Source organism: Sphingomonas pituitosa NBRC 102491 (genome assembly GCF_001598435.1).
GTDB classification, from domain to species: Bacteria; Pseudomonadota; Alphaproteobacteria; order Sphingomonadales; family Sphingomonadaceae; genus Sphingomonas; species Sphingomonas pituitosa.
This window is the reverse complement of record NZ_BCYY01000008.1, coordinates 166319-223989: the sequence shown is the minus strand read 5'-3', so window position 1 is coordinate 223989 and position 57671 is coordinate 166319. Positions and strand designations below refer to the sequence as shown.

The following is a 57671-nucleotide window of genomic DNA, read 5'->3' as shown; positions in this document are numbered from 1 at the left end:
GCTGGCGCCGAGCGCGGTGCCCGAACCGGCCGCATGGGCGATGCTGATCGGCGGCTTCGGCTTCGCCGGCGCCGCGCTGCGCCGCCGCGCGAAGAAGGCGGTCTTCGCCTGAAACAAGAGGGCGCCGGAATGTCCGGCGCCCTTGACGCTCAGAAGTCGTACTTGGCCGAGAGCGAGACGGTTCGGCCGTTGATCGAGCGGCCCCAGCCGATGCCGTTGGCCGGCACTTCGCTCTGGTTGAACTCGAAGAAGCCGACCTGGTCGAACAGGTTGCTGGCGTTGAGCATCACCCGCACCCGATCAATCGGCTTCACCACCACGAAGGCGTTGACCACGGTGAAGCCCGGCATCTTGAGCAGGTTGCTGTCCTGCGCATAGCTGCTGGTGATCGTCACCACATTGGCGCCCAGGGTCACCCCGCGCAACTCTATCTGCGGGGTGGCTTCCAGCGTCCAGCTCGGCTGGTGGCGCGGTTCCTTGCCGGTCAGCGTCGGATCCAGGAAGTCCTTGGTGATCTTGGCGGTGGTGTAGGTGGCACCCGCGGTGATGCTGAAGATGCCGCGGCGATACCCGCCTTCCATCTCCACACCGGTCGCGCGGTAGCTGCGGATGGTCTGGTTGGCCGATCCGTTGAGGACATTGTGGTCGTCCGCCGTCGCGCGGAACGCGGTGACGTTGAGCGTCGCGCCGGCATGGCGGAACTTGAACCCGCCTTCGAGCTGGCGGACCTGGTCATATTTGTCCGCCGCGTTGGGCACGCCGCCGTCGACCGCGCTCACCGCCGGGGTGAACAGGATCTTGTCGGCATTCGCGCGCGCGCCGCGGCTGTAGCGGGCGAATACCGAGAAGGGTTCGGCGACGCGGTAGTTGATGCCGCTCGAATAGCTCCAATAGCCGTAATTGTAGTTCACTGGCGCAGGGGTATCGAGCGGCAGGAAGGCGACGCGGGTCTCGGGGGCCGAGATCACGCCGTTGCCGTTGATGTCGTAGCGGATCAGGCCGACCCGGCCGCCGCCCAGATCCGCGCCGACCAGCGATCCGCGCACCCGCCCGCGATCGTAGCGGAGGCTGCCGCCGATCGAGAGCTTGCCAACATGATAGTTCACCGAGCCATAGGGCGCGAGGATGTCGTACGACACATCGAAGATGCGGCGGAATTTGCTGCCGTTGCGGCTGAAGGTGTAATAGCCGTCCTGGGTCTGCGCGACGCCGCCGGCGCTGGTGACGTTGACCATCGCGGTCTGGCCGTCGCCCGCCACGTCGGTGTCGATCCCCGAGTGCAGCCACTGGGCGTAGATCTTCTGGTTGGCCTTGTAGAGGCCGCCGGTGACGGTCAGGTCGCCCCGGCCGAGCTTCCACACCTTGGTCGCGCGGATGTCGTTGGTGAAATTGTCGAGCGAGCGGGCGCGGGTCTGCGCCATGTAGTTGAACGACAGCAGGCCGTTGCCGTTGGCGTCGGCCGGCACCAGCTTGCCGATGTTCGGACCGCTGGCATAGGTCGCCACCGCCCCGGCCCCCGCCTGCGAGGCGGCGATCGTCGCGATCGGGCCCACCGCGGAGGGGAAGACGCGCAGGAAGTCGCCCGAATTGGCCGAATAGCGCGCGCGCTCGCTGATCGTGATTCCGGCGATGTCGAATTGCGCCTCGAAACCGATCGACTTGCTCTTGGCGTGCATGCCGTTGGCGACATCGTAGCGGGCGAGCTTGTTGTCGCCGTCCAGCGTCGTCACCGGGCCGATGAAGGGGGAGAGCAGCGAATCCTTGCCAATGTCGAAGTTGCCGGCGTTGCCGATCACCGGCTTGTCATTGGTGCCGGTAATCCGGATCGGATAGGGCGCGAAGGTGGGCGAGCGATCGTCGAGCCACTTGCCGCTGACCCGCACATAGCCGGTCGCGAACTGCTTGGTGACGTTGAAGCGGATCTGGCCGCCCTTGTAGCCGGTGAAGCCGATGTCGCGCGGGCCCTCGCCCGAGCGGTAATAGCCGCCGACATGGAAGCGCCAGCCGTCGCCGAGCGGCTGGCCATAATCCATGTCGACACGCTTCTCGCCATAATCGAGCCCGACGGTGGCCTGCACCGCGCCGCCGCGCGTCTCGCCGGTCTTGGAAATCAGGTTGATCAGCCCGCCCGGCGCGTTGGACGAGAAGGTCGAGCCCGAGCCGCCGCGGATCGATTCGATCGCCGCGACGTTGAAGTCGGCGCGCATGAACACGTCGACACCGACGTTGAAGATGTCGCCGAATTCGAGCACCGGCAGCCCGTCTTCCTGGAACTGCATGTATTTGGAGCCGCCCGCCGCCAGCGGCAGGCCGCGGACGGTGTAGTTAGCGTTTCCCTCGCCGATGCCGCTTTCGACGCGGAGGCCGGGCATGGTGCGGAGCACGTCGCCGAGCGGGCGCGGCCCCAGCTTCTCGAACTCGCTCGCGCGATAGGCGCTGGTCGAGGTGGCGCTGTCGAGCCGGTCGCGGCCCTTGGCGACGCCGGTGGAGAAGACTTCCTTCTCCGGCACCTGCGCGGTGGTGGACGGCTTCGGCGCATCGCCATTCGATTGGGCGAACGCGGGGTGGACAATCACGCTCGAGCAGAATGCGAGCAGCGAGTAACGGAGTTTCACGACAACCTCTCCCGACCCATGTCTGTTGTTCTTTGGGTGGCCCAGTCTACGGCGTCGGATGTTTAGATTTCGGCGCCAGGCTTCTGCGTAAAAATACGAATGTTACGCGGCAGCAACCGTTCGGCGTGGCGGACCATCGGGTTGCGCCGCATTGCCGCCCGGGCCGCGAAGGGGTAGCAGCGGGAGACATGGAGATCGCGCTTGCCATTTTCGCTTCGGCCATCGCCATGACGGTGATCGTCGGCGTGCGCTACGTCGCCGCCTCGGCGGGATTCGCGCTGGCGACGCGGCTGCGGCATCCGGGGCTGTATGACGGCCAGGGCAAGCAGATCCGCATGGAGATCCTCTGGAGCCTCGCCTCGGCCGCGATCTACGGCATTCCTGCCGGAATCGTCGCCTGGGGATGGAAGGCACATGGCTGGACGCGGATCTACGCCGACATCCATGCCTTGCCGCTCTGGTATCTACCGGTGTCGGTGTTCCTCTACCTCTTCCTGCACGACACCTGGTTCTACTGGACGCACCGGGCGATGCACGTGCCTTCGCTGTTCCGCCGCTATCACGCCGTCCACCATGCCAGCCGACCGCCCACCGCCTGGGCGGCGATGAGCTTCCATTGGGGCGAGGCGCTGACGGGCGCGATCGTGATTCCGCTGCTGGTCTTCGCAATTCCCATTCATGTCGGCGCGCTTGGCTTGGTGCTGACGATCATGACGGTTATGGGGGTGACCAATCATATGGGCTGGGAGATCTTCCCGGCCTGGATGTGGCGGGGCCCGTTGGGTGCATGGTTGATCACGGCAAGCCATCACCAGCGGCATCATGAGCGATATGGGTGCAACTATGGCTTATATTTCCGGTTCTGGGACCGGTTGTGCGGGACCGACCAGGGGTTGGGGCGGTTCGATCCTGCGGCGCGGCGCATGGGCGCTCGTCGCCCTGCCGCTGCTGACCAGCGCCGCGCCGCTGGCGACGCTGGAGCTTGATTTCACCAAGCTGCGCTCCACCCGCGGGCTGCTGCAGATCTGCATCGCCCCTGCCGCCAGCCAGTTCCCCGATTGCCGCGACGGGCACGGCGCGATCAAGCGGACGATTCCCGCCGCCGACGGCATGCTGCGCCTGAGCGGCCTCGCCCCAGGGGACTATGCGGTCGCGGTGATTCATGACGCGAACGGCAACGGCAAGCTCGACACGTTCATGGGCATCCCGCGCGAAGGCTTCGGCTTTTCGCGCAATCCCGTGATCGGGTTTGGCCCGCCGCGCTTCTCCGCCGCGCAATTCCCGCTGCAGGGGGGCAGCGACCGTCAGGAAGTGAAGCTGCGCTACCTCCTCTAGGAACTGCGCGAGGCTGCAGGCGTTGCCCCGGCTCTGATCTTTCGATCCTGTCCCGGAGTACCCGATGTTCTTTCTGCGTATCGCGGCGAGCGCCGCCTTTGTCACGCTCCCGCTGTTCGCGGCGGCGCCTGCCTTCGCCCAGCAGGACGCGCCGGACTCCCCGCCCGACCTGACCCGCGACACCGTGATGGTCGGCGTCGGCGCGGCGGTGGTGCCGAGCTATGACGGGTCGGACAAGAGCGTGATCACCGCCGCCCCCGTGGTTCGTGGCAGTGTCTCGGGCATCAACTTCGCGCTGCTCGGCAGCCGCGCCTGGGCCGACCTGATCGCGGACAACAACGGCCCCGGCTGGGACTTCCAGGCCGGCCCGGTCGTCAACGTGAACCTCAACCGCACCTCGCGCATCGAAGACCGCCAGGTCGCCGCCCTGGGCAAGGTGGGTGCCGCGATCGAGGCGGGCGGGTTCGTCGGCGTCGGCAAGCAGGGGCTGATCACCAGCGACTATGACAAGCTGACCGTGGGTGTCTCCTACATCCACGACGTGGGCACGGTGCATAAGAGCTATCTGGTGTCGCCCTCGATCAACTACGGCACGCCGCTCAGCCGCAAGGCCTATGTGCTGCTGAACCTCTCGGCCAATTACATGGGCAATGGCTATGCCCAGACCTATTTCGGGGTGACGCCGGGCGGCAGCGCGCGCAGCGGGCTGCCGGTGTACAATGCACGCAAGGGCTGGAAGGACTGGACGCTGGGCGCGATGGGCAATGTCGCGCTCACCGGCGACCTGACGCACGGCCTGTCGGCGGTGGGCGGCGTGGCGTATCGGCGAATGCTCGATGATGCGGCCGATTCCCCCGTCGTGCGGATCGCGGGTTCGCGGAACCAGTGGTACGGCGCAGTGGGCCTCGCCTACACCTTCTGATCGGACGATCTGTTCGCATGGCGAGGCGGCGCGCCGGGATTGCCCGGCGCGCCGCTTGCGCGTACAGGACTAGCCATTCCCCGGGGGACCGCTGGCGCAGCGGTTGAGAGGAAGGCTGCAGCCTTCGACCCGCTGAACCTGATCCGGTTGACACCGGCGTAGGGAGGGAGGGTCTTGTTTGCCGAGGTCCATCTGCTCTCCTTACGTCCGCCAAGGAGTAGACGAGCATGGCCGACATCCCCGCCAAGACCGAAATTGGTGTCACCACCGGGCCCATTCGCGGCAGCCGCAAGATCCATGTCGGCAAGCACCGCGTCGCGATGCGCGAGATCCACCTGGAGCCGGGCAGCGGCGAGGCGCCGGTGCGCGTGTACGACACCTCGGGTCCCTATACCGATCCCGATGCCCGCATCGACATCATGGCCGGCCTGCCGGCGATCCGCCGCGACTGGATCCTCGGCCGCGGCGATGTCGAGGCCTATGACGCGCGCGAAGTGCGCCCCGAGGACAATGGCCTGAAGGGCCCCGATCGCTCGGCCGGCGTGCCGCAGTTCCCGAACGTGACGCGGCGTCCGCTGCGCGCCAAGCCGGGCATGAACGTCAGCCAGATGCATTATGCCCGGCGCGGCATCATCACGCCCGAGATGGAATATGTGGCCGAGCGCGAGAATCTCGGCCGCGAGCGGCTCGCCGAGTACATCCGCGACGGCCAGGATTGGGGCGCCGAGATTCCCGATTATGTGACGCCCGAATTCGTCCGCGACGAAGTGGCGCGCGGCCGGGCGATCATCCCGAACAACGTCAATCACCCGGAATCGGAGCCGATGGCGATCGGCCGGAACTTCCTGGTCAAGATCAACGCCAATATCGGCAACTCGGCGGTCGCCAGCGACGTGGCGAGCGAGGTCGACAAGCTGGTCTGGTCGATCCGCTGGGGCGCGGACACGGTGATGGACCTCTCGACGGGGCGCAACATCCACGACACCCGCGAATGGATCCTGCGCAACTCGCCGGTGCCGATCGGCACGGTGCCGATCTACCAGGCGCTGGAGAAGGTGGGCGGCGTCGCCGAGGAACTGACCTGGGAGATCTTCCGCGACACGCTGATCGAGCAGGCCGAGCAGGGCGTCGACTATTTCACCATCCATGCCGGCGTGCGGCTGCCCTACATCCCGATGACCGCCAAGCGCGTCACCGGCATCGTCTCGCGTGGCGGCTCGATCATGGCCAAATGGTGCCTCGCGCATCACCGCGAATCGTTCCTGTACGAGCGGTTCGACGAGATCACCGAGATCATGAAGGCGTACGACATCGCCTATTCACTGGGCGACGGCCTGCGCCCAGGCTCGATCGCCGACGCCAATGACGAAGCGCAGTTCGCCGAGCTCTACACGCTGGGCGAGCTGACCAAGCGCGCCTGGGAGCAGGACGTCCAGGTGATGATCGAGGGCCCCGGCCATGTGCCGATGCACAAGATCAAGCAGAACATGGAGAAGCAGCTCGAGGCGTGCGGCGAGGCGCCCTTCTACACGCTCGGGCCGCTGACCACCGATATCGCGCCGGGCTATGACCACATCACCAGCGGCATTGGTGCTGCAATGATCGGTTGGTACGGCACGGCGATGCTCTGCTACGTCACGCCGAAGGAGCATCTCGGCCTGCCCGATCGCGACGACGTGAAGGTCGGCGTGGTCACCTACAAGCTGGCGGCGCACGCGGCGGACCTCGCCAAGGGCCATCCGGCGGCCAAGGTGCGCGACGACGCGCTGAGCCGCGCGCGCTTCGAGTTCCGCTGGCGCGACCAGTTCAACCTGTCGCTCGATCCGGACACGGCGGAGAAGTATCACGACCAGACGCTGCCGGCGGAAGGCGCCAAGACCGCGCATTTCTGCTCGATGTGCGGGCCGAAATTCTGCTCGATGAAGATCACGCAGGAAGTGCGCGACTTCGCCGCCAAGCAGAACGCGTCGGCCGATACCTTCCTGGCGGCGACGCCGGCGACGGTGGATGCCGAGACGGGCATGGCCGAGATGAGCAAGGTGTTCCGCGAGACCGGCAGCGAGCTCTACATGGGTGCCGGCGACCGCGAGCACGATTGAGCCGACCGGCGCGTGTTCGGCTTCGGCAAGCGCAAGCCATCCACTGCCATCGACCGCCTCCGGGCCGGTCGGTGGCAGTGCGCCACCTGTGACGCCGAGCATGGGTGGCCATTTGATCTGGCTGCCCGTGCGCCCGATCCCTGGCCGCGCGAGCCCGTGTATGAGCCCAACAGCGCGCTCCGACTTGAAGGCGATTTCCTGTCGGAAGACTTCTGCGTTATCGAAGGACGTTATTTTTTCGTGCGGGCGGTGCTGGAGATTCCGGTACAGGGGCTGGAGCAGCCGTTCGGCTTCGGATGCTGGTCCACGTTGTCGCGCACCAACTTCCAGAAATATGTCGAGGGCTTTGACGCGGGCGAGTACTCCGACGGCGAGCAGTGGACCGGTTGGCTCTGCAACCAGTTGCTCAACGATGTCGGCGACAAGCCAATTGGGGTTTGGGTCCAGCTCCGTTCGGGTCGTCAGCGACCATTATTGTGGGTTGCGGAGGACGCCGAGCCGCTAGCGGGACGCCAGGATCATGGCATCTCCCCCAACGAGATGCTCGATCTGCTGCGCCACTATGGCCATGGCCCACTGGACTGATCCCCGGGCTGCTTAATAATGATACCGGCAGCTCAGCACTTCCACCGCCTGCGTGTCGCCTGATCCGCTGACCCGATAGACCAGCCGATGCTCGCCGCTGATCCGGCGCGACCACCAGCCGGAGAGATTGCGCCGCAGCGGCTCCGGCTTGCCGGTGCCGGTGAACGGGTGGCGCCGACATTCCTCGATCAGCGCGTTGATGCGCTCGGCGATCTTCGGGTCTTCGCGCTGCCAGTCGACATATTCCGCCCATGCATCGCGATCGAACGCAACCTTCACGGCTGGATCAGCGCGTGCTCCTCGCCCTCACCGGCGTCGAACCGTGCGATCCGCTCCATCAGCCGCCGTGCATTCTCCGGCGATGCAAGCAGGTGCATCGTCTCCAGCATCCCCTCCCATTCGCTTTCGGAGACCAGCACGACGCCTTCGCCCTTGGGGCGCACGATCTGGATCGGCGCCTTGTCAGCGACGACACGGTCGAGCACAGCCTTCAGATTGGCGCGGGTCTCCGAGACGGTAAGGGTCTGCATGGCGAATCTTGTACATCATTTCGTACAAGATTTCAATCTCACCCCAGCGCCGGGAGTGCCCAGTCGATCGGCTTCTGGCCGACGCTCTCCAGAAACGCGTTGGCCTTGCTAAAATGGCGCGAGCCGAAAAACCCCGAATGCGCCGATAGCGGCGAGGGGTGGGGGGCCTTCAGCACCAGGTGGCGGCCGCCCTTGTCGATCGAATCGACGAACGCCGCCTTTTTCTGCGCATGTGCACCCCAGAGCAGGAACACCACGGGCTCTGCCTTCGCGTTGACCAGCCGGATCACCGCGTCGGTGAAGCGTTCCCAGCCGCGGCCCTGGTGCGCGGCGGCGCGGCCCATTTCCACCGTCAGCACCGCGTTGAGCAGCAGCACGCCCTGCTCCGCCCAATGCTCGAGAAAGCCGTGCTGCGCGCGCGGGATGCCGAGGTCGGTTTCCATTTCCTTGTAGATGTTGACCAGGCTCGGCGGCGTCCGCACGCCGGGCTTCACCGAGAAGCACAGGCCGTGCGCCTGGCCCTCGCCGTGATAGGGGTCTTGCCCGAGGATCACGACGCGCACCTGCTCCAGCGGGGTCAGGTCGAGCGCGCGGAACCACGCGCCTCCGGCCGGGAAGATGCGCTTCCCCGCCGCCTTTTCGGCGCGGAGGTACTCGCGCAGTGCGGCCATGTAGGGCTGGGCGAATTCCGCCTCGAGCGGGGCCAGCCAGCTCGGGTGCAGCTTGATCGTCGACATGGGCTCTCTGTCCGGCCCCGGGGCAGGGCTGTCAATTGCTCGCTATTGACAGCGTTGACGCTCGCGATAGCCTGCACCGCAACGAAAATGAAGGAGGAGGGGTGCCATGAAATCGTGGTCGTGCGTGGTCGCGCTTTGTCTGTCTGCCGTCGCGCCGCCGGCGCTTGCGCAGGCGCAACAGCCGCAGGCCGACATTTCCAAGCAGATCATCAATGCGCCGACGCCGGAGACGTTCAACGTCTATGGCCTCAGCGCGAAGCCTGCGGTGGTGAAGGACAAGAACGTCCAGGGCGGCCGTGCGCTGCGCGTGCCGATCGCCGGTGGCGGCGACCAGCCGTGGAGCGTGGGACTGATCTCGACGATCAATCAGCCGGTGAAGAAGGGCGACAAGCTGGTGATCGTGGTCTGGGCCCGCGCGGAGAAGCTGCCGGAGGGCGCGAGCAGCGCAAAGATCTCCACCATCCAGGTCGGACTCGCCAAGGAACCCTACACCACCGTGTTCAAGGGCGAGGGTGAGGTGGGCAGCGAATGGAAGATGGTGCATGTCGTCGGCACCGCCGACCGCGACTATGCGGTGGGCGACATCTCCGTCTCGCTGCACCTCGCGACTGCCAAGCAGGTGCTCGACATCGGGCCGATCCTGCTGCTCGACCTCGCCAGATAAGGAGGCACGCTGCCGTCCGGCGCTCAGGCACGGACGGCAGTGACCAGATAGTTGAGCGCCTCGTTCTCGCGCACCACGAAACCGCGCGTGGGCGAGAAGCCCAGGCCCTGGCGGTCGATCACCTTGAGGCCCGCATCGGCGAGCAGCGCCTCCAGTTCCTCGGGCTTGAGGAAGCGGCTCCAGTCGTGGGTGCCCCTGGGGATCGCGCCGGTGCCTTCGGCGAGCGTGATCATCGCCAGGCGCGAGAGCGGCGTGCGGTTGGGCGTGGAGAGCACCATCAGCCCGCCTTCGGCCAGCGCACCGGCCAGCCCGCGCACGAATCCGGCGGGATCGCTGACATGCTCGATCACCTCCATCGAGGTGACGAGGTCGAACTGGCGGCCGGCGAGATCCTCGATGCCGCCATGGACATAGTCGATCGGCAGCCCGGATGGTGCGGCATGCGCGCGCGCCGCGCCGATATTCTCGCCCGCAGCATCGACGCCGGTCACCCGCGCGCCAAGCCGGGCGAGCGGCTCGCACAGCAGCCCGGCGCCGCAGCCCACATCGATCGCGGTTTTGCCGGTCAGCGGCATGAAGTCGGCCGAATCGCCTGTCCAGTGCGCGTCGATCGCGCGGCGGATATAGCCCAGTCGCGCAGGATTCAGCCTGTGGAGCATGGCGGAGCTACCCTTTGGATTCCACCAATCGGCCGCCAGACGACCGAAATGTTCCGCTTCACGGGGGTCAATCGTAGCTATTGTTGCGTTCGGCATCGCTGGCTCCTATCAGGCACGCCCATCTCTCCCAAGGGCAGGAAACAAGCAACCAGCCATGGCGCGTATCGTAATGAAGTTCGGCGGCACATCGATGGCCGGGATCGAGCGTATCCGCAGCGTTGCCGCGCGCGTCAAACGCGAATGGGAGGCGGGCAACCAGGTCGCCGTCGTCGTATCGGCGATGGCGGGCGAGACCGATCGGCTGGTCGGCTTCTGCCGCGAGGCCTCGTCGCTCTACGACCCCAAGGAATATGACGTCGTCGTCGCCGCCGGCGAGCAGATCACCAGCGGGCTGCTTGCGATCGCGCTGCAGGCGATCGGCGTGCCGGCGCGTTCGTGGCTCGGCTGGCAGCTGCCGGTGCAGACGTCGGACGCGTTCGCGAAGGCGCGCATCGAGGATATCGGCACCGACGCGCTGCTCGCCAGCATGGGCGCCGGCGAAGTGGCGGTGATCCCCGGCTTCCAGGGCGTGCACGAGGGCCGGATCACCACGCTGGGCCGCGGCGGCTCGGACACCTCGGCGGTGGCGGTGGCGGCGGCGGTGAAGGCCGATCGCTGCGACATCTACACCGATGTCGACGGGGTCTACACCACCGATCCGCGCATCGTGCCCCGCGCACGCAAGCTGAAGCGCGTGACCTATGAGGAAATGCTCGAACTCGCCAGCGTCGGCGCCAAGGTGCTCCAGACCCGTTCGGTCGGCCTGGCGATGAAGGAAGGCGTGCGGGTGCAGGTGCTCTCGTCCTTCACGGGCGACGGCGCGCCGATGGCAGATACATTGCCCGGAACCATGATCGTGGGCGAAGAGGAGATTCAGGACGTGGAACGCCAGCTCATCACCGGCATCGCGCACGACAAGAACGAGGCCAAGATCACCCTGACCGCAGTGCCGGACAAGCCCGGCGCGGTGGCATCGATCTTCACGCCGCTTGCCGATGCCAGCATCAATGTCGACATGATCATCCAGAACATCGCGCACCAGAGCGCCGGCAGCGCGAGCGCCACCGACGTGACGTTCACGGTGCCGGCGGCGGATCTCGCCCGCTCGCTGGAGATCCTGGCGCAGCAGAAGGAATCGATCGGCTTCACCGACATCAGCCACGACACGCGCGTGGCCAAGGTCTCGGTGGTCGGCGTCGGCATGCGCAGCCATGCCGGTGTCGCCGCGACGATGTTCCAGACGCTGGGCGCGCGCGGCATCAACATCCAGGCGATCACCACCTCCGAGATCAAGGTCTCTGTGCTGATCGAGGAAGACTATACCGAACTCGCCGTGCGCGTGCTGCACACCGCGTACGGCCTCGACGCGGACGGGGTCGCGGCCTGACCTGGGATTCGGCAAGGGGCAGGCGCCTCTTGCCGAGCCGGGGGCGCCGGGGCTAGGCGCTGTCCCCATGACGAATTCCTCCACGATCGGCGCCGAGCGCCTGGCCCGCCGCATGGCGCGCGGTTGCGACTTCCTGGGCAGCGAGGTCGCGATCCTCGCCGGCGCGATGTCGTGGGTGTCCGAGCGCAACCTGGTTTCCGCCATGTCCAACGCGGGCGGCTTCGGCGTGATCGCGTGCGGCGCGATGAGCCCCGAGCTGCTCGACGCCGAGATCGCCGCCACCAAGGCGCTGACGGACAAGCCGTTCGGCGTCAACCTGATCACCATGCATCCGCAGCTCTTCGAGCTGATCGAGGTGTGCGGGAAGCACGGCGTCGGCCATGTCGTGCTCGCGGGCGGGCTGCCGCCGGCGGGGTCGCTCGACGCGATCAAGGGGCACGGCGCCAAGCTGATCTGCTTCGCGCCGGCGCTGAGCCTCGCCAAGAAGCTGATCCGCTCGGGCGTCGACGCGCTCGTCGTCGAGGGCATGGAAGCCGGCGGGCATATCGGCCCGGTGTCGACCAGCGTGCTCGCGCAGGAAATCCTGCCCGAGGTTGCCGCCCAAGTCCCCGTGTTCGTTGCCGGCGGCATCGGCAGGGGCGAAGCGATCGCCGGCTATCTCGACATGGGCGCGGCCGGCGTGCAGCTCGGCACCCGCTTCGCCGCCGCGACCGAAAGCATCGCGCACGCCAATTTCAAGAAGGCGTTCATCCGCGCCTCCGCCCGCGACGCCATCGCCAGCGTGCAGATCGATCCGCGCCTGCCGGTGATCCCGGTGCGCGCGCTGAAGAATGCCGGGGCCGAGGCGTTCACCGCCAAGCAGCGCGAAGTCGCGCAGTCGCTCGACGAGGGCGCGATCGCGATGGCCGAGGCGCAGCTGCAGATCGAGCATTACTGGGCGGGTGCGCTGCGCCGCGCGGTGATCGACGGCGATATCGAGCATGGCAGCGTGATGGCGGGCCAGTCCGTCGGCATGGTCACCAAGGAAGAGCCGGTGGCGACGATCATCGAAACGCTGATGGCCGAAGCCGCCCACGCGCTGGAGAAGCGCGCGGCGTGACGCGCTTTTCGCCAGACTATCCCGTCTAAGCCGGAATCCCCCTCACCCTTCCGCCGCTTCGCGGCTCCCTCCCTCTCCCACAAGGGGAGAGGGAGCAGGCTGCCGCAACTCCCTCTCCCCTTGTGGGAAGGGTGAGGGGGACAGAGGTCCGCACACGCCGGCGCTCCCTGGTATGCCTGGGCGATCCCGCTTTCCGCGCTTTTGCTGCGCACGCGTCTTGGCGTGGGTGCGCACAATCTGTTAGCGCTGTCGCATGGCCTTGACCGCAGCCGCCTCCGCCCGGGAAATCCTCACCCGCCTTCACGACCTGATGGCGAAACGGCTGCCGGTGCAATCGAAGCTCAACGCGGTCGTCAACATCATCGGCGAGGCGCTGCACAGCGAGGTCTGTTCGATCTACCTGCTGCGCGAAGGCGCGCTGGAGCTGTTCGCCACGCGCGGCCTGGCGCAGGAGGCGGTGCACGTCACCAAGCTGGCGCTGGGCGAGGGCCTGGTCGGCACGATCGCCGCGCATGTCGAGACGCTCAACCTCGACGAGGCGACCAGCCACCCCAATTTCGTCCATAACCCGGAAACCGGCGAGGACCGCTTCCACAGTTTCGCGGGCGTGCCGATCATCCGGCGCGAGCGGGCGGTGGGCGTGCTTGCCGTGCAGCATGTCGATCCGCGGCGCTATGCCGATATCGAGATCGAGGCCTTGCAGACCGTGGCGATGGTCCTTTCCGAGCTGATCGCCAATGCCGAACTGATCGATGCCACGGGTGGCACCTCGACCCGGCTTCAGCCCACCGCCTCTGGTACGATCCGCGGTTTCCCCCTGGTGGAAGGCATGGCGCGGGGTGTGGCGGTATTTCATCAGCCGCGCATCACCATCGAGCATACTGTCGCCGAGGATACCGAGGCGGAGCGCCACCGCGTCTATGCCGCGTTCGACAAGATGCGCGAGCAGATCGACCGCATGACCAGCCAGGCCGAATTCGGCAGCGGCGGCGAGCATGAGGAGATCCTCGCGACCTACAAGATGTTCGCCTATGACGAGGGCTGGAGCCGCCGCATCAACGAGGCGATCGATTCCGGCCTGACCGCCGAGGCGGCGATCGAGCGCGTCCAGCAGCGCACCCGCCAGCGCATGCGCGAGATCGACGATCCGCTGCTGCGCGACCGGATGCACGATCTGGAGGACCTCTCCAACCGGCTGCTGCGCATCGTCTCGGGCCAGCTCGGCACCGCCGCGCAGCTGGGGCTGCGGCACGATTCGATCCTGATCGCGCGCAATCTGGGGCCGGCCGAGCTGCTCGAATATGACCGGCGGCGGCTCAAGGGCGTGGTGCTGGAGGAAGGCTCGCTCACCGCGCACGTCACCATCGTTGCCCGCGCCATGGGCGTGCCGGTGCTGGGCCGGGCGCGCGACGTCCGCCGCGAAGTGGCCGAGGGCGACCTGCTGCTGCTCGACGTGGGCGAGGAAAGCGTGTTCGCCCGCCCCTCGCTGGCGATGGAGGAGGCGTTCGAGGCCAAGCTGGCGCTCAGCCAGAAGCGCCGCGCCGCCTTCGCGCAGCTCAAGAACGTGGCGCCCGTTACCAAGGACGGCCACCGGGTGACGGTGATGGTCAATGCGGGGCTTCGCGACGACGTGGCGGCGCTCGACCTGACCGGCGCCGACGGCATCGGCCTGTTCCGCACCGAATTCCAGTTCCTCGTCTCGGCCACGCTGCCCCAGCGCGAGGCGCAGCGGCGGCTGTATCGGGACGTGCTGGAGGCGGCGGGGGACCGGCCGGTGGTGTTCCGCACCGTCGACATCGGGGGCGACAAGGCGCTGCCCTATCTGAACCACGACGAGGATGGCGAGGAAGAGAACCCCGCCATGGGCTGGCGCGCGCTGCGCCTGGCGCTCGATCGCGACGGCCTGATGAAGGCGCAGGCGCGCGCGCTGATCGAGGCGGCGGCGGGGCGGACGCTCAACGTGATGTTCCCGATGGTCTCCGAACCCTGGGAGTTCGACCAGGCGCGCGCGCTGTTCGAGGCGCAGCATGCCTGGCTCGCGGCGCGGGGGCGCAAGCTGCCGAACGAGATCCGCTACGGTGCGATGCTGGAGGTGCCGGCGCTGGCCGAGGTGCTCGACCTGCTGCTGCCCAAGCTGGAATTCCTGTCGATCGGCACCAACGACCTCACCCAGTTCCTGTTCGCCGCCGACCGCGCGCACCCCAAGCTGGCGCTGCGCTATGACTGGCTGAGCCCGGCGATCCTGCGCTTCCTCAAGCGGGTAAGCGACGAGGCGCGCGCGGCGAACGTGCCGGTGGCGGTGTGCGGCGAGATGGGCGGGCGCCCGCTGGAGGCGCTGGCGCTGATCGGGCTGGGCATCGACCGGCTGTCGATCACGCCGGCGGCGGTGGGGCCGATCAAGGCGATGCTGCGCTCGCTGGATCGCGGCGCGGTGATGGCGGCGATGGACGAGATGCTGCGGCATCCCGAGGCCCCGCTGCGCGACGTGCTGACCCAATGGGCCGAGGCGCAGGGCGTCGAACTGGCCTGACCATCCACCGGAATGATTTTGCCCCGGCGTTGACAGCGACATGGCGGGGAGGGCATCCCCTGCTGCATAAGGCGGGCGTTCCAGGGTCTAACGCGTTCGCCGGAGGATAGAATGCAAGGCGACACGCCCGAAGAGTCCACCTCGTACACTGCCCGTCCCGGTGAACGCCTGCGCGCCGCGCGCGAAGCCTTGGGGCTGGATTTGCCGGAGATCGCCGCGCGCACCCGCATCCCGCAGCGGCACCTCGAGGCGATCGAGCAGGGGACCTATTCGGGGTTGCCGTCGATCACCTACGCGACCGGTTTCGCCAAGGCCTATGCGCGCACGGTGAATGCCGACGAAGTGGCGATCGCGCGCGACGTGCGCGCCGAGCTCGGCCAGATCGAACGGCCGGTTCTCACGCCGGAATATCCGCTGCAGGAGCCGTCGCGGGCGGCGCCGAGCGGGATCGTCTGGTTCGGGGTGATCGTCGCGCTGGTGATCGTTGCCGGGATCGGCATCTGGTATGGCACCAACTGGTTCCGCGGCGGCGCGTCGCAGGGCGACGGTCTGGTCCAGCAGCTCGAACCCACACCGACCCCCACGCCCGAAACGCCCGTACCGGCAGCGAGCCCCGCTGTTCCTGCCGTCGAGCATGTCACGCTCGTCGCGCGCGGCCCGGCCTGGATCCGCATCACCGATGCCACCGGCAAGAAGCTGGCGGAGAAGGAACTGGCCGCCGGCGAGCGTTACGAAGTGCCCGACGATGCCGATCATCCGCGCATCCGCACCGGGCGTCCGGACCAGCTGCAGGTGCTGCTGAACGGCAGCGAAGTGGCGCCGCTGGGCACCCAGGTGGAAGTGATCGAGGCGGAGCTGACCTCGGCGGCGCTGCGAGGCCGCGGCCAGCCGGGTGCTACGCCGTCGCCGACGTCGACGTCGAGCGCCACCGGCGCGGCGCCGGCGACTCCGCTCCGCGAGCGTGCTCCGCGTCGCCGGACCGCGCCGCGCGCTGCCGACGGCGCCGACACCACGGCCGCGCCGGCCGGTGGCACGACCCCTGCCGGCGACACGCCGAACCCCTGAGGGGGTGGCGCAAGCCGGCGCCGCTTGGCTATAGCGGCGCAACGCCTCCGTTCCCCGGGGGGCGCTGAGGGAATTATCGACGATGCGTATTGCTCTCGCAGCGGCACTGGCCTTTGCCGCGTTCGGCTTCAACGGCACCGCGATGGCGCAGGCCCAGGACGGCAATGTCGGCCAGCGCGTCGACAAGCTCGAGCGTGAGATGCGCGCGGTGCAGCGCAAGGTGTTCCCGGGCGGCGCCGGGATGACGGTGGAGCCGCAGATCACCCAGCAGGTCGACACCACGCCGCCGGGCGTGCCTGCGACCACGCCGCTCGCCGATCTCACCCAGCGCGTCGCCGCGCTGGAGAGCCAGATCCAGACGATGACCGGCCAGATCGAGCAGAACCAGTATCGCGTGCGCCAGCTCGAAGAGGCGTTCGGCGCGTACAAGGCGGCGACGGATGCGCGGATGAAGGCGCTGGAAACGCCGCAGCCGGTGGCCGATGCCATGCCGACGGATGGCGCCGTCGCTGCCTCGGGCGACTCCGCGGCGGCGCCTGCGCGCCCCTCGGGCGACCGCGCGGCCAAGGTCGCAGCCGTCGAGAAGCCGAGCACCGGCGACGCGGGCGAGGACCTCTATCTCTACGGCTTCCGCCTGTGGCAGGCCAAGCTGTACCCCGAAGCGGCCAAGACGCTCGAGCAGTACAAGGCCAAATATCCCACCGGCAAGCGCGCCAGCTTCGCGCGCAACCTGCTCGGCCGCGCCTATCTCGACGACAACCGGGCCAACCTCGCCGCGATCGCGCTGTATGAAAACTACACCAAGGATCCGAATGGCGAGCGCGCCGCCGACAGCCTCTATTATCTGGCGCAGGCGCTGGTGAAGCTGAAGAAGCCGGCGGGCGAGGTCTGCAAGGTCTATGAGGAACTCAACAGCGTGTACGGCGCGACGCTCTCGGCCGAGATGAAGGCGGGCGTCGCCAAGGGCCGTGCGGATCAGCGCTGCAAGTGACGCGTCGCTGATCGACGCGATCGCGGGCGAGTCCGTCGCCCGCTTCACCGCCGACTGGCTGGCGGTCACGGGCCTGCTGCCGGCGAGCGCCGCGCCCGTCGGCATCGCCGTCTCCGGCGGTACGGACAGTCTCGCGCTGCTGCTGCTTGCCTGCGCTTCGTTTCCAGGGGCGGTGGTCGCCGCCACCGTCGATCACGGCCTGCGCGCCGAGTCCGCCGAAGAGGCGGCATTTGTGGGGGCGGTCTGTGCCCGGATCGGCGTTCCGCACAGCATCCTGCCGCCCCGGCCGGAGATGCTCGCGGGCGGCAATCTCCAGGATCGGGCGCGGGCGATGCGTTATGCCTGCCTGGCCGATTGGGCGACGGCATGCGGTGCGCCCTGGGTTGCCGTGGCGCACCAGCAGGACGATGTGGCGGAAACTTTCCTCCTGCGCGCCAGGCGGGGGGCGGGGCTGGGCGGTCTCGCGGCGATGCTGCCCGCCCGGCCGCTGCGGGCGGGCGAGGGCGTGCCCTGGCTGGTGCGGCCGCTGCTCGGCTGGTCCCGCGCCGAATTGGCGACGCAGGTTGCGGCGGCCGGGATCGTCGCGGTGCAGGATCCCTCCAATCGCCACCCGCGCTTCGATCGCAGCCGGGCCCGCGCCCTGCTTGCCGACAGCCCCGAACTGCCGCCGGCCAGGCTGGCGCGTGCCGCCGCCAATCTGCGCGAGGCCGAGGCCGCGCTCGCCTGGGCGGCGGAGCGGGAATGGGGCGCCCGTGCCCATGCGGCGCAGGGCCAGGTCTCGCTCAACCTCACCGATCTGCCTCGCGAATTGCGCCGCCGCCTGGTCGCGCGGGCGCTCAAGACGGTAAACGATGCCCCGCCGCCGCGCGGTTCCGGGCTTGACCGGCTGATCGCCGCGGTGGATGCCGGACAGGTGGCGACATTGGCCGGAGTCGTGGTGCGACCGGGGCCCCGCTGGCGCTTCGCGCCGGCCCCCCCGCACCGATCACCGTGATCGATGTTGTTCCATTGTCATTAACGCCGCCATGCCTATCTTAGGGCTGGAAAGGTACCGGGTACACGATGAGCGATAACGGCAAGCAGCAGGGTCCGGAAAACGGGGGGAACAACCCCTGGATGAAGAGCCTGCTCATCTGGGTGGGTATTCTCGCAGCCCTGGCGCTGTTCGTCACCCTGTTCGACACCCGCACCGCGCAGCCTACGGGCAATGCGATCCCCTATTCGACCTTCCTCGACAAGGTGCAGTCGGGCGACGTGAAGGACGTCAACATCGCGGTCGGCTCCGGCGTCATCACCGGCACCACCAGCGAGGGCAAGTTCCGCACGAACAATCCCGGCGATCCCAAGCTGGTGGAGACGCTCCGCAGCAAGGGCGTGGTGATCAACGCGCGTCCGGAAGACAGCCCGTCGATCTGGCAGTATATCCTCGTCCAGTCGCTGCCGTTCCTGCTGTTCCTCGGCATCGCCTTCTTCGTGCTGCGCCAGATGCAGAAGAATTCGGGCTCCGGCGCGATGGGCTTCGGCAAAAGCCGCGCTCGCCTGCTGACGCAGAAGGAAGGCAAGGTCACCTTCGACGACGTCGCCGGCATCGACGAGGCACGGGACGAACTCCAGGAGATCGTCGAGTTCCTCAAGGACCCGTCGAAGTTCGCCCGCCTGGGCGGCAAGATCCCCAAGGGCGCGCTGCTGGTCGGCTCGCCCGGTACCGGCAAGACGCTGCTCGCCCGCGCCATCGCGGGCGAGGCGGGCGTGCCGTTCTTCACCATCTCGGGCTCGGACTTTGTCGAGATGTTCGTCGGCGTCGGCGCGAGCCGTGTGCGCGACATGTTCGAACAGGCCAAGAAGTCGGCGCCGTGCATCGTCTTCATCGACGAAATCGACGCGGTCGGCCGTTCGCGCGGCGCAGGGCTGGGTAACCAGAATGACGAGCGCGAGCAGACGCTGAACCAGCTGCTGGTCGAAATGGACGGTTTCGAGGCCAACGAAGGCATCATCATCGTCGCCGCGACCAACCGCCCCGACGTGCTCGATCCGGCGCTGCTGCGCCCGGGCCGCTTCGATCGCCAGGTGCAGGTGCCGCGTCCCGACATCGAAGGCCGCGTGAAGATCCTGCAAGTGCACATGAAGAAGGTGCCGATCGCACCCGACGTCGATGCCCGCGTCATCGCGCGCGGCACGCCGGGCTTCTCGGGTGCCGATCTCGCCAACCTCGTCAACGAAGCGGCGCTGCTTGCGGCCCGTCGCGGCAAGCGGCTGGTGGCGGCGCAGGAATTCGACGACGCGCGCGACAAGGTGCTGATGGGCGCCGAGCGCCGCTCCATGGTGATGACCGACGACGAGAAGCGGATGACCGCCTATCACGAAGCCGGCCACGCCCTGGTGTTCGCGCACGAGCCCACCGCCGATCCGATCCACAAGGCGACGATCATCCCGCGCGGCTTCGCGCTGGGCATGGTGCAGCCGCTGCCGGAGCGCGATTCGTACAGCTATCACCGCGACAAGATGCATGCCGACATCGCCGTGGCCTTCGGCGGCCGCGTCGCCGAGGAACTGATCTTCGGCTATGACAAGGTCAGCTCGGGCGCGTCGAACGACATCATGCAGGCGACCCGTCTCGCCCGCGCGATGGTCACGAAGTGGGGCCTGTCGGATACGCTGGGACCGCTCGACTTCTCGGAGAGCGAGGACAGCTTCACCGGCTATTCGGTGCAGCGTTCGAAGCCGATGTCGGACGAGACCGCGCGGATGATCGACGCCGAAGTGAAGCGCTTCGTGGAGAAGGGCCTCAACCGCGCGCGGCAGATCCTGGGCGATCATACCGATCAGCTCCACACCATCGCGCTGGCGCTGCTCGAGTATGAGACGCTGACCGGCGAGGAGATCAAGAAGCTGATCGCGGGCGAGACGCTGGACCGCGGCGACCCCACCGGCACGCCGGGAATGCCAGCGGTGGGCGGCACCTCGATCCCCAAGACGCGCAAGCTCAAGGATCCGTTCGGCAATCCGGCGCCGCAGGGGGCGTGACGCCTTCGGCATTGCCGGGATCATCCTTGCTACGATAGAGAACGCTCCCGGGAACCCTTCCGGGAGCGTTTTTGCATGGCTCGACTGTTTCTTGCCGCGGGCGGGCTGATGCTCGTGGCCCTCCCCGCGCAGGCGATGAGCGTGGCCGAGTTCCTCGCCAAGGTGAACGCGCTCAAGGCCAAGGGCGCGATGGCGATGTTCTCGTCGGACATCGGCCTGCTGAAGCAGGAGATCGACGGGGCGTCGGCCGGGTATCGCGGCGATCTTGCCGCCGCCGTCGCCGCGGGCCGCCCGCCGAGCAGTTGCCCGCCGCCCAAGGGGCAGGTGAAGATGGGCAGCAATGAACTGATCGCGGCATTCGAGAAGATCCCGCCGGCCAAGCGCGGCATCAGCGTGAAGTCTGCCTTCGCCGCGATGATGCAGCAGCGCTTCCCCTGCAAGTGATCCTGTAAACATAGGATAGTATTGCCGTTATTCGCGGAACACCTCTTGTTCGCGAGCGGTTGGTTCGTCGTTGTCCGGCAGAAAGCCGCCGGGCACATCGTTTCACCAAGCGCAAGGAGCGGACCGATGGACTATCGCAAGCTGGGATTGGGACTGGGCGTTTTCTCGATCGGACTCGGCATCGCCGAACTGGCCGCGTCGAAGCGGATCGCGCGGGGGCTTTCGGCGGAAGACCATGACGGCGTGGTGCGGGCGTTCGGCGCGCGCGAGCTGCTGGCGGGCGCGGCGCTGCTATCGGGCCCGGCGCACAGTGTTCGAGTGTGGAACCGGGTGGCCGGCGACGCGATGGACATCGCAGCACTGGGGCTCGCCGCACGCCGAGCGCCGCAGAACAAGGCGGTGTGGGGCGCGATCGCCTTCGTCGCGGCAGCGACCGCGATCGATATCGTGACCGCGCTCGGGCTGGACCGGACCACCGGCAAGACCTTACCGGTCGGGCAGGAGGAGGAAGCGGATGCGGGCAGCCCGGCATCTGCGGAAACGCCACCGGTGGTGGAGGGCAAGGCCACGTCGATCGAGCCGGGCGGTGCGCAGGCCCTCACGCCAGCAGCGGGGTGAGCCTTCCCCCCTCCCGCCTGCGGGAGGGGGATTAAAAGGCAGGAGGAGGAGGGTTTCCTACTCCCCCTTCGTCGTCGCGTTCGGGTTCGGCCCGCCTTCATAGTTGATATGGCTCTGCCCGCCATGGCCCATCAGATGGCCCGGGCCTTCCTTGCGCGCCTTTTCCGGATAGGGATTGGGATAGGCGCCGCCTTCGCTCTCGCCTTCGCTCCGGCCATGGGTATCGACGTCCGAGACGCCGTCGGGTGCGCCCTTGTGCGCGTCGCCGCCGCTCGCCTGCATCGGCTGCTTGTCGGTCATTCGCCAAACTCCTGATTTTTCTGCGGTTGTACGCCGTCAACGAAGCGGTGCGCGCGCCCGTTCCGTTGATCGGCTGCGTCGTTCAACGGCGCGGCTGCAGCTATGTTGAAGAAGCCGGAACGAGCGGCGCAGTCGTTCACGCTTTGAAGAGCAGTTGATGCACGTTAATCACAAATAATCGATCAATGCAGAAGTATATGAACCATGTGCAATTCCATCCGCTCTCTTGCCGGACGCAAATTCCCAAGGAGAGACTGCATGTTCATGCACAACAAGCGCCTGCAATATACGGTGCGGGTGGCCGAGCCGAACCCGGTCCTCGCCTCGCTGATGCTCGAGCAGTTCGGCGGGCCGGATGGCGAGCTGGCGGCGGCGATGCGCTACTTCACCCAGGGGCTGGCGGAGGACGATCCCGGCCGCAAGGACCTGCTGCTCGACATCGCCACCGAGGAGCTGAGCCATCTCGAAGTGATCGGCTCGATCGTCGCGATGCTCAACAAGGGCGTGAAGGCGCACATCTCCGAAGGCGACATGGAGGAGGCCGAGCTCTACATGTCGCTCACCCAAGGCGGCAACAGCCACACCCAGGCGATCCTGTACGGCGGTGGCCCGGCGCTGACCAATTCGGCGGGCGTGCCGTGGACGGCAGCCTATGTCGACAGCCGCGGTGATCCCACCTGCGACCTGCGCTCGAACATCGCGGCGGAAAGCCGGGCGAAGATCGTTTATGAGCGGCTGATCAACATCACCGACGATGCCGGCATCAAGGACGCGCTCAAGTTCCTGATGACGCGCGAGGTGGCGCACCAGAAGTCGTTCGAGAAGGCGCTCTACGCGATCGAGGACAATTTCCCGCCGGGCAAGCTGCCGGGTGTGCCGGAATATGCGAGCATGTACGTCAACACCTCGCAGGGCGAGGGCGACATGCTGGGGCCGTGGAACGATGGGCCGGAATGGGACCGGGTGGACGATCTCCAGCAGGTGCTGCCCGTCGACAATGGGGACGGCATGCCGACGGTGAGCCTGGGTTCGGCGGACACGGCAGCGCTGACCCAGCTGGCGGAGCGGACCAAGTCCGATCCTGGCAGCAACCCGACCACCGGCGCCGATCTCGCCGCCGGCCCGGGTGCGGGGCGGACCAAGAGCGACGTGGAAGCCTGAGGCTTCGGCCCGGCCGGGCATGCTGCTCGGCCGGGTCTTCCTTCAGCGGCGCTCGATCCTGTCGAGCCAGGCACCGAGCCGGCCGCGCGAATAGGTCATCGCCTGGTAGAGGCCGAGCGAGGCCTTGGCCCAGCGAAGGTACAGCCCCGGCATGCCGGCCCGATCCGCCGCCCAGGCGACGCGGTGGCTCCATGCGGCAATGCCCGCGCGGGTGCGATAGACCAGCTTGCGCCGCCAGCCGATCCCCGCGGCGCCGGGCGCGACGCGCTTCTTCGGACGGATCCCCCGCCGCGCCCAGGTGAGCCGATAGGCGAGCCCCTCGCGGCGGTGCCGCAGCCCGGCATCCTGCGTGCCGGCGATGAAATCGGCGTCCACGGCGTCTAGCGCCAGCCGCCCGTCGTCGATCGCCTCCGCCACGATGTCGCGCAGCTGCGGCGACCGAACGATCACGACGTTGGTGCCGTGCCCGTCTGAGGAATAGGGCTCCACCCAGGCATCGCCGAACGCAATGTCCGCGGTTTCGGCAACGACGTCGTCGCACATGTTGCAGGCGCTGTTCTGGAAGAAGCCGGCGCCCCAATCGCCGTCCGCCAGATGCCACCAATCCTGCCAGCGGGCGCTGCCGTCGGCGAGCGTCAGGTGCGCGGTGTACCAGTTGGCCGGGCGCTCCGCGTCCTTCCGGCGATATTCGACGGCGGTGACCGCATCCGGATCCACGTCCAGCTGCCAGGCGAAGCTGTCTACTAGCCGCCCGCTCTTCATATGGCCGCAGAACAGCCCGAGCGTGGCCGTGATGCGTTCGGCGAGCACCGGCTCGGCCGCGCGGGCGAGATGCACCGCCTTGAGGAAGCAGGGGATGCCGACCACGGCATAGCGCCCGGGCACGCGGCGAATCTCGTCGAGCACATGGGCGAGATGCACGGGATGGTAGCGCGAGCGCGCGCCCTCGGCGATCTGCTCGAGGCTCCGCGAGACGCGATAGTCGAAATGCGGCGCGCCGGGGCCGGGCAGCGGCACGACATGCGCGACACCGTCGATCATGCCCCGGCGCAGCAGCTCTGCGGCAACCCAGCTGACCATGCCGCCCGAGCTGCCGCCCGCGCGGAAAGCGCCCTCCACGACATGGCCTACATGGGCCGATTCGAAGCGACCGATCCGGCGATCGGCGGCGGGCGCGCCCGGGAAGCGATCTTCGGCGATCGCATCCTCGTCCACCGCCTGCGGCGAGAAGGGGCAGGTGGCGGCGAAGCGCGGTGTCGGCGTTTCGCGCCAGTCGGGCGGACCTTGCGGCTTCAGCTGGCGATAGCCGTCCCACCCCATATGCCCCCCGCCGCCGGCCGAGGCGCAGGCGCCGCAGCCGATGCACAATCCGGAGCGAACGATGGCGGCGGGGCTCGGCGCCTCAGCCAAGCACCTTGTCCAGATAGACGTTAGACTGGTCGCGCATCGCCGCGATCCGGCCGCCGATCGCGGGGGCGAGCGGCGTATCGAGGATCGCGCCGAGATCGATCGGGGCCCCGGGCACCAGCAGGTGCCGCTCGGCCCCGAGCATCGCGGTCAGGTCGCGCACCTTGTTCATCCGGTAGGGCGATATCGCGCAAGCGAACGGCTTCGCGTTGAGCAGCGCGAACACGCAGCCATGAAAGAAGTTGGTCAGCACCGCCTCCGCTCCCGCCATGGCGGCGGCGAAGTCGTGCGGGCCGGCATCCAGCCACTGCTCGTCCGCCCAGTCGTTGCGATAGCCGATGCTGACCAGCCGGATGCCGCGTGCCGACGCCCAGGCGCGGGCCGCATCGGCAAAGGCGGCGGGCATGCCATGGCCATAGACCAGCGCGTACCGCCCCGCGGGCACCGGCACCGCCGCGTCGTGCGCGGGCGGGAACTGCAGGCAGGGATCGAGCACCAGCACCGGCTCGCGGCCGATCGCCTGGGCGACCAGCCGGCGGCTGTTGGCGTCGCGCACCGCGATCATGTCGAAGCGGCGGAGCTGGTCCTGCCAATAGGGATCGAGCCCGGCATCGGCATCATAGCTGCCGAAGCTGGCGGCATAGGCGGCGACGCATTCGGCGTTGAGCCCCTGGCCGAAGAAGATCGATGCGCCGCCATACCAGGGGTGGCGCAGGTTCCATACCTCGTCGCTGCCGACCAGCACGGTATCGACATGCGGCATCTCGAGCGGATCGACGAGGTCGAAGCCGGGCGACAGGGGCAGCGCGTCGAACGCGCAGAGGAACTTGCGCAGCTTGGCGCCGTAGCGCCGCCGATCCTCGGCGCTGGTGCGGACCGGCAGGGTCGGCTGGAGCGCGCTCCGCCATTCGGCGCGGGTCACCCGGGGCGATTCATGATCGAGCAGCATCACCCGGTGGCCACGCGCATGCACCCCCTCGACCAGGCAGCGCGCCTGCCAATAGGAGCCGTAGTTGATGCAGCGATGGAAGGTGAGGATGCCGACGCTGCGCGTCTCGGTGCGCAGGTCGTAGAGAAGCGTCGAAGAATCGTCGGTACCGGGAAGTTTCATGCGCGCGCGCGCCCGGTGCCGGAAACGGCCGAAGCCATGTGGTGTCCTCCCTTTGGTCGCGCGTTGAACGTCGGGGAGGGCGGGCGGTTGCGCGCGCGGGTGCGAAAATCCGCGCCGGCGAACCTCGAAGGCAGCATCGGACCCAGGCCGGGCTTTCCGCCCGCTCGAAAAGATGGAGCTCGGCCGGATCGGCGGTCTAGGTCTCGCCGTGCCGGGCCCAGAGGACGCTGTAGCGCACGATCGCGGCTATGCGTGGCGATCGCGGAACATCCCGTGTCCGCCACGCACATTGCGATGCTAGCTCGTCACGGGACGATCGTGGAGACAGTCGCGATCGGAAGGATGGTTGAGGAAATGACGTTCACGAACTTCTGGATGTCCGCCAGCGGCGCATTGGAGACGTACAGCACATCCTTGTCGTGAATGGGAAATCCCTGCGCCAGGAAGAACGTCGCGGGATCCTTGAAGTTGACGCGATAGATCACGGGAATCTTGCCGTCCGGCGTGGTGCGTGCGCCTGCGGCCAGTACCGGATCCATTGCCGCCGGGTCTTCCAAGCGGAAGATGAACAGGCCCTTCACGTCCGCGCGCTGATCCTGAAGTCCGGCGACGCGACCGAGTGCCTGCACGAGCGTGATGCCGGTTCCCTCGAACGGCACCTCTTCGTTCCGCCCGGTTGCGCCAAGCGCGGTGAAGCTGAACGGCTGGAACAACGCAGTGACAACATCGTCTGCCTGAAGCCGGATGTTCTGGCGGGGATCACGAATAACGGCCTGGAGCGGCATGGCCGCAATCCGCGGTCCGCGCGTGATCTGAATCGTCACCTTGCCGACCGGTTGCTTCACACCACCGACGCTGGCGATCACGTCCAGCAGTCGTTCCCCCTTCGAGGTGAGCGGCACGCGCGCGCTCGAACTGACGTCTCCGACCACGGTCACGTTGCTGGCCGCGTTGCGAACCAGGCGGACGATGGTCTGGGGCTGATGGGCAATGCCGACGAGGCGGCGGTTCACCTCCTGGGCGATCTGCGTGGTCGTACGGCCGGCCGCCTCGATACGGCCGACAAAGGGTACGACGAGCATGCCGTCTGCGCCAATCATCTGTTCGGGCAGCGACGTGCCGCGCGCAGTGCTTGTCGAGGCGTTCAAGCGCGCCTCGCCACCTACCGCGCCAAACAGGGCGGCCGGCGGCGCTTCCCAGATGGCGATGTCGATCACGTCGCCCTTGCCGACTACCGTGCCGGCGGCAAGGCCGTCGCCGAGGCTGTCGGCGAAGGAGGCCTTGCCCTCAGCCGCGATGATGCGTCGGGCGATTGCGTCGCTCAGGTCGATGACGCGGATGTCGGCATTGTCCACCGATCCGCTCGCCGCGCGATCGACAGCGCGCGAGGAAGGGCCGGCAGCGGGCATCACGGAGCAAGCCGCCAGAGATGATAGGGCGGCACTCAAGAGAGCGATGGTTCGAACGGGATACCGCAAGCCGTAAGTCATACAGATTTCGACATTCTCTACACATTTGCCGCCGGATAACGGCGCTTGCGCGACGCTATGGCCCATCGCTTCGTTCAAATCAATTCGCCCGAAAATGAACGACGAACCGGAGTTCGGCGATTATCGACAAGGACTAGCTGCCCCTGTATCTGGCAGTATCGCTGCGCGCCGCTGGACATCTTCATGAAGCGTCTGAAAGTTGTTTATCTGACGTCCGTTCCTATCGCTACTAGTCAGCGGAACGGTGGTTCGATATGTTGCCGAAATCACCTGCGGCGTGTCGCTGACGATGACGCTATCGATTGTGTGGCATATCTTGTCGGGTCGGAGGCGCATCGGGAGGCCTGTGTTCTGGAAGCACGGCGCAGCTGTGAAATCGCTCGATATTTTCCGATTTCGGTCGATGGGCTTTCGATTACTGCGCCACCGCCTGGTGCTTCTTTTGGGCAGCGTCGCTGGCCGTTCATGCACGAATATGCTGCGATGGGGAATCGCGCCGCAATCTCGGAGATATCCAGCGCGCTCGACGCGGATGCGCCCGACGTGATTGTGGTTGATCACCTCTATTCTGCGCTGTTCCTGTCCGATGCTGTGTTCAAGCGCTGGCCTGTCGTTACGATCCTGCTGAATAGGGAAGTCGATTTCTTCAACGAAATCGTGAGGCGTGGCATGCGATTCTACGATGCTCCGCCCAGCCCGTTCGCAGCTTCCCGCCTGCGCCGCTTTGCGAGCGCGGTGGTCCGCGATAGTGCCGGCGTCGTTGCGATCGGCCGAAACGACCTCCCGCGGCGAGGGCGCCAAGCCGGCAAGTTCAACGTGGTCGAACCATATCTCGATGCGGCGGAGGTGCCTTGGCAGGGAAGCGAATCCACCTCGCTCTTTTTCATTGGTAGCCATCATCATTATCCGAATGCGCTTGCGATCGAATGGATTGCCCGTTGCTTCGCGCCTGCCATCTGGCGGCTGCGGCCGGACATTCGATTGCGGATCATGGGCATGGATGCCGCCGAAGCGCCGCTGAACTATCATGCGCCGAACGTCAAATTTCTAGGCTTTGGCGATGACGAAGCCGCGCAAGCGCTGTTTGTCGGGAGTGCGGGGTTGCTTGCCCCGATCACCAACAATTTCGGTGCGAAGTTCAAGCTGACGGAAGCGGCCAGTTTCGGCACGCCGTTCTTCGCTTCGGCTGCTGCTCTCAGCGGGATGTCCTATATCCCGAATGCCGAGGTCATCGATCTCGGCGATCCTGACGGCGCGGCAAAGCAGATCGCCACGGCGGTGGAGCCGGCACGGCTTGCAGCATATCATCGCGCCATTCGGGCTAGTCATCGCGCCTATGTGCAGGCGCAGCAAGGGCGATGGTCCGCAATCGCAGTGGCTGCGATCGCGCGTTTCGGCTGAATTCGGGCATTGCATTGTTTCCCCGGCGCCGCTGTTCGCACGACTGTCATGCGCGGCGCCGCTGATCCTGCTATTGCCCTACCCGCCACCCTCATCTATCGCCCGTCCAGTCGCCGTGTTCCTCCGTGATCGCGAAGATGTTTCTAAGGGTGTTTCAATCCCGTGCCGTTGACCTATGCGCAGAACTTCGAAGACGTTATCTTGTGGCGCGCTCTCTGCAGCATCGAGCATGGTTTCTACATCGACGTTGGAGCGCAGGACCCGACCTTTGATTCGGTAAGCCGGCACTTCCATCAACATGGCTGGCGCGGCGCTCATGTCGAGCCGAACCCAGAATATGCAGCAATGCTGCGAGCGGCTCGACCGGGGGACCGGGTGATCCAGGCCGCGGTTGCCGCCGAACCTGGTCTTTCGACCTTCTATTCATTTTCCGGCACCGGGCTGTCGACCGCGGTCGAACGGGTGGCCCACCGACATGTCGACAATGGATTCTCGCTGGAAGAGCTGACGGTTGCCTGCATCACGCTTGACATGGTCTTCGCCGAGTGCGGGGAGCCCGAGGTCCACTGGCTGAAGCTTGACGTCGAGGGGTTCGAACGTCCTGCGCTGGAAGGCTGGACGTCCCAGGTTCGCCCCTGGATCGTCGTCGTGGAAGCCGTCGAAATTGGCGGTCGGACGCCGAACCATGACGTGTACGAGCCTGTCCTGTTGGCGAAGGGCTACCACTTCGTCTATTTCGACGGGCTGAACCGTTACTACGTTTCCGACGCGCATCCCGAGCTCGACACCCATTTTGCGTATGGGCCCAGCCTGTGGGACGACATCCAGTCTCCGCGCGAAAGCCGGATGTCGCGCGTGCTGATCGAGGAGATCGCGCAGGACCGGGCGGCCTTACAGCGCTCGCTGGACGATCGCGACGCGGAACTGGCGGCGCTCCGGGAACAGATCGGAGCAATCGGCTCGCAGCTGGCGGTCGCCGAGGTCGAAGCCGAAGCGGCGAAGCGTGCCGCCGACGAAGTCGTCAGCCTGCGCGAGCAACTGGTCCGGGCATCCACCACACTCGACCTCGTATCCGAGCAGGCGCGGGTAGGCGCCGGCGCGGTAGAGTCCCTCGAATTGCTTCGGCGGCGGCACCAACGACTGCGTCGTGCGTACGCAAAGCGCCACAATGAGGCTCTTCGCGCCGCCGGGCAGGTCGACACCCTCCTGGATCTTCAGCGGCGCTTGCTGGCGGACCGTGACGAGGCGTGCGTTGCGCTGGCCCTTCTGGAGCATCGCGCCGAGCAGGAGCGCGCTGGCGCGGCGGCGACGGAGAAGCGTGTGGAGGAGCACGCGCGGGCTTCGGAAGAGCTGCGGCGACGTAACGAAACGCAACGACACGAGCACGCAAAGGAAGTGGGACGGCTGCACCAGGCCGCTTCGGATGCGAATGCCCAGGCACAGGCGCTGGCGGGGGAACTCGAGACGATTGCGGCAGGTCCGAGCCGATGGGCGCGGGCGCAGGCGCAACAGGCACTCGCGCGCGCACCCGTTTCCGGCTTGGCCTCGGGCGGCAGTTCCGTCGAGGTCGCCCGCAGCATCGAGGACCTCTTTCAGGCCGGCGATCGGCAGTTCGTCGACGCGTGTTTCAAGACGCTGCTGGGGCGACCGGCCGATCCCGCCGGGCTGGGCTTCTATCTGCAGCGCTTGCGGGAAGGCCGATCGCGCGCGCGGATCGTGCGCGATATCGCCGGTTCTCCCGAGGCGCTGGCACATGCCGCGCAGCTTCCGGGTCTGCACGCCTTTCTGCGGTCACGCCGGGGGCGCGGCGGGCGCTTTTCGTCGTTGCTCGGGCGTGCGCTCTCTGGCCGCTCGCGACGCGCGCTGCCCGCCGGGCGATCGGCCGAGAGCGGGGCGGCGTGGCTACGTGAATTGCTCGACCTGCCGGACGAGGCTTTCATCCGCGGCGCATTTGATGGCGTGCTCCGGCGCGAACCGCGTCTCGAAGAGGTGGATCGGTTTGTCGCCGCGCTCGCGGGTGGGGAAGACCGGCTGACGCTGCTCGCCAGGTTGCGGTGGTCGCCCGAGGGGCGCCGCACGCCGGCAGCTGCAGCGGTTCGCCAAGCGACCGGCTGGTACGCCACGAGGAACTGGCCGTGGATCGGGCCGCTGCGCGAGCGGCGCGCGCTCGAACATTGGCGTGGAGGTCTCCATGCACTGCGGCATGCCGCCGAGGGTAAGCTTTCGTTGCTCGAGGACCGCGTGGCTGCCCTTGGCGGTCGCCGCGCACCCGGTCGGTACATCGTCTGGGCCGGTGGCGGCGCGCCGCCGGAAGGGCGGTCGATCTGGTATGCCGGGGCCGCCGATGTGGCGCTGGCCGCGCGCATGGCCGGTTCCGGCGCCAGGCTCGAAGCGATCGCCTGTACGGATGAAGGCACCGCACGGCGTTTCACGGATGCCGGGATCGAGTGTCCGGTTCAGTCCGTCGGCATCCTGGACGGCGTGACGCGCGATGCCGCGCTCGGTCGATTGCAGGACTTCATCGGCAGGCTGGAGCGGACACGCGACCAGCGCGCAGCCCTCTCCTCACGGCCCCTGCGCGTTGCGATCCTCTCAACCTGGAATGAAAAATGCGGGATTGCCACCCACGCGAGCGAACTCGCGAGCGCGATGGGACCTGATCGGCCGTCGGTCCTCGCGCCGAAGCATGCGCCTGCCCTTGGCCCCGATGGCGACAACGTCCACCGCCTGTGGACGAAGGGCAAGGACGGCAACGGGTTCGAACAGGTCCGCGCCTATATTGCGGAGCAGCGGCCCGAGCTGCTGATCGTCCAGTACAACTTCGGGTTCTACAATCACCCCGAGCTGAATGGCCTGCTCCAGTTCGCGGCGGCGTCGGGGGTCGCGACCTTCGTGATCCTGCATGCGACGAAGGAGCCTTCGCCAGAACCCGGATTTCAGCTGGTTGAGCTGGCGCCGGGCCTGTCTGCGGCAGCGCGGGTGATCGTGCACAACGCCAACGATGTGGACCGATTGCGCACGATCGGCGTGCAGGGGAATGTCCTGCTGCTGCCGCCCGGTGTGCGTCGCGGGCAACCCCAGGCGCGACGGATGCCGCCCGGCGCGCGGCCGATCCTGGCGACGTTCGGGTTCTGCCTGCCGAACAAGGGGCTGGTGGAGATCGTCGAGGCCGTCGCCTGCCTGCGAAAAGCGGGCGTGCAGGCGCGTCTCCGCATGTTCAACGCCCTTCATCCGCATCCCGATTCCTCGATCGCGCTTGCGGCGGTACATGCGGCGATCGCCCGGCATGGCCTCGACCACGATGTCGAGGTCTTTTCGGATTTTATGGACCTCGACGTCGTGGACCGCGAGATTGCAGCGGCAGACCTTTTCGTGAACCCGTACCAGGAAACGGGTGAATCATCGAGCGGTGCGGTGCGCATCGGACTGCGGAACAAGGTTCCGACGCTGGTGACGCCGCTGCCGATCTTCGATGACCTGGGCGACGCGGTTCTTCGCGCTCCCGGGGTACAGGCAACAGATCTCGCGGCGGGTATCCGTGCCGCATTGGCCGAGGCGGCAGACCCCGCCGCGGCGCGCGCGCGGGAGAAACGCCTCGAGGATTGGCTCATGGAGCATGATTTCGATCGACAGGGCCAGCATATGATCCGCATCGCCCGCACGATCAACTTCCAGATACTTCTCGAAAACGGACGCGCAAACTGATGACTGACACTATCCTCGTACCCGTCTCCGCCGGCGAACTGATCGACAAGATCACGATCCTGAATATCAAGCAGGCACAAATCGCCGATGACGCGAAGTTGGCGAACATTCGCTACGAATTGGCCGAGCTGGAAAAGGTAAGGGCGCGGCTGATCGACAGTGTAGGAGATGCCTATGCGCAGATTCCTGCGCTCGAGCAGGAGCTTACCGACGTTAATCTGAAGCTGTGGAATGCCGAGGATGCCATTCGTGACCTCGAGCGCGACGGGAACTTCGGTTCAGCGTTCGTCGATGTTGCTCGCTCCATCTATCGCCTGAATGACGGCCGCGCTTCGGCAAAGCGCAAGATCAACCTGGCGCTTGGCTCGTCGATTGTTGAAGAAAAAGGCTACGCTCAGTATTAATTCGAAACTGGATTGAACATGTCCCAGAAACCGCGCGGCGTCTTCATCAACACGGCCAAGGCTACTTGCAGCATCCATGAGAGCGGCAGGATGGTGTACGCCTGCCTGGAGCGCTGCGAGGATGTGAGCCTCGATTACTACTCGCTCGACATGCTGGATGTTGACGCGCTGTCCGCAACGGGGCGGTTGTTGCTGAAGCCCGGCGTCGCGGCCGAGGCTCCGCGCGACGCATATGATTTCTGGGTGTTCAACTGGCATTTCATCACGATGGCGATGCATCTGGAACCGGCGGTGATCGCCAGGATCCAGCAGCCGAAGTTCACGGTCGTGCTCGAACTCGCGCCGGGCGACCCGCTGCAATTGGTGCCGCCCAATGTCTTCGACGCGTATATCGCGCTCGATCCGTGCGCGACGAAGAGCGGGGCCATCTATCCGTTCCCGCGCCCGCTCGAAGGCTCCGCCCGGCGACAGGATACGCTCCCGCGGGAAGTTCCCGTGATTGGATCGTTCGGGTTCCCGACGCCCGGCAAGGGCTTTGACGTCGTCGTCGCGGCCGTCAATGCGGAGTTCGAGCGCGCGATCGTTCGAATCAACGTGCCCGCCGGCGACTTCGTCTTCACGGACAAGATTCACCGCACGAACTATACACGATACCTGGAGGAGTACTGCCGGCGTATTGCGAAGCCGGGCATCGAAGTGCGGTTCAGCTTCGATTTCATGCGACCGGAAGAACTCGTCCACTGGTGCGCCGAGAATGACCTGAATTGCTTCATGTACAATCGCGCGCAGCCCGGGCTTTCGGCTACGACGGACCAGGCGATCATCGCCGGCCGGCCGCTGGTCACCTCGAGCAACGATACCTTCCGGCACATTCATCACTATATTCCGCCCTATCCGCTGACGTCGCTGCAATCGGCGCTTCGGGACTCCGGATCCGGGGTCGAGGCTATGCAGCGAGATTGGTCGCGGGGAGCGTTCAACCGGCGATTCTCGAGCATGCTCCGCGACTTCGGCGTGCTCGAGCGGTCCGAGACGGCAGCGGACGAGGCGCCGGCTGCCTTTGCGGTTCCCACGCGGGTTCTGGTGGCTGGCCCGGGGCTGGGAGTGTCGGGGCTCTACGAACGCACCAACCGTGCGGCCACGGCGCTGGCGCGAACTGGTGCGTTCGACGTCCGAACCGTCGATGTCGGGGATGCGCATGCGCTGGCAGCCGTGCTCGCGGAGGACGGTCCCGATGTTCTGCTGCTCGCGGATCCCGCCAACCTGCTCGGTGCGCCGGACACGGCTTCCGTTCCGACCGTCTGGTTGACGGATGATGTGGCGGCAGCCTCGACCGCGACGGGCCGGACCGAGATTGGTCTGCAGCCGATCATCCCGTACCAGACCGTCACCAGCGAGCTGAACGAGACGACGACCGTGTGGTTGCTCGGTTTCGCGGCGGACGAGCCGGTGCTCCGGAATGCGTTGCGGCGGGTCGCGCAGGAACTGCCCGACGCTCGGGTGAACGTCCAGATGGTGCCCGACATGACGTCGGCGGCGCGCGGGCGGGCGCGCCAGATCGTCAACGACATCGCGGGCATCGAGGCCAGCCTCGAGCCCATCCCGGCGACCGGCGAAGTGGCCATCGCCCTGTATGCGCAGGCGCACCTGATCCTCGTGCGCAGCGATCCCCGCCACGCCGATCATCTGCAGAATCTCGCTGAACTGGCAATGATTACCGAGCGCGCGGTGGCGATCAGCGCGGAGGCTCCGTTCCCGGCGCTGGGCGAAACGGTCACATGGTATGAGCAGCACAGTCTGCCGAAGCTGATCGCCATGGGCGCGCAGGCGCAAATCGGCGCGCTGCTGGCCTTCGGGGAGGGGACCACCTATGCGCGCCTGCACGCGGCGCTGACTCCCCTGGCGAAGGGGCGGGCGGGGGCGCGTGCCGTGCCCGCTGCCGACTCGCCGGAGCGACAGGCCGCGCAGGCGCATGTGGAAACGGTGCGCGGGATCTACCAGGAACTGCTGGGGCGCGGACCGGATCCGATCGGCTTGCAGCATTATGTCGGCAAGCTGGAACAAGGTGTCAGCCGTAAGCGCATTGCCCGCGAAATCGGGCGGTCGGGCGAGGCGGTGGCGTATCGTGCACAGCGCGCGGTCACGGCGGGTGGTGTCCGCTCCGTTGCCGATCTGCTGAAGCTGGATGGCGAGCCTTTCGTTCATGCCGCATATAAGGTGCTGTTGGGACGCGATGCGGACCCGACGGGCCTGGCCCACCATCTTGCTCTTTTGGAGGATGGCGAGGATCGCGCCGCCGTGATCCTGGGTCTTCATCGATCCGCGGAGGGGCAGGCGTTTGCAAGCGCGCTTCCCGGGCTCGTGGAACTGGCGCGAAAAGGCCCGCGCCGCGGGGTTCTGGCGCGGTGGCTGGGAAAGCGGCACCGCGCTGCGCGCTTCGATCGCCAACTGCTGAATGCGATCGATCACCGTATCGGCCAGCTTCAGAATGCCTTCTCCGAACTCGAGGCGCGTCCGGCACCGATCGTCGTCGAACTGCACGGTACGCCCGCCACGTCGGCCGGGCAGTCGGCGACGGATACGGTGGGCGCGCCACCGTCAGCGACGCCTGTCGACGGCGCCGTCGCCGTGATGCCGGCGCATCCCGCAGGCGCCGTCTACGTGCTTGGCAGCCTCGACGGTGGTGTCGATCATGCTGCGCTGGGCGAGGCGATTACCACCGGCATCGGCGTGCGTCCGGTGCGGGGCGTGCAGTGGAATGCCTCGGCGAAGCGACTGGACGTCGAACCGCTGCAGGCGGGCAGGAGCGGCGGCGCGCCCTCGCCCTCCGGTGACGCAACGGTCGTGTATCGGCTTGAGCAGGCGAGCATCGGTGCAAACGATCTTCTTCTCGTTTTCGGACCCGCCTCGGCGGATCCCGGTGCCGATACCGTGCTGGAAACCAACATCATCCTCGAATGCCGTCGGTTGGGGCTGACCAATGCGATCGTGGTGGATGATGCCTGTGTCCTGCGCCGCGGGCGCAGCGCGAGGGACGAGCATTTTCTGCAGTCGTTGTTGCTCGCGGATTGCCTGGTCGCAACCTCCGCGAACGCATTGCACGAACTCGAAGCCTTTTTCGCCAACGCGCAGCGGGCGACCTACGCGCCGCCGCGCGCGGCCATGGCGCGCGGCTCCGGTCCGGGCGTCGATCTCGCGCGCATCGAATCGGCGGCGGATGTCGCTGGAACGGTGTTGCGGGAAGCGAATGCGATCGACGTGACGCTGGTAACGGAAGGTCCGGCCGATCGTACCGCGGCGTTCGTTGCCGGCCTTGAAGCTGCCGGGGCGACCGTTCGCCCGGTCGAGGCTCATCGGGGTGGCCTGCGCCGCCTTGGCGATGCCGCCAGCGAAGCCACCGCGCCGCGTTGGGTTCTGGTCGATTGCGGTGTCGACATGGCGGGCCTGCGCGACATCCTGGCTGCTGCTTCGGCTGCGAATGCGCAAGTCGCGCTGTTGGCAAGCGACGGGACTCGGATCGCCCGCCTTTTCGAGGCGCCGGACGTGGCCGAGGTCCTCCCGGGCGTTGAGGCCGTTCTGTGCACCAGTGCCGCGATCGTGGATCAGGTCTGGAAGGCGATGCTGGCCCGCCGTGTCCATTATCCCGCGGCAAGCAGCCGCATCGTGCCGCTCGACGGGGCGAAGGGGCGCGTGGAGCGCTCGGCGAGCCGGATCGCCGCGGTCCTTGCCCGGCACGTGCCGAATGCGGGACGCAAGGCGTTGCCGCTCTCCGCCAAGGGAGCGGGCGAGGTGCGGCGTCCGCTCCTGTCCGTTTGCATCAGCACCTATAATCGGGCGGGCTGGCTTCGCGCGAGCTTGGAGAACATTGCGCGTCAGCTTCCGGCGGCTCGCGGCGACATCGAAGTCCTGGTGGTGGACAACGCCTCGCCGGACGACACGCCCGCTGTTTGTGCGGCGTTCTCCCATCGTCCGGACTTCCGGTTCATTCGCAATCGCGTGAATGTGGGCATGCTCGGCAATCTGGCGGTCACCGCGCAGCACGCGCGCGGCGACTATGTCTGGATTCTGGGGGACGACGACCTGACGCGGGACGGTGCGATCGACAAGGTGGTAGACGTCCTCCATCGCCATCCTGCGGTCGAGCTCGTCTACATGAACTATGGCTATACGAGCGAGGCTGCCCCCGCGAACGTGGAGGATTTCCCGGCCTTCCTGAACGGCTTCAACGTCCTGCAGGAGGCCGGGCCCGACGAGCTGGGGACGGTGGCGAGCATCGCGGCGAAGACGGAGAATTTCTATACGGCGATCTATTCGCACGTGTATCGCCGTGATCACGCGCTGCGCGCCTACTGCCAGGATACCAGCGGCCGCACGTTCGCGTCGATGCGTTCCTGCATTCCGACCAGCGCCTATGTGCTCAGCGAGATGGCTTCGGCGCCGGCCTACTGGATCGGCGAACAGATGCTGGTGGTAAACTCGAACGTATCCTGGGCAGCTTATGGCCCGATGCTGGACCTCGAGCATCTGCCCGAATCATGGGATATGGCCGAGCGGATCGGATGCCCGCGAAAGGACGTCGATCAGCGCCGGGCGAACCGGCTCTGGCTGGTCGAGCTGATGTGGCGCCAGCTTTTCGAGGACGACAAGGCCGGCAACAGCAACTACATCTCGCCGGAGCGCGTGCTGCTCAGGCTGCAGCACCTCGATGCATTTGCGGCTTTCGTGCCTGCATTGCGATCAGTGTACGAAACGGCCCATCTCGCCGGAAACCCTGCCGCACGCATGGCGCCCGCAGATCTTTTTGCCGCATTTGCGAAAGCATAGGGTTGACGGCCTCGTCTGCGGATGCTCACGAACACAAGGGGGGACCGGGGTTTCTGCCCTGCGTTCCACCTGACGGACGCGGTCGAGTCGAGCTTTTGTAATTTAGTTCATTGGATTGATGACGGCGTAATGGCCCGACATGCAACGAGGGAGCCTTTTGTGTCTGAATTTATGGATCAGCGTATCAAGCGTTGTCGCGCCGGGGGTGGCGAACACTTGGTCTCGGTACTGGATCTTGGCGTACAAGAACTGACCGGTGTTTTTCCGAAGTCTCCCGAACAGCACGTCACGAAGGGTCCGCTGGAGCTCGTCTGGGCTCCCAAGTCCGGCCTGTTGCAGCTGGCGCACAACTTCGACGCCGGCGAGATGTACGGCGACAACTATGGCTATCGGTCGGGCCTGAACCAGTCGATGGTCCAGCACCTTACCCGCAAGATCAACAATCTCGAAAAATATGTTGATCTGAAGCCGGGGGATGTCGTGCTCGACATCGGATCGAACGACGCCACGTCGCTGAAGGCGTACAAGACGCCGTCGCTGCGTCGCATCGGTATCGATCCCACGGGATCCAAGTTCCGCAGCTTCTATCCGGACGATATCGCCCTCGTCCCCGACTTCTTCGGTGCGGCCCAGTATCGCTCGGTGGAAACGCGTCCGGCGAAGATCATCACCTCGATGGCGATGTTCTACGACCTGGAGGATCCGATCAAGTTCGCGCAGGACATCGCATCGGTGCTGGCCGATGACGGTGTGTGGCATTTCGAGCAGAGCTACATGCCCTCGATGCTGCGCGCGGTGTCGTACGACACGATCTGCCACGAGCATCTCGAATATTACTCGCTCGGCGTGGTCAAGAAGATCCTCGAGGCGGCCGACCTGCGGGTCGTCGACGTCGTGATGAACGACATCAACGGCGGCAGCTTTGCCATCACCGCGGCGAAGAAGCATTCGACCGTCCGCGAGAATGGCGCCGTCGTCGGCTGGCTGCTCGACCAGGAAGACCGGATGGGCCTGGACACGCCGCGCCCGTATCGCGAGTTCGAAGAGAAGGTTTTCAAGCACCGCCGCGATCTGCGCGCGCTGCTCGATCGCCTGAATGCCGATGGCAAGAAGGTTCTCGGCTACGGCGCCTCGACGAAGGGGAATGTCGTCCTCCAGTTCTGCGGCATTACCGAGAAGGACATCCCGGCGATCGCAGAGGTCAACACCGAGAAGTTCGGCGCCTACACGCCGGGTTCGCAGATCCCGATCGTGTCCGAAGCAGATGCGCACGCGATGCAGCCGGATTATTATCTCGTGCTTCCGTGGCATTTCAAGAATAGCATCCTGCAGCGTGAGGCAGAGTATATCGCGCGCGGTGGGAAGTTCATCTTCCCCTTCCCTGAAATCGAAATCATCTAAGGGTATTCAGTGAAAACCGCTTTCATCACCGGTATAACCGGCCAGGACGGCGCATATATTGCGCAGTTGCTTCTCCAGAAAGGGTATCGCGTCATTGGCCTCGTCCGGCGGTCTTCGACGCAGGATATCAATGACACGCGCTTGAAGTGGCTGGGCATCAGCAATGATGTCGAGCTCGTCGACGGCGACCTTGCCGACCCTTCCAGCCTCATCCGACTGCTGCAGAAGGAGCAGCCGGACGAGATCTACAACCTCGGGGCGCAGTCCTTCGTGGGGTCGTCCTGGCATCAGCCGATGCTGACGGCGCAGATCACGGCAATGGGCGTGTTGAACATGCTCGAAGCCGTGCGCCTCGTGTGTCCGACCGCGCGCTTCTATCAGGCGTCGTCGTCGGAGATGTTCGGCCTGATCCGCGAGCCGATGCAGAAGGAGACTACCCCCTTCTACCCGCGCTCTCCCTATGCGGTCGCCAAGCTCTACGGCCATTGGATCACCATCAACTATCGTGAGAGCTTCGGGCTGCACGCGAGTTCCGGCATCCTGTTCAATCATGAGAGCCCGCTGCGCGGTCGCGAGTTCGTGACCCGCAAGGTCACGGACAGCGTCGCCCGCATCAAGCTGGGTCTGAGCAACGAACTCAAGCTCGGCAACCTCGATGCGACGCGCGATTGGGGCCATGCGCGTGACTATGTCCGTGCGATGTGGATGATGCTGCAGCAGGACGAACCGGACGACTATGTCGTCGCGACCGGGCGCACCGTCTCGATCCGCGACATGGTGAACGTGGCTTTCGCCCATGTGGGGCTAAATCCGGACGATTATGTCAAGATCGATCCGGCGCTGTTCCGTCCGGCGGAAGTCGATGTGCTGCTGGGCGACGCGTCGCGTGCGCAGGAGAAGCTGGGCTGGACCCCCACCGTTACGCTTGAAGAGATGATCCGAGAGATGGTGGATGCGGATCTCGCTCGACTGGCGTCCGCCGCCGCCTGACGCGTACCAAGAGTAAGAGGATTGTTGTGGCCGCTCCTGAACGGATAGTCGTAACCGGTGCTTCCGGGTTTGTTGGACAGCACATGGTTCGGCGACTTCGCCGGGAGTGGCCCGATGCCGCTCTGATTCTCGTCAGCCGGCGGGCGGGCCAGGTACTCGGTCACGAAGTCACCAGCCTCGATGTGGCCGATGAAGCGGCCGTAACGGCGCTGATCCGCGAGACGAAGCCCGACGTGGTGGTGCATCTTGCGGCGGTTTCGGCCATTTCGAACGCCATGGCCGACCGCCGCATGACCTGGCAGATCAATGCGATGGCGCCCTATTATCTGGCGTCTGCGATCATGGACCATTCGCCGCAATCCTATTTCCTCTTCGTCTCCAGTGCAGAGGTCTACGGGAGGTCGGCCAAGCCCGGCGTGTTGCTGGACGAATCCACTCTGCTGCAGCCGGCTAATCCCTATGCGTCGGCCAAGGCGGCTGCCGATCTGTTCGTGCAGGAAGCCGCGCTGGCTGGTCTGCGTGCCAACGTGGTGCGCCCGTTCAATCACATCGGCCCCGGCCAGTCGCTCGCCTTCGCCATTCCTTCTTTCTGTTCGCAGATCGTCGCCAGCGAACGCGGTGGCGATCGCGTCATCCGGGTCGGTTCGCTGGAAGATGTGCGCGATTTCCTGCACGTCGAGGACGTGGTCGACGCCTATGTGCAGGTGATCCGTGCGCGTGACCATCTGCCATCGGGGGCTTTCTTCAACGTGGCGTCGGGGCAGGGCGTCCGCATGAGCGACGTCCTCGACCTCCTCACCAACCTGAGCCAGGTCGATGTTCGCGTCGAACTGGACGCGACCCGCCTGCGTCAGCGGCCGCCTACCAGCGTCGTGGGTGACGCCGGCAAGCTGCGGGCGGACATCGGTTGGGCGCCGGAGCATAGTCTTCGCGAAACGCTTGCGGAGACACTTGACTTCTGGCGCCGGCAATAACGTCGGCACCGACCAGCGCAGCGTCGGTTCGCCCGGGCGAACAGTTCCTGATCATAGGGGCTCGGCATGTGCAGCCTTTCGAGCAGAGCGGGATCTTCCTCGGCAACGGCGCGTCGGCTTGGCGGTACATCCTCCCGCGAGGGCCGGACATCGGCTTCACGAATGTATTCCAGCGGCATCGGATCGGTCGCATTGCGGTTGTGAAAATCGCCCCGAAGACGTTGACGGATCGCAACGATCCCGCATTTGTCGCCTGGTTGCGATGCGGCCTGCCGATTGCGCGGCGCGCTGGTCATGGCATGCTTGACCATGATCCTGCATACCGTAAAAGGCCTGCGATCCAGTTCGCTGGTCGTGCCGAACCGCAGCCAGCCGTTGTCTTGGCCCGGCTCCGGTCACGGTCAAATGAGGTTCGCCAAGACAATGCTTCGCTTTCCTTTTGACCTCGCGTGACCAGCTGGCCGCCCAATTTCGAGTTTGCGACAAGGCATCATGAAATCTACATTTTCGAGGGCGGCGCTACTGCGGAAGCCGCTGTTTCTGGTCACGGTCGTCGTGCCGACGTTGCTGGCCATCGTGTATTTTGGCCTGCTCGCCTCCAACGTTTTCATCTCGGAGTCGCAGTTCGTTGTTCGGAGTCCGGACAAGCCTGCGCAAACCGGACTGGGTATTCTTCTCAAGTCCACGGGCTTTGCAAATGCGGGCGACGAAATTTACTCCGCACAGAACTTCATCGAGTCGCGTGATGCCCTTAATGCGCTGAACCGTAATGATTATTTGTACCGGATCTACACTTCGCCCCAAGTCTCGTTCATCGATCGGTTCGATCCGTTCGGGTTTAATGCATCCCATGAGAAGCTGTTCGAATATTACCGCAGCCATGTGGAGCTTTCCCATGACACGACCTCGTCGATCGTGACGCTGAAGGTTCGCGCATACACTTCCAACGATGCGCTGCAGGTCAACGAGCGGCTACTTCAGCTCGCCGAGGACCTCGTGAATCGCCTGAACGAGCGCGGTCGACGCGACATGATCGGCTTTGCGCAACGCGAAGTTGCCGATGCCGAAGCGCGCGCGACCCGGGCGGCACTCGCGCTGTCCTCGTTCCGCAATGCCAAGGGCGTGGTCGATCCTGAAAAGCAGGCAACGGTCCAGTTGCAGATGATCTCGAAGCTTCAGGATCAAGTCATCACGACCGAGACACAGCTCGCGCAGCTTCGAATTTTCACGCCGCAGAATCCGCAGATTCCCACGCTGCAGGCGCAGGTGCAGGAGTTGCGGCGACAGATCGCTGCCCAGTCAGCGCAGATCACCGGCAATCAGCAGTCGCTTGCGGGTGTCGCGGCGGAGTATCAGCGCCGGCAGCTGGAAAGCCAGTTCGCTGATCGCCAACTTGCCGCCGCGATGGCATCGCTGCAGGAGGCGCAGAACGAGGCGCGGCGCAAGCAGGCCTATGTCGAGCGGATCGTTCAGCCGAGCCGGCCGGACAAGGCGATGGAGCCGCGGCGGCTTCGCGGCATCTTCGTAACCTTCGCAATGGGGATCGTAGCCTGGGGCATCCTGTCGATGCTGCTGGCGGGCGTCCGAGAGCATAAGGCCTGATCCCGTGCGCGAGGACGCCGTCAGCCTGAAGATCCAGGGTCGCGTGATCTATGCGCTGTTGATGCGCGAGATCCTGACGCGCTTCGGCAGGCACAACATCGGCTTCCTCTGGATGTTCGTGGAGCCGATGATGTTCACCCTGGGCGTTACGGCGCTGTGGACGGCGACCGGCTCGCTGCACGGGTCGAATCTGCCGATCGCTGCCTTTGCGCTTACCGGCTATTCCAGCGTTCTGCTGTGGCGAAACATGCCTTCCCGCTGCATCGGTGCGATCGCGCCAAACCTGGCGTTGATGTACCATCGTAACGTCAAGATCATGGATGTGTTCGCGGCGCGATTGCTGCTGGAGGCGGCTGGTGCCACCATTTCCTTCGTCGTGCTGTCGAGCATCTTCATCTTGTTCGGCATGATTGATCCTCCCGAGGATTTGCTGAAGGTCATGGAGGGTTGGGTGATGCTTGCCTGGTTCGGCAGCGCGCTGGGCTTGCTTATGGGCGTCTTGTCCGAGGAATATGAGCTGGTCGACAAGCTCTGGCACCCGGCGTCCTATCTGCTTTTCCCGCTGTCCGGCGCAGCGTTTCTCGTCGATGCCTTGCCCGTCCGCGCGCAGGAGATCATCTTGTTCCTGCCGATGGTCCATGGTGTCGAGCTCGTTCGCGAAGGCTATTTCGGATCGAAGGTCGTCGCGCATTATGACATCGGCTACATGGCGCTGTTCACCAGCCTGTTGAGCCTCATTGCGCTTGCGCAGATGCGCAAGGTGGGACGGACGATTACCCCCGAATGATACGTCTCTCGAACATCTCGAAGCGTTATTCGACGCACGGCGGCGAAACCGAAATTCTTCACAATGTGAACCTGACGATCCGTCCGGGACGCCGGGTCGGCGTGCTTGGTCGCAACGGCGCCGGCAAGTCGACGCTGATCCGGATGATCAGCGGCGCCGAGCAGCCGACCAGCGGCACGATCGAGCGCGAAATGAGTGTCAGCTGGCCGCTGGCGTTTGGCGGTGCCTTCCAGACATCCCTGACCGGGCTGGACAATCTGCGCTTCATCTGTCGGATCTACGGCGTCGATCCTTCCGACAAGATCGATTTCGTCGAGGATTTTTGCGAACTGGGCATCTACATGCGCGAGCCGGTGCGGACCTATTCCGCCGGCATGCGCGCCCGGCTTGCGTTCGCCATCTCGATGATGGTGGAGTTCGACTGCTTCTTGATCGACGAGGTCATCGCGGTCGGTGATGCGCGGTTCCAGCAGAAATGCCATGTCGAGCTCTTCGAGCGGCGTGCCGATCGTGCGATGATCATCGTGTCGCACGATCCGAACTTCATTCGCGCGCACTGCCACGAAGCGGCGGTGCTGGTGGGTGGCCGGCTCTTCGAATTTGGCTCGATCGACCAGGCCTACGACTTCTATTCGGCCCAATGAGGGCGTTCCTGCGTGCCTTGTTCGGCAGCGATGCCGCACGCCGATCGCTGCGGCCCCGGCAACTGCTCGTCGATGTCTCGGTGATTTACCAGAGCGATGCGCGAACGGGCATTCAGCGGGTGGTCCGCGCCGTCCTGACCGGTTTGGAGCAGGCACTTCCCGCCAATGTCCAACTCGTCCCCGTAGCCGCGGCCCGGCGCCGATCCTATCGGGTCGTGCCGGCAGACTTTCTGCAGACGTCCGAACGGCCCCCCCTTGCGGCGCTACCGCGTGTCGGCCGCCGTCGTGCGGGCGACGTCTTCCTCGGGCTCGACCTGGCTGCGCACATCCAGCCACGCCGCACACGCGAATTATATCGGTGGAAGCGGCAGGGATGCCGTGTGGCAGTGGTCGTCTACGATCTGCTGCCGATCCGGCATCCGGAGTGGTTCAGCGAAGGACTGGTTGCATCGTTCGCGCAGTGGATGCGCCTGCATGCCCGATTGGCCGACACGTTCCTGTGCATTTCTCGCTGGGTCGCGAAGGACGTGGCTGCGTATCTGGAAGAAGCCGGCGTTGTCCGGCCATCGGCCCCGCAAATCTTTGCCTTCCCGCTGGGGGCGGATCTCGCGACGTCGGTACCGAGTACCGGAGTCGCCGAGCAGGACGCACCGGCGCTGCGGTTGGCCCGCGAACATGCAACGATCCTGTGCGTCGGAACCGTCGAGCCGCGCAAGGGACACGCCCAGGTCGTGGACGCGTTCGAGGCCCAGTTCGAAGCGGGTACCGACGGCGTGCCCTGGGGGCTGGTTCTTGTAGGACGCGCCGGCTGGAAGACGGAGCCGCTTCAGGAGCGGCTCCGGGAACTGTCGCAAAGCGGGAAGCCATTCGCCTGGCTCGAGAGCGCCAGCGACGAGACTCTCGAGTATCTCTACGAGGCCTGTACGGGTGTCGTCGTCCCGTCGCTCGACGAAGGCTTCGGCCTGCCGATCATCGAGGGTCTGGCGCATGGCAAGCCGGTCCTCGCGAGCGATATCGGCGTCTTCCACGAGCTGGCGGCGCCGGGGGTGTCGTTCTTCCAGTCCCGCGAAGCGCGGGCGCTGGCACGAACCATCCGGGACTTTGTCGATGCCCCACCCAAGGTGGATGCGAGCGAGCTGTTGGCGTCGGTAACCTGGGCGAACTGCGTGTCCCACCTGATGGATCATCTGGACCTGGCAGGCGCGGGTGGTTCCGGGAGCGCCCCATGCCTTTGTGGAGAGCTTCAAGGGCAAGCTGCGCGGTGAATGCCTGAGCATGCACCGGCTCGTGCCGGTGGACGAGGCCAGGGCCGGGGCAGGGGGCCGGCGGGCAAACCCGAACGAAAGCCGGCCTCACACACCGCGGGGGTTCTTGGCCCCGGCCGATGTGGCGCCGAATCTTTCGTTCTGGCCGGGGTGTCGCCGGGAGAGGGGCAGGGTGCGTGCTATTCCGGATCCTGATCGCAACCCAAGGAGGTCAGCCGAACGCGCCCTCCTCCGTCGGTGAAAACCCGGAACTCGACCGCGTCCAGTTCTGTCTCGGCCAGCCAATCCAGCCTCTCGACGGTCGATACGCGGCCCTCGCGCACGGTTATCGACCGTGATGCGAGCTCCAGGCCGGACGCCCCCACATCGATCGTGACGACGGCAGGTGCGTCGAACGCTTCGATCTCCAATGCGAAGACAGCCCTGAAGCGCCCGGCCGGGAGCGATATATAGGGACCGAAGGCCAGATATCCCGCTTCGCCCCGTAACGCTTCACGGGCATGACTTTCCGTGCTGGGATCGACGATCCGGCGCCCGACCATGCCATTTGCCCGGGGGTGGCTGAGGAGGTCGATCGCACCGCCCCTCAGATCGAGCTCGACAGGCGGTGCATCACGCCACCACGCCAAGAGCGCCGCCTTGTTCGCCAAGGCGTTGGACGGACCGATATACTCGTCGCCTACCTGGTCGATAATCTCGACGATGGTCGTGGCCCGACCGGCATCGTCGTTCTGCAGCAGCGTTTGGAGAATACGCCTGCCGATCTTGTGGGTCATGGCGGATTGCGTGAAAGGCAGGGAAACAGGCGCGCGCGACGGCGTATCTGCTACCGTGGGAGGCCCGATAAGGTCGCGTACGGCGGCTTCCAGCCTGGGATTCACGTGCGACGGCCGGTATCGGTCGGCCACCGCTCCCTGTGCTGCCTGCAGTTCGCCAAGGAACGACGTGTCATTTTGGAGGAGCAGTCGGCTCTTGTCATAGGCTTCCTCAATGGTCCGGCATTCGCCCGGCCCGCGATTTTCAAAATATCGCGCTAGAAGAGATCCCTTCAAATAGATCACTGGGCCGCCATATACCATCATCTCGATGGGCGGCAGATAGCAAACGCGGGGGTCGCTATACGTATAGAGGTAACCGTTCGCGCAGGTAAACTGATCTATAACCTCGGCAAGCGACAGGGTTCCCAGCACTTGATGGTCGTCGATCGGCTTTGTCTGCACGCCGACGTAGCGATAATGATTTTGATAGAAATGCTTTTTGAGAAAGCGATAATGAAATCGGTGGAATATATTCGCAATATTTGGAGCTGAAATCAGGATATAGCGATCATCGCCGGTCGAGCCCTTCCAGCTTCCTTCGCGCTCGAAGATATCGGGCGCAATGGAATATGGCACCACGTGCATCTTCCGTTTCAGCCATTCCGCCTCGAGCTCGCCGGTTTCTTCCGCATGCGGCAGGAAGTGAATGTTTTGCCTTTCTTCCAGCAGTCCTTGCATGCCGAGCCGCGCGAAGTCGTCCGACAGGAGGCTTGTCTGGCCATAAGCGCGGAAAAGAATCGTTCCTTCAAAGACGCGCGCAAATTCGGAACACCAACGGGCCAGGATCGTGACGATCGCCGCGTCGAAATATGTGTTCAGGATTTCGATGATCTCTTGATCAATCGAATTATAAAAGAAGTTGTAATCGGACAGTTTCTCGAAAACATCCTTCGGCAATGTAGTGTCGCCGCCCGAGTCTCGTTGCGTTACTGCGCTCTGGTCATCAACATTGGAAAGATAGGTTGGAACAAAGACTTCATATCCAAGCTCACGAAGGAGCTTTAATTCTGTCTTGACCAAAATCTTATGGGCGCCGAACCAGAAAATTCTGCGTTTTCTTTCAGCGTCCTGCGCGTTGGGCTGGTTTGATTTCCAGATGCCCTCGGAGGTAGACATGGATTTCAAATTCCTTCGCGCTTTTCGATCACGTACAAACCGACGGGGGGTGGCGTGAATGCAGGGGGAGAAATACAGACCGGACGCGATGTTATCGCCGGCCGCAACGTGCAGGTGAGGCTTGATTCCGCCGCCATTGCCGCATCGAATTCCTCCGGCGTGACAGTCTTGAAGTCCGAACTCTCGTGGACGAACGGCTCCTGGTAGGACTCCGCGTAATAGCAGAGAAGCAGCGCTGTCCCGCCGGGATTGAGGTGCGTGGCAAGTTGCAACAACTTCAACTCAAGTTCTTGCTTCCCGGCAACGACGTTGGATACGAATGCAATATCGGCCGCCGCGGTCGTCTCGAACGTGATACCGTCCTGTCGAAGCTTGGTCGCGGCGTGCAGTTCTGCGTCGCCCAGTATCGCGACCCGGGCCTCCTCTCGGTCCGCGAGGGCGATCCGGAGCGCGTCGTAAAGCCATGCTTGCTCTACCGGTGCGTCGGGCTTTGACAGGTCGGTTGCGGAGCGCTCCCGCGGTGCGTCGTCAGCAAGATCCACGAGGAGGGCCGGTTTTGCGCCAGGCACGATCCATCCGTCGCCGTTGGCGAGGTCGCGGAACGAGGTTGAAGAGGCGTTCTTCTTTTTGTTCTTCTTCCCGACGATCAATGTGCGAGCAAGATCTTCGATCTCCGCGACAAAGCGGCCCTCGGCGAGTGCATTGAATACCGCAATCTGGGCGCCGATGCCCGCTTCCATGAAATGGGTAAGGCGCTGGTCTTCGGCGTAGACGCCCCCGTCCGGCTGGCCCGGAAACTTTCCGGTACGTGTGAAGACCAGCGGGCGCTCCGTCGTCAGGGCGAGGTCGCGGATGTCGGTCAGGATGTCCGCATCGCTCGCGCGGTACCGCACGATATTCAACGCATTCTTGGCCAGGCAGTCGATGCGCTCGGCAGTCGAGGAGGGCAGAGGCGTCAATTCGAAGCTTGTCGCATTGGTCATCTGCCTGTTCAGCATGCGGACACGGTCGGAAAGCGCGATCTGTCGCAGGGGGTCGTCCGAGGGGGCGAGGTAGATGAACACCCGCGCCGAGACGATTTCGCGATCTATCTTCGACAGGATTGCGCTCAGCTCGCCTATCTCGAGCTCCGCATCATAGCCGTACAAGCCGACCCGGGCCGGCCCCGGCTGTCTGGAAACGAGCTGCGTGTTGAACGGAGCGATGCCTTTCACGACGCGGCGCGCATCGGCACCCAAAAGGTCCAGAGGCTGCGCGCCGTCGTCATCGGCTCCGGCCGTGGGTGCACTGAGCAGGATGACTTTGCAGTCGGAATAGGCGCTCCGGAACTTGGCAATTTCCGACATGGCGCGATCGGGCTCCCAGCCGACGAAGCAAGCGACATCCGGCTTCGACCAGAAACACGTTCGGGCATAGCCTTCGGACGTCTGGGAAACAGTCTTGATGACCTGGAATTGCGATGCGTCGCTTAGCGCGGACACAGCGCGTGCGGAAAGGGTATCCATGGCGTTCCGAGCGAAGCACGTCGGCGAAATCACCAGCATCGTCGGCTTCGGTTCGCCATTGCCGGGGACGTTGGAATCCTTGGCAGGCCCGTCGATCCGGTTATCGTCTTTTCCGAGCGTCAGTCCGAGCATCTTCACGAACTGGTTGCGGAAGCTCTGCGGGCTCCAATCCGCCTGGATGGTCTTAACGACACTTCCCGAGCGTTCTATTGCTTGTCGCAGCGTGGTGCCAGGATAGGGCCGCAAATAATCATGGATGTGACGGAAGGTCTGGTTGCCCGATACCAGCAACGGCCGCCCGGAGGCCACCGCCTGATCCGTCGTTGCTGCCAGTCCCGACTGCTTTCTCGTATACATGAAGCAGTTGAGCGTGTTCTGTCGACACCATTCGATCATGGCGTCCTTCGACATGAAGTCGTAGGTGAACTCGACATCGATGCCGGGCTTGGCAATTTTCTTGCAAATCCTGGCGAGGTAGCGCGCGTAATTTTCACCATGAACGCTTGCCATTGCATCGTCAGCATAGATATTCGACGGGATATTGACGCGTACCAGCGCGCGATCGAATTCCCGGTTCACCGCATCGACGAGTAATTCGAAGCCCTTGCCGGGGGTTCCGAAACCGAAGGAGCCGATGATGGGCACCTCATCGACACGGTCGAGGTCTCCGGGCAGCATCTGGTTGATGGGACGTGGAAATGCAAAGACCTCGGGGCGGTCGTCTCGTACCGAAGGATCGAGGACGATATAGCCGTCGAACCACCCATAGGGGCAGAAGGATAGGCAATCGTGCGGTTCTACCTCAAGAACGATCGCATATGTAGCGCCTGGCAGACCATCCAGTTGAGGTTTTCCAACGAACGGCGCCATCGTAAAATGATGATAGTTGACAATGGTGAAATCGTAAGCGTCGCTATCGATCTCCGCGCCGTAATCATTGGATATCTTCTTCAGAAAATCCTTTGAATCTAGGCCGTGATAATCCTCGCGTCGGATTTCCACATAGTCCAGCTTGATGCGCTGATCGCCCAAAAGTGCATTGAGCACCATGTTGCCGCTCTCGTGGATACTGCATTGCTCTTTGGCAGTATTGACGAAAAGGCCACGCAGGGGCGTCTGCTTGACGGCAGTAGGTGCCATAACGTCCATTCTCGATTTCTTCTCAGAGGCTGGCTGAAGTGAGGTGCCGTCCGGGGTGGGCGGAGCGCAGCGAGCGGATAAACCGATTTCGATGTTCGCTGACCAGATGCGGATTCTCCCGCATCATCCACCTCAATACTTCCATCGGCGACCTTCCACCATCGAGGGCCGCAGCATAGGTGGCCGATTTATTGGGGTCTGGTGCGGTATCCAATACCATCCTGTAAAAGACCGTGATCACGTCCTTGGACGTCCACTTCGCCAAGCCAGCATTATCGTTCGTATCGAACGTCAGCGCCTTCATCAGGCGGCGCATTTGGCGATCTGCAAGGTCGGGCGTGTAGGTGATTCCCGAACGCGAAATGCCCGGGCGGTTCGCCTGACGCTCGCGCAGGATGGTTGAAAACGCGCTGTCGAACTGGGGAGCGGCAAGTCGCGCATCATATCGGGCGAGAAACGCCGTTTGCGAATTCAGGATGCCGTGGAGGAGCGTGCGATCTCCGCCGCGCAGGCGCTCGCAAAGCTGGTGCGCCTCGTCGATCGTCCGGGCGCGGCCGGGCGCGTCTGTCGGCATCGAAGCCGAAAGGTAGCCGCTATCGAAGAACACGACGGGCCCTCCGATGAGCATCATTTCCAGCGGCGTCATGTCGAGATGGTTCTTGTCGACATATGGATAAAGATACGCTGCAGCCGTCTGGAGCTTGAGAATGCGCTGTCGCTGCTGCTCCCAATCGTCGCCATCCCACAAGCCCAGATGGGCCAAGTGCCGATACGGCGCATTCTGGAAATGTTGCCGTATGAACATGGCATAGCTTTTGTCGGCAGGATCGGCCTCGCTTGCCGGGAGGCTGACGAGGACGTGTCCGGCACCCGTTGGTGCGATGCCGTTCCATGTTCCTTTGACAGGATCGAGGCGCTCGTCGAGCCAAGTCGGTGCTAGCGTGACCACTCCGATGGACAGATCATCCTTGACGGTCTGCGCGTCGGTGATGACGTGATGGGTCTCTCGCCGGCGCTGGACGATCCCGTAGCTTCCGAGGTGATAGAGTTCCGAACCGATCGGCCTTTTCCATCCATGGGCCCTGATGATCAGTTGGCCGTCGAAGACGCGCAGTATCTCGTTGGTGCGGACAGCGTCATTCGCGACCACGATCGTGTCGAAGCGGGCGTTCAACAGGCGGGCGCCGTCGACAGACACTTGCGGACTTTCCCGCGGCGGTAGGACCAATGCACCTTCAGAAGCCGTCAGCGGGCCTCCTCCGATGACCTGATCAAGTGCATTGCCGGCCAATTCCGTTACGTGGAAGCCTAGCTGGCGGAGGCGCGCGGGTTCATCGCCCGTCGAATTCGGCCGATTCCCGAGCCAGAGTACGCGTCCGTGCGTCGTCGCTTCTGCACCCAATTTCTTGATCCCCAGTCTGCGTCTGTCGGTTAGACCAAGGCAGCTTCGGCCGCTGGACGCTTCACAAGCCGCTCCTAGAATTTCCGGATGACACATCAAAATGCGGCGCGTCAATCAATCCGTGTGTCGGCCGCATGAACCGTGCAGGCTTTGCCGGAAGCCCTGACGCCTGAGCGGAAGGGGCCATGACGCGCAAGGCGACGACCAAGTTCGCGCCCGAGGCTCGTGCCCGTGCGGTGCATATGGCGCTGGAACATGGGAAGGATCATCCGTCGCGGTGGGCCGCGGTGGTGCCGATCGCGGCGGAGATCGGCTGTTCCGGCCAGGCGCTGAACCAATGGCGGAGGGGAGTCGAGGTTGGCAGCGCGTGCCGAGCGATGGCGCGGAAAGGATGAAGTCCCTGGGGCGCGAGAACCGCGGGCCCGCGCCAAGCGAGCAAGATCCTGCGCAAGGTGTAGACCTATCTCGTGTTGGCGGCACTCGGCCGCCGTACGGCGCGATGGGGTTGTTCATCGCGGTATATGATAGCGTACCCTGTCAGGCGAACCACCAATCGGCACGGCGGCTCGCGAGACGGCGGAGGCAAAGGGGGGTGGGAACATGAGCGTTCCTCAAGCCTCTCCAATTATAACAATGATTTTTGGCGGAGCGGGAGGGATTCGAACCCTCGATACGCTTTTGGCGTATACTCACTTTCCAGGCGAGCGCCTTCGACCACTCGGCCACCGCTCCGCAGGATACCTAGAAGGCGCGGCCCTACCGTTCCTTGGGCGGCTAGGCAAGCGCCCGTTGCCATGCCAAGCTCTTCCCATGGCAAAAACCCTGCTCGTCCTCGCCGCGACCCTCGCTGCCGCGCCGCTCGCCGCCCAGAACGTCCCGCAAGCCGCGGCACCCGCACGGCCCAGCGCCGCGGCTGCCGAGCCTGCGCCGGAAGACTGGCGCGACATTCCCGATGACGAAATCCTGCTGATCCAGCTCAAGAACGGCCGCCAGGTGGCGATCCGCCTGGCCGCGCGGTTCGCGCCCGCGCACGTCAACAACATCCGCAAGCTCGCCGCCGCGCGCTGGTGGGATGGGGAGAGCGTCTACCGGGTCCAGGAGAACTGGGTCGCGCAATGGGGGGATCCCACCGAGAAGAAGCCGCTCCCGCCCGAGATTCTCGCTCGGCCCGCGGCGGAGTTCGAGATCGGCGCGTTCACCGCCGCGCAGCGCCTGTCCAGGCCCGATTCCTACGCGAGCGCAACGGGGATCACCGCCGATGGCTGGCCGATCGCCACCGACGGCACGTCTGCCTGGCTGACCCATTGCTACGGCATGGTGGGCGTGGCGCGCGACCAGTTGCCCGACACCGGCACCGGATCCGAGCTGTTCACGCCGATCGGCCAGTCGGCGCGGCGGCTCGATCGCAATTATACCGTGGTCGGGCGGATCATCGAGGGGATGCAGTACCTATCCGCCTTGCCGCGGAGCGACGCGGCAATGGGGGTCTATGCAACCGAGGGCGAGCGGACCGGCATCGTCTGGGTGCGGCTCGCCAGCCAGCTGCCGGCGGACGAGCGCCCGCACTTCCAGGTGCGCGCGACCGACAATCCTCGCTACGCCGCGATGCTCGCGCTGCGGGAGAACCCGGCCCCGCCGACCGTTGCGACCGGGCTCAACGTCTGCGACCTGCCGGCAGCGGTGCGCCGCCGGCCCTGAGCGGTTACTTGCCGACCCAGTCGGCGATCTCTGCGGCGACCTGATTGGCGGCCTGGTTGAGCGCCGGGCCGATTGCGGCAGTGTCGATCGCCGTCACCGGCACGCGCGCCTCGAAGCGGCGGCGTTCGAAGCCCTGGGCGCCTTCGCGGCCGAGTGCCGCATCGAAGGTGACCACGGCTTCCATCTTGATCGCGTCGACGCCGAAGCTGCGCAGGTCGCCGCCCAGGCTCGCGCTCGCGGTTGAAAGCGACTGGCGGCGGCTGAGCACGATGCGGCCGGTGCGCGCGGCGACGGTGTCGGCGAGCAGCCGGGCGAACAGGCTGGCGGGCCCCTCGACCCACTGCGCGTCCTTCACATAGGCGATCGTCGTGCCGCCCGGGCCCGAATGGACCGGCACGCGGGTGGTGGCCAGTTCCTGCGGCGCGCCGACCGGGCCGATCGACACGGCCTTCACCGCGCCCGATTGCTGGACCTCGCCCGCCGGCAGCACCGCCGCCGGCTGCAGCGTGAGCAGCGAGGCGGGCGGCTTGGCCGCGAAAGAGATGCATCCGGACAGCGGCACGGCGGCGAGCAGCGCGGCGATGGCGGGCTTGTTCATCCGGAACCTCACTTCTTCGGCTTGTAGGTGGGCAGCGCAGGCGCCCCGATCAGGCTGGAGGCTCCGCCCTGATCGAGCTTGTGCGCGACATTGGTGAGCGCGAGCGACATTTCGCGCAGATCCTGCACGAGCTGGCCGACTTCGGGCATCGTCTTGTTCGAGAAGGCCTGGATCCCCGGCCGGGCATCGCCGATCGTCGCATCGAGCGTCTCGACGCTCTTGCGCGCCGAGGTGATGGTGGCGTTGAGGTTGGCGATCGTCGGCTTGATGTCGCTCGCCATCATGCCGTTGGTCGTCTCGGCGAGCTGGCCGATCTGCTGCGCGGCCATGCCCGCCTGCTGGATCGCGACCCGCGTCTCGGCCAGCGTGGCGGCGATCTCGGGCCCGCGATCCGCCAGCGACTTGGTCAGCCTGTTGGTGTTGGCGAGGATGCCGGAGATCGACGCCTGGTTCTTCTCGTCGAGCAGGTCGGAGACGCGCTCGGTCAACGTGGTCAGCCGCTCGAGCAGCTTCGGCGCAGAGCTGAGCAGCGCGCCGAGGCCGCCCGCCTTGGTCGGGATCACCGGCACGCCCAGGGGGCAGGCGGCGCGGGGATTGTCCTTGGGGCATTCGATCGGCGGCTGGCCCTTCACCGCGCCGTCCAGCTGCACGGTGCTGGGGCCGGTGAAGCTGCCCTGGATCGTCGCATTGGTGCCTTCGAGGATCGGCACGTCGGGGCGCACGCTGATGCGCACGCGCACCAGGCTGGGATCCGGCCGCCAGAACTGGATTTCCTTCACCTGCCCCGCCGGCACGCCCGAGAAGCTTACCGAGGAGCCGGGGCTGAGCCCGTCGACCGACTGCTTGAAGAAGATGTCGTACTGGCGCTCGTCGCCGCCGCCCAGCCGCGACAGCCAGACGATGAACAGGCAGAGTACGGCGAGCAGGATCAGCACCACCGCGCCGACCAGCACATGATTGGAACGCGTTTCCATCAGCCCCTCTTATCCTCATGCACGCGCCGGTTCGGGCCCGCGACCGCAGCGCGTCCGCGCGGTCCGTTGAAATATTCCTGGATCCACGGATGATCCAACGCCAGCAACTCGGGGATCGTGCCCACCGCGATCACGCGCTTGTCCGCCAGCACCGCTACGCGGTCGCAGATCGCGTACAGCGTGTCGAGATCGTGGGTGATCAGAAATACCGTGAGGCCAAGCGTCTTCTGCAGCGAGGCGGTCAGTTCGTCGAACGCCGCCGCGCCGATCGGATCGAGCCCGGCGGTGGGCTCATCGAGGAACAGCAGCTCGGGATCCAGCGCGAGAGCGCGGGCCAGCCCGGCGCGCTTCTTCATGCCGCCCGAAAGTTCGGCCGGATATTTGGGCCCCGCATCGGGGGGCAGGCCGGTCATCACGACCTTGTAGGCGGCAATCTCTTCCAGCAGCGCCGGATCGAGGCCGGGATAGAATTCCTTGAGCGGCACCTGGACGTTCTCGGACACGGTAAGCGTCGAGAACAGCGCACCGCCCTGGAACAGGATGCCCCAGCGCTTGCGGATATCCAGTGCCTCGGTTTCATCGCGGCCGATCGTGTTCTCGCCGAACACTTCCACCGTGCCGTCGAGGGGCGGCTGCAGCCCGATGATCGATCGCATCAGCACCGATTTGCCGGTGCCCGACCCGCCGACAACGCCGAGGATTTCCCCGCGACGCACGTCCAGGTCCAGATTGTCGTGCACCAGCTGATCGCCAAAGCCGTTGCGCAGGCCGCGAACGCAAATGATGGTTTCAGTGGTGCCGGTCTCGTCGCTCATATCCAGCCCACATTGGTGAAGAACACCGCGAAGAAGGCGTCGAGCACGATCACCAGGAAGATCGCCTGCACCACCGCGGTGGTAGTGCGCTGGCCGACCTGTTCGGCGTCGCCTTCCACCTGCATGCCGTGGAAGCAGCCGGCCATGGCGATGATCGCGCCGAACACCGGCGCCTTGACCAGCCCGACCCACAGATCGGTGATCGGCACCACTTCGCGCACCCGCTGGATGAAGGTGATCGGCGGGATGCCGAGGTCCACCCAGCACAGCAGGCCGCCGCCGGCGATCGAAATGACCGAGGAGTAGAAGCCGAGCAGCGGCAGCATGAACACCACCGCGAACACGCGCGGCAGCACCAGCGCCTCCATCGGCGAGACGCCGATCGTGCGCATCGCGTCGATCTCTTCGGTCAGCTTCATCGTGCCGATCTGCGCGGCAAAGGCCGATCCCGAGCGGCCCGCGATCATGATCGCGGTCATCAGGATGCCGAGCTCGCGCAAGGTGATTCGACCGAGCAGGTTGATCGTGTAGATCTCCGCGCCGAACTGGCGGAGCTGCACCGATCCCTGTTGCGCGATGACGATGCCGATCAGGAAGCTCATCAGCGCGATGATGCCGAGCGCGCCGACGCCGACCACTTCGAACCGCTGCACCGTTGCGTTGAAGCGGAAGCGGCGGGGATGGGTAATGACGTGCCACAGCGACAGCACGGTGGCGCCCATGAAGCCGAGCAGACCGTACAGCGTCTTGCCCGAATTGATCACCGCACCGCCGATCTCGTTCAGCGCGCGGGTGAAGGATCCGGGTGGGGGCGGCGGCAGCTGAATCGGGTGTTCGGCGGCGACCACCTGCTCGAGCAGATGCTGTTCATCGCCGCCCAGCCCCTCGATCGCCGCGCCACGCTCGCGGGCGAAGCGGTGGACGACCCAGGCGCCGACCGTGTCCATCCGGCCGACCTTGCTGAGGTCCAGACGCGCGATCGGGCCGTCGACCGTTTCCAGCCGCGCGGGCAGGTCGCCCAGGCAGGCAAGCGAAAGATTGCCGGAGAAGCGGAGCACCGCCTCGCCGTTCTCGTCGGACCGTTCAAAGTCGGCGGGTGCCCTCATCGGAACCCCCTTTCCGCGATTCTTGCTGGAACGGCAAGTTCCTCCGTGGCTAGAGAGCGCAATGCAACGCCTCGCCATCTACGACATGGACAAGACCATCACCGCGAAACCGACCTGGACGCGGTTCCTGCTGCACGTCGCGCGAACGCGCGCGCCTTGGCGGCTGGGGCTGTTCCCGGTGGTGGGGCTGGGCGGTCTTGCCTACACGGCGCGCCGCATCGATCGCGCCGGGCTGAAGCGCCTGTCGCACCGGCTGCTGCTCGGCCGCGCGCTGCCGCCCGGCGAGATGACGGCGGTGGCCGAGGCCTTTGCCGATCTGGAGTTGAGGAAGGGGGTGCTGCAGGGCGCTCGGGCGCAGATCGAGGCCGATCGCGCCGCCGGCTGCCGGCTGGTGATGGCGACCGCGTCGCACCGCTATTATGCTGAGGCGATCGGCAGGCGGCTGGGCTTCGATGACGTGATCGGCACCAATGCGAAGCGGGACGGGCAGGGGCATATTCTCTCCGAACTCGAAGGCGAGAACTGTTACGGGCCCGTAAAGCTCCACATGATCGAAAATTGGCTGGCGGCACAGGGCCTGCACCGGGCCAACTGCTATGTCCGCGCCTATTCGGACCATGTTTCCGACGCGCCGCTGCTCGAATGGGCGGACGAGGCGTTTGCGGTGAACGCGCACGGCCCGCTGGCGAAGCTGGCCACGGCGCGCGGCTGGTCGCGACTGGAGTGGCGCAGGGCCTGAGTTTTGCAAGCACTTCCAAAAGGTTCGCAACCGAAACGGCGTTTCGCGCATTTGTCTGGCGGGTTGCTGAAAGTATGAGGAAGCGCAGCGCGTGCAGACAGAAGACGAGCACCAGCCGACCGCGACCGGAGAACCGGCCGGCGACTTGAAGGATTCCACTTCCTACAGTCCCACGGGCAATCACCCGACGCATCATTGGAAGCGCGCGATCATCGGCGCGCCCGGCCTGGGCGACCGCAGCACGGTCTTCTTCGCCGCGCTGCAGATGACGCGGATGCCGATGATCCTCACCGATCCGCGGCAGGACGACAATCCGATCGTCTTCGCCAACAAGGCGTTTCTGGACCTGACCGGCTATGAGGAAAACGAGGTCCTCGGCCGCAACTGCCGCTTCCTGCAGGGTACGGAAACCGATCGCGACGCGGTGGCGGAGCTTCGCGATGCCGTGAAGGCCAAGGAAGCGATCGCGCTGGAGATCCTCAACTATCGCCGCGACGGCTCGCCCTTCTGGAATGCGGTGTTCGTCGCGCCGGTACTCGGGCCCGACGGCGAGCTGCTCTATTTCTTCGCCAGCCAGCTCGACGTGACGCGCCGGCGCGCCTCCGAACAGGCTTTCCGCCAAGCGCAGAAGATGGAGGCGATCGGCCAGCTCACCGCCGGGCTGGCGCATGACTTCAACAACCTGCTCCAGGTCGTGTCGGGCAATATCGACATTGTCGCCAGTCAGGTGGAGGACGACCGGCACCAGCGCCTGCTCAACAACGCCGCGCGCGCCGCCGATCGCGGATCGAAGCTCACCCGCCAGCTGCTCGCCTTTGCGCGCAAGACCCGGCTCGAGCCCAAGACCGTCGACATGAACCAGCTGATCCACGAGTTCGGCGACCTGCTCGACAACACCGTCGGCGCGCAGATACGGTTGGTCACCGCGCTCGAGCGGCGGCTGCCGGCGGT

The 57671-nt window shown here is 65.4% G+C and carries 48 protein-coding genes, 1 tRNA gene and 1 riboswitch (2 of these 50 running past the window's edge); of the genes, 32 read left to right on the top strand and 17 right to left on the bottom strand.

All coding sequences use genetic code 11. The features are described 5' to 3' along the window. Positions 1-112 carry the final stretch of a PEPxxWA-CTERM sorting domain-containing protein gene (locus tag SPI01S_RS22995; protein WP_066721462.1) on the top strand. The gene continues 683 nt to the left of window position 1, outside the view, so 112 of the gene's 795 nt are visible here — the last part of the coding sequence; its start codon lies beyond the left edge, outside the window; its stop codon occupies positions 110-112. Between the two features lie 37 nt (positions 113-149). On the opposite strand, the gene SPI01S_RS09365 is transcribed toward SPI01S_RS22995, so the two are convergent. After that, positions 150-2615, bottom strand: coding sequence for a TonB-dependent receptor domain-containing protein (locus SPI01S_RS09365; protein ID WP_066721460.1), 2466 nt, complete (start codon positions 2613-2615; stop codon positions 150-152). Between the two features lie 188 nt (positions 2616-2803). Between SPI01S_RS09365 and SPI01S_RS09360 the strand changes: the two genes are divergently transcribed. The 5 genes from SPI01S_RS09360 to SPI01S_RS09340 all read left to right on the top strand — a co-directional run bounded on the left by SPI01S_RS09360 (position 2804) and on the right by SPI01S_RS09340 (position 7556). Next, positions 2804-3601 (top strand): sterol desaturase family protein, encoded by a 798-nt coding sequence (locus SPI01S_RS09360; RefSeq protein WP_066721458.1) that lies wholly within the window; start codon positions 2804-2806, stop codon positions 3599-3601. Further along, the gene (locus SPI01S_RS09355) at positions 3522-3950 is read left to right on the top strand and encodes a DUF2141 domain-containing protein (RefSeq protein WP_245653529.1); all 429 of its coding nucleotides are present in this window, start codon (positions 3522-3524) and stop codon (positions 3948-3950) included. Before SPI01S_RS09360 ends, SPI01S_RS09355 begins: the two co-directional genes overlap by 80 nt. A gap of 64 nt (positions 3951-4014) precedes the next feature. Beyond that, a complete protein-coding gene (locus tag SPI01S_RS09350) occupies positions 4015-4872 on the top strand; it encodes a MipA/OmpV family protein (protein WP_066721456.1) in 858 nt (285 codons plus the stop codon). A 71-nt stretch (positions 4873-4943) separates the two neighbouring features. After that, a riboswitch (TPP riboswitch) is annotated at positions 4944-5054 on the top strand. A gap of 45 nt (positions 5055-5099) precedes the next feature. Then, on the top strand, positions 5100-6971 hold the full coding sequence (gene thiC, locus SPI01S_RS09345) for a phosphomethylpyrimidine synthase ThiC (protein WP_066721454.1): 1872 nt from the start codon (positions 5100-5102) through the stop codon (positions 6969-6971). Positions 6972-6983: 12 nt separating this feature from the next. Then, positions 6984-7556: a DUF2199 domain-containing protein gene (locus tag SPI01S_RS09340; RefSeq protein ID WP_066721452.1), complete on the top strand. Its 573-nt coding sequence runs from the start codon at positions 6984-6986 to the stop codon at positions 7554-7556. A gap of 12 nt (positions 7557-7568) precedes the next feature. On the opposite strand, the gene SPI01S_RS09335 is transcribed toward SPI01S_RS09340, so the two are convergent. Genes SPI01S_RS09335 through ung form a run of 3 tightly spaced genes read right to left on the bottom strand, consistent with a single transcriptional unit; the run spans position 7569 to position 8823 of the window. After that, a complete protein-coding gene (locus tag SPI01S_RS09335; RefSeq protein ID WP_066721450.1) occupies positions 7569-7835 on the bottom strand; it encodes a Txe/YoeB family addiction module toxin in 267 nt (88 codons plus the stop codon). Continuing rightward, positions 7832-8086 (bottom strand): type II toxin-antitoxin system Phd/YefM family antitoxin, encoded by a 255-nt coding sequence (locus SPI01S_RS09330; protein WP_066721448.1) that lies wholly within the window; start codon positions 8084-8086, stop codon positions 7832-7834. Before SPI01S_RS09330 ends, SPI01S_RS09335 begins: the two co-directional genes overlap by 4 nt. A gap of 38 nt (positions 8087-8124) precedes the next feature. After that, positions 8125-8823 carry a uracil-DNA glycosylase gene (gene ung / locus SPI01S_RS09325; RefSeq protein WP_066721446.1) on the bottom strand — a complete coding sequence of 233 codons (699 nt, stop codon included), beginning with the start codon at positions 8821-8823 and terminating at the stop codon, positions 8125-8127. A gap of 106 nt (positions 8824-8929) precedes the next feature. Here ung and SPI01S_RS09320 point away from each other — a divergent pair, with 106 nt between their 5' ends. Then, on the top strand, positions 8930-9487 hold the full coding sequence (locus tag SPI01S_RS09320; protein WP_066721443.1) for a carbohydrate binding domain-containing protein: 558 nt from the start codon (positions 8930-8932) through the stop codon (positions 9485-9487). Positions 9488-9510: 23 nt separating this feature from the next. On the opposite strand, the gene ubiG is transcribed toward SPI01S_RS09320, so the two are convergent. Further along, on the bottom strand, positions 9511-10242 hold the full coding sequence (gene ubiG / locus SPI01S_RS09315; protein WP_084253347.1) for a bifunctional 2-polyprenyl-6-hydroxyphenol methylase/3-demethylubiquinol 3-O-methyltransferase UbiG: 732 nt from the start codon (positions 10240-10242) through the stop codon (positions 9511-9513). 58 nt (positions 10243-10300) lie between these two features. On the opposite strand from ubiG, the gene SPI01S_RS09310 reads away from it, so the two are divergent. The 9 genes from SPI01S_RS09310 (at position 10301) to SPI01S_RS09270 (ending at position 21343) form a co-directional block, all read left to right on the top strand. After that, positions 10301-11572, top strand: a complete 1272-nt coding sequence (locus SPI01S_RS09310) for an aspartate kinase (protein WP_066721438.1) — start codon at positions 10301-10303, stop codon at positions 11570-11572. 67 nt (positions 11573-11639) lie between these two features. Next, entirely contained in the window at positions 11640-12671 is a 1032-nt protein-coding gene (locus tag SPI01S_RS09305; RefSeq protein WP_174539090.1) for an NAD(P)H-dependent flavin oxidoreductase, read from the top strand. Positions 12672-12924: 253 nt separating this feature from the next. Then, the gene (gene ptsP / locus SPI01S_RS09300) at positions 12925-15201 is read left to right on the top strand and encodes a phosphoenolpyruvate--protein phosphotransferase (RefSeq protein ID WP_066721436.1); all 2277 of its coding nucleotides are present in this window, start codon (positions 12925-12927) and stop codon (positions 15199-15201) included. A gap of 111 nt (positions 15202-15312) precedes the next feature. Then, the gene (locus tag SPI01S_RS09295; RefSeq protein ID WP_066721435.1) at positions 15313-16266 is read left to right on the top strand and encodes a helix-turn-helix domain-containing protein; all 954 of its coding nucleotides are present in this window, start codon (positions 15313-15315) and stop codon (positions 16264-16266) included. Between the two features lie 82 nt (positions 16267-16348). Beyond that, complete coding sequence (locus tag SPI01S_RS09290) at positions 16349-17257, top strand: tol-pal system YbgF family protein (protein ID WP_066721433.1); 909 nt, start codon at positions 16349-16351, stop codon at positions 17255-17257. Then, positions 17235-18251: a tRNA lysidine(34) synthetase TilS gene (gene tilS, locus SPI01S_RS09285; protein WP_066721430.1), complete on the top strand. Its 1017-nt coding sequence runs from the start codon at positions 17235-17237 to the stop codon at positions 18249-18251. Before SPI01S_RS09290 ends, tilS begins: the two co-directional genes overlap by 23 nt. A 68-nt stretch (positions 18252-18319) precedes the next feature. Continuing rightward, positions 18320-20281 (top strand): ATP-dependent zinc metalloprotease FtsH, encoded by a 1962-nt coding sequence (gene ftsH, locus SPI01S_RS09280; protein ID WP_066721428.1) that lies wholly within the window; start codon positions 18320-18322, stop codon positions 20279-20281. A gap of 75 nt (positions 20282-20356) precedes the next feature. Further along, positions 20357-20725 (top strand): hypothetical protein, encoded by a 369-nt coding sequence (locus SPI01S_RS09275; protein ID WP_066721425.1) that lies wholly within the window; start codon positions 20357-20359, stop codon positions 20723-20725. A 126-nt stretch (positions 20726-20851) separates the two neighbouring features. Continuing rightward, positions 20852-21343, top strand: a complete 492-nt coding sequence (locus SPI01S_RS09270; RefSeq protein WP_066721423.1) for a hypothetical protein — start codon at positions 20852-20854, stop codon at positions 21341-21343. 57 nt (positions 21344-21400) lie between these two features. Here SPI01S_RS09270 and SPI01S_RS09265 read toward each other — a convergent pair whose 3' ends face one another. Continuing rightward, the gene (locus SPI01S_RS09265) at positions 21401-21643 is read right to left on the bottom strand and encodes a hypothetical protein (RefSeq protein WP_066721421.1); all 243 of its coding nucleotides are present in this window, start codon (positions 21641-21643) and stop codon (positions 21401-21403) included. A 258-nt stretch (positions 21644-21901) separates the two neighbouring features. Between SPI01S_RS09265 and SPI01S_RS09260 the strand changes: the two genes are divergently transcribed. Next, the gene (locus SPI01S_RS09260; RefSeq protein ID WP_066721419.1) at positions 21902-22804 is read left to right on the top strand and encodes a manganese catalase family protein; all 903 of its coding nucleotides are present in this window, start codon (positions 21902-21904) and stop codon (positions 22802-22804) included. Positions 22805-22846: 42 nt separating this feature from the next. Here SPI01S_RS09260 and SPI01S_RS09255 read toward each other — a convergent pair whose 3' ends face one another. From SPI01S_RS09255 to SPI01S_RS09245, 3 genes are all read right to left on the bottom strand, one after another. After that, positions 22847-24214, bottom strand: coding sequence for a Coenzyme F420 hydrogenase/dehydrogenase, beta subunit C-terminal domain (locus tag SPI01S_RS09255; protein ID WP_066721417.1), 1368 nt, complete (start codon positions 24212-24214; stop codon positions 22847-22849). Beyond that, a complete protein-coding gene (locus SPI01S_RS09250) occupies positions 24207-25322 on the bottom strand; it encodes a polysaccharide pyruvyl transferase family protein (RefSeq protein WP_084253345.1) in 1116 nt (371 codons plus the stop codon). Before SPI01S_RS09250 ends, SPI01S_RS09255 begins: the two co-directional genes overlap by 8 nt. A gap of 305 nt (positions 25323-25627) precedes the next feature. Beyond that, positions 25628-26890, bottom strand: coding sequence for a polysaccharide biosynthesis/export family protein (locus tag SPI01S_RS09245; RefSeq protein WP_306305021.1), 1263 nt, complete (start codon positions 26888-26890; stop codon positions 25628-25630). Positions 26891-26995: 105 nt separating this feature from the next. Here SPI01S_RS09245 and SPI01S_RS09240 point away from each other — a divergent pair, with 105 nt between their 5' ends. From SPI01S_RS09240 to SPI01S_RS09190, 11 genes are all read left to right on the top strand, one after another. After that, entirely contained in the window at positions 26996-28213 is a 1218-nt protein-coding gene (locus SPI01S_RS09240) for a glycosyltransferase (RefSeq protein ID WP_169804487.1), read from the top strand. A 162-nt stretch (positions 28214-28375) separates the two neighbouring features. Continuing rightward, the gene (locus tag SPI01S_RS09235; protein ID WP_084253343.1) at positions 28376-31918 is read left to right on the top strand and encodes an FkbM family methyltransferase; all 3543 of its coding nucleotides are present in this window, start codon (positions 28376-28378) and stop codon (positions 31916-31918) included. Further along, positions 31918-32322, top strand: a complete 405-nt coding sequence (locus SPI01S_RS09230) for a DUF6165 family protein (protein ID WP_066721407.1) — start codon at positions 31918-31920, stop codon at positions 32320-32322. The genes SPI01S_RS09235 and SPI01S_RS09230 overlap by 1 nt, the downstream gene beginning before the upstream one ends. 18 nt (positions 32323-32340) lie before the next feature. Then, complete coding sequence (locus tag SPI01S_RS09225) at positions 32341-37146, top strand: glycosyltransferase (RefSeq protein WP_084253342.1); 4806 nt, start codon at positions 32341-32343, stop codon at positions 37144-37146. Between the two features lie 21 nt (positions 37147-37167). Continuing rightward, positions 37168-38547, top strand: a complete 1380-nt coding sequence (locus SPI01S_RS09220; RefSeq protein WP_306305020.1) for a class I SAM-dependent methyltransferase — start codon at positions 37168-37170, stop codon at positions 38545-38547. A gap of 9 nt (positions 38548-38556) precedes the next feature. After that, positions 38557-39537 carry a GDP-mannose 4,6-dehydratase gene (gene gmd, locus SPI01S_RS09215; protein ID WP_066721401.1) on the top strand — a complete coding sequence of 327 codons (981 nt, stop codon included), beginning with the start codon at positions 38557-38559 and terminating at the stop codon, positions 39535-39537. Positions 39538-39563: 26 nt separating this feature from the next. Further along, complete coding sequence (locus SPI01S_RS09210; RefSeq protein WP_281179435.1) at positions 39564-40511, top strand: NAD-dependent epimerase/dehydratase family protein; 948 nt, start codon at positions 39564-39566, stop codon at positions 40509-40511. A 492-nt stretch (positions 40512-41003) separates the two neighbouring features. Continuing rightward, a complete protein-coding gene (locus SPI01S_RS09205) occupies positions 41004-42113 on the top strand; it encodes a KpsE/RkpR family capsule polysaccharide export protein (protein WP_066721398.1) in 1110 nt (369 codons plus the stop codon). 4 nt (positions 42114-42117) lie between these two features. After that, positions 42118-42900 (top strand): ABC transporter permease, encoded by a 783-nt coding sequence (locus SPI01S_RS09200; protein WP_281179434.1) that lies wholly within the window; start codon positions 42118-42120, stop codon positions 42898-42900. Beyond that, positions 42897-43544, top strand: a complete 648-nt coding sequence (locus tag SPI01S_RS09195) for an ABC transporter ATP-binding protein (RefSeq protein ID WP_066721394.1) — start codon at positions 42897-42899, stop codon at positions 43542-43544. Before SPI01S_RS09200 ends, SPI01S_RS09195 begins: the two co-directional genes overlap by 4 nt. Next, positions 43541-44809 (top strand): glycosyltransferase family 4 protein, encoded by a 1269-nt coding sequence (locus SPI01S_RS09190; protein WP_066721392.1) that lies wholly within the window; start codon positions 43541-43543, stop codon positions 44807-44809. The genes SPI01S_RS09195 and SPI01S_RS09190 overlap by 4 nt, the downstream gene beginning before the upstream one ends. A gap of 179 nt (positions 44810-44988) precedes the next feature. Here the strand turns inward: SPI01S_RS09190 and SPI01S_RS09185 are convergent, their stop codons facing one another. Genes SPI01S_RS09185 through SPI01S_RS09175 form a run of 3 tightly spaced genes read right to left on the bottom strand, consistent with a single transcriptional unit; the run spans position 44989 to position 50586 of the window. Next, complete coding sequence (locus SPI01S_RS09185) at positions 44989-46743, bottom strand: hypothetical protein (protein ID WP_157084618.1); 1755 nt, start codon at positions 46741-46743, stop codon at positions 44989-44991. A 5-nt stretch (positions 46744-46748) separates the two neighbouring features. Then, positions 46749-49397 carry a glycosyltransferase family protein gene (locus SPI01S_RS09180; protein ID WP_066721387.1) on the bottom strand — a complete coding sequence of 883 codons (2649 nt, stop codon included), beginning with the start codon at positions 49395-49397 and terminating at the stop codon, positions 46749-46751. A gap of 13 nt (positions 49398-49410) precedes the next feature. Then, complete coding sequence (locus SPI01S_RS09175; RefSeq protein ID WP_066721386.1) at positions 49411-50586, bottom strand: hypothetical protein; 1176 nt, start codon at positions 50584-50586, stop codon at positions 49411-49413. A 389-nt stretch (positions 50587-50975) separates the two neighbouring features. Here SPI01S_RS09175 and SPI01S_RS09170 point away from each other — a divergent pair, with 389 nt between their 5' ends. Next, positions 50976-51185 (top strand): hypothetical protein, encoded by a 210-nt coding sequence (locus SPI01S_RS09170; RefSeq protein ID WP_084253341.1) that lies wholly within the window; start codon positions 50976-50978, stop codon positions 51183-51185. A 246-nt stretch (positions 51186-51431) separates the two neighbouring features. Here the strand turns inward: SPI01S_RS09170 and SPI01S_RS09165 are convergent. After that, positions 51432-51522: transfer RNA gene (locus tag SPI01S_RS09165), tRNA-Ser, on the bottom strand. Between the two features lie 78 nt (positions 51523-51600). Here SPI01S_RS09165 and SPI01S_RS09160 point away from each other — a divergent pair. Then, the gene (locus SPI01S_RS09160) at positions 51601-52488 is read left to right on the top strand and encodes a peptidylprolyl isomerase (protein ID WP_066721384.1); all 888 of its coding nucleotides are present in this window, start codon (positions 51601-51603) and stop codon (positions 52486-52488) included. Positions 52489-52492: 4 nt separating this feature from the next. Here the strand turns inward: SPI01S_RS09160 and SPI01S_RS09155 are convergent, their stop codons facing one another. From SPI01S_RS09155 to SPI01S_RS09140, 4 genes are read right to left on the bottom strand one after another with little or no spacing between them, the layout of a single operon-like run. Beyond that, positions 52493-53086, bottom strand: a complete 594-nt coding sequence (locus SPI01S_RS09155; protein ID WP_066721382.1) for an ABC-type transport auxiliary lipoprotein family protein — start codon at positions 53084-53086, stop codon at positions 52493-52495. Between the two features lie 8 nt (positions 53087-53094). After that, the gene (locus SPI01S_RS09150; protein ID WP_066721381.1) at positions 53095-54060 is read right to left on the bottom strand and encodes an MlaD family protein; all 966 of its coding nucleotides are present in this window, start codon (positions 54058-54060) and stop codon (positions 53095-53097) included. Continuing rightward, a complete protein-coding gene (locus SPI01S_RS09145) occupies positions 54060-54875 on the bottom strand; it encodes an ABC transporter ATP-binding protein (protein ID WP_066721380.1) in 816 nt (271 codons plus the stop codon). The genes SPI01S_RS09150 and SPI01S_RS09145 overlap by 1 nt, the downstream gene beginning before the upstream one ends. Continuing rightward, positions 54872-55981, bottom strand: a complete 1110-nt coding sequence (locus SPI01S_RS09140) for an ABC transporter permease (RefSeq protein WP_066721378.1) — start codon at positions 55979-55981, stop codon at positions 54872-54874. Before SPI01S_RS09140 ends, SPI01S_RS09145 begins: the two co-directional genes overlap by 4 nt. 61 nt (positions 55982-56042) lie before the next feature. On the opposite strand from SPI01S_RS09140, the gene SPI01S_RS09135 reads away from it, so the two are divergent. Further along, positions 56043-56720 (top strand): HAD family hydrolase, encoded by a 678-nt coding sequence (locus SPI01S_RS09135; RefSeq protein ID WP_066721376.1) that lies wholly within the window; start codon positions 56043-56045, stop codon positions 56718-56720. A 91-nt stretch (positions 56721-56811) separates the two neighbouring features. Then, positions 56812-57671, top strand: partial view of a histidine kinase famiy protein gene (locus tag SPI01S_RS09130; RefSeq protein WP_066721374.1) — the 5' portion only. The gene runs 853 nt beyond the window's last position; the window shows 860 of its 1713 coding nt (coding positions 1-860); its start codon is at positions 56812-56814; the stop codon falls past the right edge of the window.

Bases quoted from the DNA above. Each gene is read 5' to 3' on its own strand.
- SPI01S_RS09240 (WP_169804487.1), top strand. From the start codon at position 26,996: ATGAAGCGTCTGAAAGTTGTTTATCTGACGTCCGTTCCTATCGCTACT.
- ung (WP_066721446.1), bottom strand. From the start codon at position 8,823: ATGTCGACGATCAAGCTGCACCCGAGCTGGCTGGCCCCGCTCGAGGCG.
- SPI01S_RS09155 (WP_066721382.1), bottom strand. From the start codon at position 53,086: ATGAACAAGCCCGCCATCGCCGCGCTGCTCGCCGCCGTGCCGCTGTCC.
- SPI01S_RS09220 (WP_306305020.1), top strand. From the start codon at position 37,168: ATGCTCACGAACACAAGGGGGGACCGGGGTTTCTGCCCTGCGTTCCAC.
- thiC (WP_066721454.1), top strand. From the start codon at position 5,100: ATGGCCGACATCCCCGCCAAGACCGAAATTGGTGTCACCACCGGGCCC.
- SPI01S_RS09270 (WP_066721423.1), top strand. From the start codon at position 20,852: ATGGACTATCGCAAGCTGGGATTGGGACTGGGCGTTTTCTCGATCGGA.
- SPI01S_RS09195 (WP_066721394.1), top strand. From the start codon at position 42,897: ATGATACGTCTCTCGAACATCTCGAAGCGTTATTCGACGCACGGCGGC.
- SPI01S_RS09250 (WP_084253345.1), bottom strand. From the start codon at position 25,322: ATGAAACTTCCCGGTACCGACGATTCTTCGACGCTTCTCTACGACCTG.
- SPI01S_RS09305 (WP_174539090.1), top strand. From the start codon at position 11,640: ATGACGAATTCCTCCACGATCGGCGCCGAGCGCCTGGCCCGCCGCATG.
- SPI01S_RS09330 (WP_066721448.1), bottom strand. From the start codon at position 8,086: ATGCAGACCCTTACCGTCTCGGAGACCCGCGCCAATCTGAAGGCTGTG.
- SPI01S_RS09225 (WP_084253342.1), top strand. From the start codon at position 32,341: ATGTCCCAGAAACCGCGCGGCGTCTTCATCAACACGGCCAAGGCTACT.
- SPI01S_RS09265 (WP_066721421.1), bottom strand. From the start codon at position 21,643: ATGACCGACAAGCAGCCGATGCAGGCGAGCGGCGGCGACGCGCACAAG.
- SPI01S_RS09360 (WP_066721458.1), top strand. From the start codon at position 2,804: ATGGAGATCGCGCTTGCCATTTTCGCTTCGGCCATCGCCATGACGGTG.
- ftsH (WP_066721428.1), top strand. From the start codon at position 18,320: ATGAGCGATAACGGCAAGCAGCAGGGTCCGGAAAACGGGGGGAACAAC.
- SPI01S_RS09205 (WP_066721398.1), top strand. From the start codon at position 41,004: ATGAAATCTACATTTTCGAGGGCGGCGCTACTGCGGAAGCCGCTGTTT.
- ubiG (WP_084253347.1), bottom strand. From the start codon at position 10,242: ATGCCGAACGCAACAATAGCTACGATTGACCCCCGTGAAGCGGAACAT.
- SPI01S_RS09140 (WP_066721378.1), bottom strand. From the start codon at position 55,981: ATGAGGGCACCCGCCGACTTTGAACGGTCCGACGAGAACGGCGAGGCG.
- SPI01S_RS09135 (WP_066721376.1), top strand. From the start codon at position 56,043: ATGCAACGCCTCGCCATCTACGACATGGACAAGACCATCACCGCGAAA.
- SPI01S_RS09290 (WP_066721433.1), top strand. From the start codon at position 16,349: ATGCGTATTGCTCTCGCAGCGGCACTGGCCTTTGCCGCGTTCGGCTTC.
- SPI01S_RS09230 (WP_066721407.1), top strand. From the start codon at position 31,918: ATGACTGACACTATCCTCGTACCCGTCTCCGCCGGCGAACTGATCGAC.
- SPI01S_RS09185 (WP_157084618.1), bottom strand. From the start codon at position 46,743: ATGTCTACCTCCGAGGGCATCTGGAAATCAAACCAGCCCAACGCGCAG.
- SPI01S_RS09295 (WP_066721435.1), top strand. From the start codon at position 15,313: ATGCAAGGCGACACGCCCGAAGAGTCCACCTCGTACACTGCCCGTCCC.
- SPI01S_RS09160 (WP_066721384.1), top strand. From the start codon at position 51,601: ATGGCAAAAACCCTGCTCGTCCTCGCCGCGACCCTCGCTGCCGCGCCG.
- SPI01S_RS09350 (WP_066721456.1), top strand. From the start codon at position 4,015: ATGTTCTTTCTGCGTATCGCGGCGAGCGCCGCCTTTGTCACGCTCCCG.
- SPI01S_RS09150 (WP_066721381.1), bottom strand. From the start codon at position 54,060: ATGGAAACGCGTTCCAATCATGTGCTGGTCGGCGCGGTGGTGCTGATC.
- SPI01S_RS09275 (WP_066721425.1), top strand. From the start codon at position 20,357: ATGGCTCGACTGTTTCTTGCCGCGGGCGGGCTGATGCTCGTGGCCCTC.
- SPI01S_RS09310 (WP_066721438.1), top strand. From the start codon at position 10,301: ATGGCGCGTATCGTAATGAAGTTCGGCGGCACATCGATGGCCGGGATC.
- SPI01S_RS09170 (WP_084253341.1), top strand. From the start codon at position 50,976: ATGACGCGCAAGGCGACGACCAAGTTCGCGCCCGAGGCTCGTGCCCGT.
- ptsP (WP_066721436.1), top strand. From the start codon at position 12,925: ATGGCCTTGACCGCAGCCGCCTCCGCCCGGGAAATCCTCACCCGCCTT.
- SPI01S_RS09180 (WP_066721387.1), bottom strand. From the start codon at position 49,397: ATGGACGTTATGGCACCTACTGCCGTCAAGCAGACGCCCCTGCGTGGC.
- SPI01S_RS09320 (WP_066721443.1), top strand. From the start codon at position 8,930: ATGAAATCGTGGTCGTGCGTGGTCGCGCTTTGTCTGTCTGCCGTCGCG.
- SPI01S_RS09145 (WP_066721380.1), bottom strand. From the start codon at position 54,875: ATGAGCGACGAGACCGGCACCACTGAAACCATCATTTGCGTTCGCGGC.
- SPI01S_RS09260 (WP_066721419.1), top strand. From the start codon at position 21,902: ATGTTCATGCACAACAAGCGCCTGCAATATACGGTGCGGGTGGCCGAG.
- SPI01S_RS09190 (WP_066721392.1), top strand. From the start codon at position 43,541: ATGAGGGCGTTCCTGCGTGCCTTGTTCGGCAGCGATGCCGCACGCCGA.